50 protein-coding genes and 7 pseudogenes (1 of these 57 only partly in view) are annotated in these 56,112 nt (G+C 65.5%); 20 read left to right on the forward strand and 37 right to left on the reverse strand.

The window, feature by feature from the left end; all coding sequences use genetic code 11:
• Positions 1-450: 450 nt before the first annotated feature.
• From AB0H61_RS07890 to AB0H61_RS07905, 4 genes and pseudogenes are all read right to left on the reverse strand, one after another.
• Entirely contained in the window at positions 451-1,218 is a 768-nt protein-coding gene (locus tag AB0H61_RS07890) for an SDR family oxidoreductase (RefSeq protein ID WP_357300607.1), read from the reverse strand.
• A gap of 1 nt (position 1,219) precedes the next feature.
• Positions 1,220-1,360 (reverse strand): hypothetical protein, encoded by a 141-nt coding sequence (locus AB0H61_RS07895; protein WP_357300608.1) that lies wholly within the window; start codon positions 1,358-1,360, stop codon positions 1,220-1,222.
• A 169-nt stretch (positions 1,361-1,529) separates the two neighbouring features.
• Positions 1,530-2,435: pseudogene (locus AB0H61_RS07900) on the reverse strand (LLM class flavin-dependent oxidoreductase); the annotation flags it as partial.
• Positions 2,436-2,763: 328 nt separating this feature from the next.
• Positions 2,764-3,648 carry a TetR/AcrR family transcriptional regulator gene (locus tag AB0H61_RS07905; protein ID WP_357300609.1) on the reverse strand — a complete coding sequence of 295 codons (885 nt, stop codon included), beginning with the start codon at positions 3,646-3,648 and terminating at the stop codon, positions 2,764-2,766.
• On the opposite strand from AB0H61_RS07905, the gene AB0H61_RS07910 reads away from it, so the two are divergent.
• Complete coding sequence (locus AB0H61_RS07910) at positions 3,631-4,602, forward strand: alcohol dehydrogenase catalytic domain-containing protein (RefSeq protein WP_357300610.1); 972 nt, start codon at positions 3,631-3,633, stop codon at positions 4,600-4,602. The two genes, AB0H61_RS07905 and AB0H61_RS07910, sit on opposite strands and share 18 nt — an antisense overlap.
• 18 nt (positions 4,603-4,620) lie before the next feature.
• Here the strand turns inward: AB0H61_RS07910 and AB0H61_RS07915 are convergent, their stop codons facing one another.
• Positions 4,621-5,442: a PaaX family transcriptional regulator C-terminal domain-containing protein gene (locus AB0H61_RS07915; RefSeq protein ID WP_357300611.1), complete on the reverse strand. Its 822-nt coding sequence runs from the start codon at positions 5,440-5,442 to the stop codon at positions 4,621-4,623.
• A gap of 116 nt (positions 5,443-5,558) precedes the next feature.
• Between AB0H61_RS07915 and AB0H61_RS07920 the strand changes: the two are divergent.
• The 4 genes and pseudogenes from AB0H61_RS07920 to AB0H61_RS07935 all read left to right on the forward strand — a co-directional run.
• Positions 5,559-6,452: pseudogene (locus AB0H61_RS07920) on the forward strand (acyl-CoA dehydrogenase family protein); the annotation flags it as partial.
• Positions 6,453-6,518: 66 nt separating this feature from the next.
• The gene (locus AB0H61_RS07925; RefSeq protein ID WP_357300612.1) at positions 6,519-8,351 is read left to right on the forward strand and encodes an AMP-binding protein; all 1,833 of its coding nucleotides are present in this window, start codon (positions 6,519-6,521) and stop codon (positions 8,349-8,351) included.
• 8 nt (positions 8,352-8,359) lie between these two features.
• On the forward strand, positions 8,360-8,767 hold the full coding sequence (locus AB0H61_RS07930) for a VOC family protein (RefSeq protein ID WP_357300613.1): 408 nt from the start codon (positions 8,360-8,362) through the stop codon (positions 8,765-8,767).
• A gap of 104 nt (positions 8,768-8,871) precedes the next feature.
• A pseudogene (locus AB0H61_RS07935) lies at positions 8,872-9,670 on the forward strand (amidohydrolase family protein).
• Between the two features lie 645 nt (positions 9,671-10,315).
• Here the strand turns inward: AB0H61_RS07935 and AB0H61_RS07940 are convergent.
• The 7 genes from AB0H61_RS07940 to AB0H61_RS07970 form a co-directional block, all read right to left on the reverse strand.
• Positions 10,316-11,149 carry an enoyl-CoA hydratase-related protein gene (locus AB0H61_RS07940; protein ID WP_357300614.1) on the reverse strand — a complete coding sequence of 278 codons (834 nt, stop codon included), beginning with the start codon at positions 11,147-11,149 and terminating at the stop codon, positions 10,316-10,318.
• 82 nt (positions 11,150-11,231) lie between these two features.
• Positions 11,232-12,818 (reverse strand): AMP-binding protein, encoded by a 1,587-nt coding sequence (locus AB0H61_RS07945; protein ID WP_357300615.1) that lies wholly within the window; start codon positions 12,816-12,818, stop codon positions 11,232-11,234.
• Between the two features lie 86 nt (positions 12,819-12,904).
• A complete protein-coding gene (locus AB0H61_RS07950; protein ID WP_357300616.1) occupies positions 12,905-14,056 on the reverse strand; it encodes a serine hydrolase domain-containing protein in 1,152 nt (383 codons plus the stop codon).
• Positions 14,053-15,582 (reverse strand): NAD(P)/FAD-dependent oxidoreductase, encoded by a 1,530-nt coding sequence (locus AB0H61_RS07955; RefSeq protein ID WP_357300617.1) that lies wholly within the window; start codon positions 15,580-15,582, stop codon positions 14,053-14,055. Before AB0H61_RS07955 ends, AB0H61_RS07950 begins: the two co-directional genes overlap by 4 nt.
• A gap of 54 nt (positions 15,583-15,636) precedes the next feature.
• Complete coding sequence (locus tag AB0H61_RS07960; protein ID WP_357300618.1) at positions 15,637-16,779, reverse strand: AraC family transcriptional regulator ligand-binding domain-containing protein; 1,143 nt, start codon at positions 16,777-16,779, stop codon at positions 15,637-15,639.
• An 11-nt stretch (positions 16,780-16,790) separates the two neighbouring features.
• Positions 16,791-17,810: an alcohol dehydrogenase catalytic domain-containing protein gene (locus AB0H61_RS07965; protein WP_357300619.1), complete on the reverse strand. Its 1,020-nt coding sequence runs from the start codon at positions 17,808-17,810 to the stop codon at positions 16,791-16,793.
• 58 nt (positions 17,811-17,868) lie between these two features.
• Complete coding sequence (locus AB0H61_RS07970) at positions 17,869-18,192, reverse strand: putative quinol monooxygenase (RefSeq protein ID WP_357300620.1); 324 nt, start codon at positions 18,190-18,192, stop codon at positions 17,869-17,871.
• Between the two features lie 360 nt (positions 18,193-18,552).
• Between AB0H61_RS07970 and AB0H61_RS07975 the strand changes: the two genes are divergently transcribed.
• Positions 18,553-19,029 carry a hypothetical protein gene (locus AB0H61_RS07975; protein ID WP_357300621.1) on the forward strand — a complete coding sequence of 159 codons (477 nt, stop codon included), beginning with the start codon at positions 18,553-18,555 and terminating at the stop codon, positions 19,027-19,029.
• 319 nt (positions 19,030-19,348) lie between these two features.
• On the forward strand, positions 19,349-21,043 hold the full coding sequence (locus AB0H61_RS07980) for an IS1182 family transposase (RefSeq protein WP_357300622.1): 1,695 nt from the start codon (positions 19,349-19,351) through the stop codon (positions 21,041-21,043).
• Positions 21,044-21,076: 33 nt separating this feature from the next.
• Here AB0H61_RS07980 and AB0H61_RS07985 read toward each other — a convergent pair whose 3' ends face one another.
• The 4 genes from AB0H61_RS07985 to AB0H61_RS08000 form a co-directional block, all read right to left on the reverse strand.
• Positions 21,077-21,706: a TerD family protein gene (locus tag AB0H61_RS07985; protein WP_357300623.1), complete on the reverse strand. Its 630-nt coding sequence runs from the start codon at positions 21,704-21,706 to the stop codon at positions 21,077-21,079.
• Positions 21,655-21,891, reverse strand: coding sequence for a hypothetical protein (locus tag AB0H61_RS07990; protein ID WP_357300624.1), 237 nt, complete (start codon positions 21,889-21,891; stop codon positions 21,655-21,657). The genes AB0H61_RS07985 and AB0H61_RS07990 overlap by 52 nt, the downstream gene beginning before the upstream one ends.
• On the reverse strand, positions 21,879-21,992 hold the full coding sequence (locus tag AB0H61_RS07995) for a hypothetical protein (RefSeq protein ID WP_357300625.1): 114 nt from the start codon (positions 21,990-21,992) through the stop codon (positions 21,879-21,881). The genes AB0H61_RS07990 and AB0H61_RS07995 overlap by 13 nt, the downstream gene beginning before the upstream one ends.
• 543 nt (positions 21,993-22,535) lie before the next feature.
• Positions 22,536-23,822: a hypothetical protein gene (locus AB0H61_RS08000; RefSeq protein WP_357300626.1), complete on the reverse strand. Its 1,287-nt coding sequence runs from the start codon at positions 23,820-23,822 to the stop codon at positions 22,536-22,538.
• Between the two features lie 804 nt (positions 23,823-24,626).
• Between AB0H61_RS08000 and AB0H61_RS08005 the strand changes: the two are divergent.
• Positions 24,627-25,333, forward strand: a pseudogene (locus AB0H61_RS08005) (response regulator transcription factor).
• Positions 25,320-26,702, forward strand: a complete 1,383-nt coding sequence (locus AB0H61_RS08010; protein ID WP_357300628.1) for a HAMP domain-containing sensor histidine kinase — start codon at positions 25,320-25,322, stop codon at positions 26,700-26,702. Before AB0H61_RS08005 ends, AB0H61_RS08010 begins: the two are co-directional and overlap by 14 nt.
• 208 nt (positions 26,703-26,910) lie before the next feature.
• On the opposite strand, the gene AB0H61_RS08015 is transcribed toward AB0H61_RS08010, so the two are convergent.
• On the reverse strand, positions 26,911-27,411 hold the full coding sequence (locus tag AB0H61_RS08015) for an SRPBCC family protein (protein ID WP_357300630.1): 501 nt from the start codon (positions 27,409-27,411) through the stop codon (positions 26,911-26,913).
• A 72-nt stretch (positions 27,412-27,483) separates the two neighbouring features.
• Between AB0H61_RS08015 and AB0H61_RS08020 the strand changes: the two genes are divergently transcribed.
• The 3 genes from AB0H61_RS08020 (at position 27,484) to AB0H61_RS08030 (ending at position 29,813) form a co-directional block, all read left to right on the forward strand.
• Positions 27,484-27,858, forward strand: a complete 375-nt coding sequence (locus tag AB0H61_RS08020) for a MerR family transcriptional regulator (RefSeq protein WP_357300631.1) — start codon at positions 27,484-27,486, stop codon at positions 27,856-27,858.
• 574 nt (positions 27,859-28,432) lie between these two features.
• The gene (locus AB0H61_RS08025) at positions 28,433-28,987 is read left to right on the forward strand and encodes a TerD family protein (RefSeq protein WP_357300632.1); all 555 of its coding nucleotides are present in this window, start codon (positions 28,433-28,435) and stop codon (positions 28,985-28,987) included.
• Between the two features lie 187 nt (positions 28,988-29,174).
• On the forward strand, positions 29,175-29,813 hold the full coding sequence (locus AB0H61_RS08030) for a hypothetical protein (RefSeq protein WP_357300633.1): 639 nt from the start codon (positions 29,175-29,177) through the stop codon (positions 29,811-29,813).
• 159 nt (positions 29,814-29,972) lie between these two features.
• On the opposite strand, the gene AB0H61_RS08035 is transcribed toward AB0H61_RS08030, so the two are convergent.
• Complete coding sequence (locus AB0H61_RS08035) at positions 29,973-30,218, reverse strand: hypothetical protein (protein ID WP_357300635.1); 246 nt, start codon at positions 30,216-30,218, stop codon at positions 29,973-29,975.
• Positions 30,219-30,292: 74 nt separating this feature from the next.
• Entirely contained in the window at positions 30,293-30,808 is a 516-nt protein-coding gene (locus AB0H61_RS08040; RefSeq protein ID WP_357300636.1) for a slipin family protein, read from the reverse strand.
• A gap of 19 nt (positions 30,809-30,827) precedes the next feature.
• Here AB0H61_RS08040 and AB0H61_RS08045 point away from each other — a divergent pair, with 19 nt between their 5' ends.
• Positions 30,828-31,022: a hypothetical protein gene (locus AB0H61_RS08045; protein WP_357300638.1), complete on the forward strand. Its 195-nt coding sequence runs from the start codon at positions 30,828-30,830 to the stop codon at positions 31,020-31,022.
• Here the strand turns inward: AB0H61_RS08045 and AB0H61_RS08050 are convergent.
• From AB0H61_RS08050 to AB0H61_RS08070, 5 genes are all read right to left on the reverse strand, one after another.
• Positions 30,981-31,268, reverse strand: coding sequence for an NfeD family protein (locus AB0H61_RS08050; RefSeq protein WP_357300639.1), 288 nt, complete (start codon positions 31,266-31,268; stop codon positions 30,981-30,983). The two genes, AB0H61_RS08045 and AB0H61_RS08050, sit on opposite strands and share 42 nt — an antisense overlap.
• A 203-nt stretch (positions 31,269-31,471) precedes the next feature.
• Positions 31,472-31,654 (reverse strand): hypothetical protein, encoded by a 183-nt coding sequence (locus AB0H61_RS08055; RefSeq protein WP_357300641.1) that lies wholly within the window; start codon positions 31,652-31,654, stop codon positions 31,472-31,474.
• A 25-nt stretch (positions 31,655-31,679) separates the two neighbouring features.
• Positions 31,680-31,856 carry a hypothetical protein gene (locus AB0H61_RS08060; RefSeq protein ID WP_357300643.1) on the reverse strand — a complete coding sequence of 59 codons (177 nt, stop codon included), beginning with the start codon at positions 31,854-31,856 and terminating at the stop codon, positions 31,680-31,682.
• Positions 31,857-32,272: 416 nt separating this feature from the next.
• On the reverse strand, positions 32,273-32,803 hold the full coding sequence (locus AB0H61_RS08065; RefSeq protein ID WP_357300645.1) for a hypothetical protein: 531 nt from the start codon (positions 32,801-32,803) through the stop codon (positions 32,273-32,275).
• Positions 32,800-33,156, reverse strand: coding sequence for a lipopolysaccharide assembly protein LapA domain-containing protein (locus tag AB0H61_RS08070; RefSeq protein WP_357300647.1), 357 nt, complete (start codon positions 33,154-33,156; stop codon positions 32,800-32,802). The genes AB0H61_RS08065 and AB0H61_RS08070 overlap by 4 nt, the downstream gene beginning before the upstream one ends.
• A 250-nt stretch (positions 33,157-33,406) precedes the next feature.
• On the opposite strand from AB0H61_RS08070, the gene AB0H61_RS08075 reads away from it, so the two are divergent.
• Entirely contained in the window at positions 33,407-33,994 is a 588-nt protein-coding gene (locus tag AB0H61_RS08075) for a trehalose corynomycolyl transferase (RefSeq protein WP_357300648.1), read from the forward strand.
• Between the two features lie 257 nt (positions 33,995-34,251).
• Here AB0H61_RS08075 and AB0H61_RS08080 read toward each other — a convergent pair whose 3' ends face one another.
• The 3 genes from AB0H61_RS08080 to AB0H61_RS08090 all read right to left on the reverse strand — a co-directional run bounded on the left by AB0H61_RS08080 (position 34,252) and on the right by AB0H61_RS08090 (position 37,933).
• Positions 34,252-35,937, reverse strand: a complete 1,686-nt coding sequence (locus AB0H61_RS08080) for an alpha/beta fold hydrolase (protein WP_357300650.1) — start codon at positions 35,935-35,937, stop codon at positions 34,252-34,254.
• Between the two features lie 74 nt (positions 35,938-36,011).
• Positions 36,012-36,569: a TetR/AcrR family transcriptional regulator gene (locus tag AB0H61_RS08085; protein WP_357300652.1), complete on the reverse strand. Its 558-nt coding sequence runs from the start codon at positions 36,567-36,569 to the stop codon at positions 36,012-36,014.
• A 59-nt stretch (positions 36,570-36,628) separates the two neighbouring features.
• Positions 36,629-37,933, reverse strand: coding sequence for a serine hydrolase (locus AB0H61_RS08090; protein ID WP_357300653.1), 1,305 nt, complete (start codon positions 37,931-37,933; stop codon positions 36,629-36,631).
• 242 nt (positions 37,934-38,175) lie between these two features.
• Between AB0H61_RS08090 and AB0H61_RS08095 the strand changes: the two genes are divergently transcribed.
• The gene (locus AB0H61_RS08095; RefSeq protein WP_357300655.1) at positions 38,176-39,366 is read left to right on the forward strand and encodes a helix-turn-helix domain-containing protein; all 1,191 of its coding nucleotides are present in this window, start codon (positions 38,176-38,178) and stop codon (positions 39,364-39,366) included.
• Between the two features lie 13 nt (positions 39,367-39,379).
• On the opposite strand, the gene AB0H61_RS08100 is transcribed toward AB0H61_RS08095, so the two are convergent.
• Entirely contained in the window at positions 39,380-39,898 is a 519-nt protein-coding gene (locus AB0H61_RS08100) for an Lrp/AsnC family transcriptional regulator (RefSeq protein ID WP_357300657.1), read from the reverse strand.
• Positions 39,899-40,169: 271 nt separating this feature from the next.
• On the opposite strand from AB0H61_RS08100, the gene AB0H61_RS08105 reads away from it, so the two are divergent.
• Positions 40,170-42,500 (forward strand): pyruvate dehydrogenase, encoded by a 2,331-nt coding sequence (locus AB0H61_RS08105; RefSeq protein ID WP_357300659.1) that lies wholly within the window; start codon positions 40,170-40,172, stop codon positions 42,498-42,500.
• 29 nt (positions 42,501-42,529) lie between these two features.
• Entirely contained in the window at positions 42,530-43,702 is a 1,173-nt protein-coding gene (locus tag AB0H61_RS08110) for a 2-oxo acid dehydrogenase subunit E2 (protein ID WP_357300660.1), read from the forward strand.
• Positions 43,703-43,813: 111 nt separating this feature from the next.
• Here AB0H61_RS08110 and AB0H61_RS08115 read toward each other — a convergent pair.
• The 8 genes and pseudogenes from AB0H61_RS08115 to AB0H61_RS08150 all read right to left on the reverse strand — a co-directional run.
• Positions 43,814-44,181 (reverse strand): annotated as a pseudogene (locus AB0H61_RS08115) (peroxidase); the annotation flags it as partial.
• A 107-nt stretch (positions 44,182-44,288) separates the two neighbouring features.
• A pseudogene (locus AB0H61_RS08120) lies at positions 44,289-44,762 on the reverse strand (Mur ligase family protein); the annotation flags it as partial.
• Between the two features lie 403 nt (positions 44,763-45,165).
• Positions 45,166-46,470 (reverse strand): Na+/H+ antiporter NhaA, encoded by a 1,305-nt coding sequence (gene nhaA, locus AB0H61_RS08125; protein WP_357300661.1) that lies wholly within the window; start codon positions 46,468-46,470, stop codon positions 45,166-45,168.
• 408 nt (positions 46,471-46,878) lie between these two features.
• Positions 46,879-47,697, reverse strand: coding sequence for an IS21-like element helper ATPase IstB (istB, locus tag AB0H61_RS08130; RefSeq protein WP_357300663.1), 819 nt, complete (start codon positions 47,695-47,697; stop codon positions 46,879-46,881).
• Positions 47,697-48,938, reverse strand: coding sequence for an IS21 family transposase (istA, locus tag AB0H61_RS08135; protein ID WP_357300665.1), 1,242 nt, complete (start codon positions 48,936-48,938; stop codon positions 47,697-47,699). Before istA ends, istB begins: the two co-directional genes overlap by 1 nt.
• Positions 48,939-49,577: 639 nt before the next feature.
• Positions 49,578-50,771 (reverse strand): polyketide antibiotic transporter, encoded by a 1,194-nt coding sequence (locus tag AB0H61_RS08140; RefSeq protein ID WP_357300667.1) that lies wholly within the window; start codon positions 50,769-50,771, stop codon positions 49,578-49,580.
• A gap of 15 nt (positions 50,772-50,786) precedes the next feature.
• The gene (locus tag AB0H61_RS08145; protein WP_357300669.1) at positions 50,787-51,101 is read right to left on the reverse strand and encodes a hypothetical protein; all 315 of its coding nucleotides are present in this window, start codon (positions 51,099-51,101) and stop codon (positions 50,787-50,789) included.
• A 95-nt stretch (positions 51,102-51,196) separates the two neighbouring features.
• Positions 51,197-52,123 (reverse strand): ABC transporter ATP-binding protein, encoded by a 927-nt coding sequence (locus tag AB0H61_RS08150; protein ID WP_357300670.1) that lies wholly within the window; start codon positions 52,121-52,123, stop codon positions 51,197-51,199.
• Positions 52,124-53,289: 1,166 nt separating this feature from the next.
• On the opposite strand from AB0H61_RS08150, the gene AB0H61_RS08155 reads away from it, so the two are divergent.
• From AB0H61_RS08155 to AB0H61_RS08165, 3 genes and pseudogenes are all read left to right on the forward strand, one after another.
• Positions 53,290-54,086 (forward strand): IS5 family transposase gene (locus tag AB0H61_RS08155; RefSeq protein ID WP_357300672.1). Its coding sequence is split into 2 segments (ribosomal slippage): positions 53,290-53,632 and positions 53,632-54,086, totalling 798 coding nucleotides; the frame shifts between segments, so codons are not numbered across the junction.
• A 143-nt stretch (positions 54,087-54,229) separates the two neighbouring features.
• Positions 54,230-54,946: a response regulator transcription factor gene (locus tag AB0H61_RS08160; RefSeq protein ID WP_357300674.1), complete on the forward strand. Its 717-nt coding sequence runs from the start codon at positions 54,230-54,232 to the stop codon at positions 54,944-54,946.
• 11 nt (positions 54,947-54,957) lie between these two features.
• A pseudogene (locus tag AB0H61_RS08165) lies at positions 54,958-55,872 on the forward strand (transposase family protein); the annotation flags it as partial.
• On the opposite strand, the gene AB0H61_RS08170 reads toward AB0H61_RS08165, so the two are convergent.
• Positions 55,799-56,112 carry the 3' portion of a transposase gene (locus tag AB0H61_RS08170; protein ID WP_357300676.1) on the reverse strand. The gene runs 118 nt beyond the window's last position, so only the last 314 of its 432 coding nucleotides appear in the window; its start codon lies off the right edge, out of view; its stop codon occupies positions 55,799-55,801. The pseudogene AB0H61_RS08165 and the gene AB0H61_RS08170 sit on opposite strands and share 74 nt — an antisense overlap.

The following is a 56,112-nucleotide window of genomic DNA, read 5'->3' on the forward strand; positions in this document are numbered from 1 at the left end:
TTCAACCTTAGACAAGTCGAATCATCGCAGCTCAGAGCACCTTTCGCCATTCCAGAACCATAAACAGCTCAACCAGCGTGATTGGCCGAGGCTAGAGATCAATCCGCTGAGCCTCCCGTATCGCGTCGAGATGCCGCACTGCGCAGTCGTCGCTCGACCTTCTTGCCTACCCTCTGTACAGATCCGCGTAAGCGAGGCAGCCCAAGCCGACGCACTCGACCTGGTCACCACCGAATCAGCACGAGTCGTCATCGATGGCTGTGCATTGCTGAACGAGGCTCCCACGTCCGACCGGCACCTGCGGCGACGGGTGCCCTGGCAGCGGCTGGCCGTCCAACGCATCGGCAGCTGCTGTTGTGGCCTCGGTCGGGCGCCAGCCGGGCACGGAGGTCGCCCACTCGATCGACGTCAAAGCATGCCTCGGCCAGATTGAGACAGGACGAACTGGGTTCAACTCCCGAATGCGCGGCGCCGCAGACGACGCATTCCCTCCAACCAGCGATCGGTGTCGGTCGCCCGAGAAGTGTAATACCGGGCAACCTGTGGGTGAGGGAGAATCAGGAACTTCTTGCTTTCAAGGGCATCAAGAGTGAAGCGAGCGATGTCGTCCGGCTCGAGCGCGGTGTCATGGCTCAAAATCTCCCGAAGCGGCCCGGACTCTTGCAGCATGCGCGTGTTGACGCCCTGCGGGCACAGAGCTTGGACGGTGATTCCTTGGTCGCCGTGCTCTATGGCCAGCCATTCAGCAAAGGCCACTGCTGCGTGCTTCGAAGCCGAGTAGGGCGCGTTGCCGACCATCGTCAGTAGCCCAGCAGCGCTGGCCGTCACCACCATGTGCCCACGCCGCGATTCGAGCCATCCCGGTAGCAGTGCCCGGGCTGTCCGGACATGCGAGAGTACGTTGACTTCGAGGCTGTCAATCCACGCATCGTCAGCGTCGAAGCCGAGACCAGAGTCGATACCTGCGTTCGAGAAGTACAGATCAATGAAACGGAGTTCGGCGCTCGCCTCGGCGACCAGATGCGCTGGGAAGTGCTTGTCGCCTACGTCGCCAGTCACCGCGACTCCGCCGATTTCATCGGCGACTGCCCATGCGGTCGGCTCGTCGATATCGTTCACCACGACACTGGCGCCTTCGGCCGCGAGAGCCACAGCCAGGGCCCGCCCGATGCCGCTTCCAGCCCCGGTGACCACTGCACCTTTGCCACGAAGCCTCATCTCAGGCTCCTCCGGTGAAGGTCAATCCGCAGCCAACGATGGTCATCTGGCCTGTCCTGCACAAGGTGGGCGATACCGTCACTGCGCCGATCGCGATATCGGCGTGATCCGGCAGACGATTCGGATCCGAATTGCTGGTCATGGCACCGAGTATCCAGAGCTTCGAAGGCTGACGCGTACCTCTGCGCGACAGGAATTTACCTCTGCACGACAGACTTTGAACCTGAGGCGACCGCTCGGCAGATCGACGCCGGTGTCGCGGCTCCTGAACCATCCACCGTTCACGTCGTGCACGGATCGCCGACGTGAGTTCACCCGCAGATGACACCACTCCGGTCGCGAACGACCGAGGCGCACCGCACTGCATCGGTGCGTGTCCCCCGCGCCGTCGCGCGCGGAGTGGTCGATCGAGTCACTGCCGATTGGGCGCCGCTGCGGATGGACCAACAGACATCGGACCCACGGCATGTAGCCAGGGAAACCGACTTGACCAACGTTCGAACTACTCCGCGCGGCGACCTGCCGAGGAAGCGGCTCTCCAGAGATGAGAAGTCGACCGCGGGGTACTGCCGTTGGAATCGATCGAGCTGCCGGGCCAGTGGCCTCCGCTCCAGCGCCTCCAACTCTGCGGCCTGGGCTTGTTCGTCTGTGTCGCGGACTCGAACGCTGAGGGCGGGAACGAACAGAATATCGTCGGTGTTGCGGCCGTGGGTTGCTGCCCGAGCGCGGACATCGGCAGCAAAGGCAAGCGCCCACTCTGCGGTCTTCGCGAAGGAGAAGGCCAATTCGGCGAAGCGGGCGTTGAGGTCACGACCAGGCTCGGAGGTCCCGGCTTGAATGATCACCGGCTGGCCTTGGCGGGAGCGCTGGATGTTGAGCGGCCCGGTCACCGAAAAGAACTCCCCCTCGTGGTCGAGGCGATGCAGCCGGGCGGTATCGAGGTAGCTGACGGCGTCCTTGTCACTGGCGAAGGCGCCGTCCTCGCAGGAGTTCCACAGTCCTTGGACCACGGTCACCGCTTCGGCTCCCCGTCGATACCGGTGGGCGTGGTCCCCATGGTCGGCACGACTGAAGTTCCCGGCTGTGCCCGAGTCGTAGCTGGTGACGGTGTTCCACCCGGCGCGTCCGCCGCTGATGAGATCAAGGGAGGCCAGCCGGCGAGCGATATCGAACGGTTCGGTGTAGGACGTGGTCACGGTAGCCGCGAGACCGATCCGGCTCGTGTGTGGCGACCGCCGACAGCAGCGTCAGCGGTTCGAGCGCCTCCGCCACCGACCCCGGCGAAGATAATTCCCAACTTGAGCTTGCGCCGTTCTTCGGACACCACCGGACTCCTTTTTCGTGAATCGAAATGTCCTTGCCGAAACTAGGCACCCAAATCCGCAATGGTAACTGCTGCAATCGCATTGATCACAATCGTCGCTACACTTCCAGGAAACGACAAATTCACCGACTATCAAAAAGATGGCCGGTCGGCAATTCTTGATTCAAAGTTGGTTTGTCCGAAGGGTTCGATTCACCGACGCCGGGGAATGTGGTGAAACTTCACGACTCCCCGGAAGTTACTACGGCGGCGATGGCCGACTCCAGGGCATCGGTGACCCGGTCGAGCGCCTCGGTGCTGCGCTGGGCGCGGCAGATCGCGACGCAGCCTTCGATGGAAGCCACGATCAGGGTCGCAGTCTGGTGCGCGGCCTCATCGCTCGCGCCGTGCTCGCGCAGCGAGGTCGCCAGCACCTCGCTCCAATTCGCGAACGCCTCAGCCGCTGCGCTACGCGGCGCATCGTCGGATTCGGACTGCTCCTCGACGGCGACAGCGAGCACCGGGCATCCGGCCTGGAAGTCGCTGTCGATGACCACCTGCCGCCACATGTCCACAATGCCTCGCAACCCAGCCACCGGCCCGGCAGCAAGGCGGCGGTTCAGCGTGCGCGCCGTCAGCTCGTCGGCGAAGCGAACCGCCTCGGTGACCAACTGCGTTTTGCCGCCAGGAAAGTAGTGGTAGGTCGATCCCAGTGGCGTACCGGAGTGCTTGGCCAGCTCGCGAACGCTAGTGGCGTTCAGCCCCCGTCGGCGCAGCATATCCGCAGCACCGGCCACCATGCGCTCACGTGAGGACGGCCCCTGATCCATCGACTCTTCCTCCTTCTCATAACGATCGTCATATCCTAACGTATCACGCGTATATGACGACTGTCTTAGCACTCGGGCGCCGTCGTACTGCGCCCGACGTCTCGAAGTGGAGGAGTGCTGCCGATGCGGCAATTGCACCTGATTGGCGCCCACCGTCTGCGGTGGATGGATGTCCCGGACCCTGGATTGCAGGAGCCGACTGATGCGGTGGTTCGTCCGTTCGTGGCTGCACGCTGCGACGGTGACACGCTGCCGATTCATCGCCCGGTGTCGCGCGCGATGCAGTTGGGCCTTCACACCGGCCACATCGACCCGGTGGTGGCCGACATCTGCGGGCGGGTTCCGTTCCGGGGACCGTTTGCCATCGGGCACGAGTGCGTGGCGGAGGTGGTCGAGACCGGGCCGGGAGTCACACGTTTCGCAGTCGGCGATGTCGTAGTGGTGCCATGGGCGGTGTCGTGCGGAGAATGTGCGCGATGCCGGCGCGGGTTGACAGCCAAATGCTCCACGACCGCGACCGGCGTACTGGCCGCCTACGGATTCGGCCACGCGAGCGGACCGTGGGGCGGAATGATCAGCGATCTTGTGCGTGTTCCATTCGCCGATCACATGCTGGTGAAAGTGCCCGCGGCGCTGGATCCACTCCGTGTCGCCGCGGCTAGCGACAACCTCGCCGATGCCTGGCGTTGCGTGGTTCCACCCCTGGCCGAACGTCCAGGCGGGTCGGTGCTGGTAATCGGCGGGGCTGCGCAGAGCATTGGCCTCTACGCTGCCGGACTCGCGGTCGCATACGGCTCCGAGGTCGACTACGTCGACCATGATCCCGACCGTCTGGGAATCGCCGAGGAGCTCGGCGCCCGTGTCCACGCCGTCACCGCGCGTGAACTCGAGCGCGGCAGGCTCCCTGGGCGACGCTACGACATCGCGGTCGAGGCGAGCTCGAGCGCCGCAGGAGTGCGGGCGGGATTGCGAGCCCTGGAACCTGGCGGGGTGTGCACTCCGGTCGGCTACTACATAGCCCCCGGGACGAAGGTGCCGTTGATGCACATGTACGCCAACGACGCGACGCTGCGAGTCGGAGTCTCCCATGTACGCCCGCTACTACCCGAGCTGCTCGACTTCGTCGTCCGGACCGGTTTCGCCGCCGAGAAGGTCACGACCGTACTCGCCGAATGGGACCAGGCCCCGGACGCCTATCGCGCACGCACGATCAAGCTGGTCTTACAGCGCCCTCGCTTGTACGCGGACTGAACGGGAGCGGATCGCAGCTCAGTCGACGCATGTACCGCGGTCGGCTCGATCGTGGTCGCGTGCAGCCGGATCCTCGCCGGAGCGGGCGATCGCTGTCAGCTCCTCCAGGTATCGGCCGTAGACGTCCCGGAGTTCGCGTGCGGGCCAGTCGGCAGGCAGGAGGTCCGGAGGGAGTATGGGATCAAGGAGTAGGTGACGGGGAGTTGCCGTGGCTGCCGCGAAGCGATGCACCGGCTCGCTGGTCGCGCTCAACCCGCGCACGAGTTTCCTCGCCGTGGTGGCCCAGGATTCGAGTGGCCAAAGGGTGCGAGCCAGTTCGACGGGGTCGCCGGTGGGTCGGGACAGGAACTGCTGGGTGACTTCATCGATCTGGCCGCGAAGGAATGACCAGCCATCCGCCGGCTCGTCCGACAAATTCGCTGGGCGGAGCCATACTCCTTCGCGCAGTTCAGCCAGGCGCAGCGAGGTGAGCGCAGCTCGTAGATCGTTTCGCTCGGGGCGGCTACGTCCGGTCGCGATGACGACAGTGAGCTGCCAGTTGCCATCCCAGGTCACGACGCGAGGATTCATGAGTGCGTCCTGGACGCGCTGACGTTCGATCAACCGTTCGCTGAGCCGGTAGACAGACCCGTCGCGGGCGAGATCACCGGCCGAGACCATTCGGGTCAGCGCGACCCGCACGGTCGCTTCACTGACGCCGAACTCTTCCACGCATCGCACCAACTGGCGTGCCGGCAACTGGGGCGGATGCGCACCGAGCAGCAGGCTCAATACCACCGATCGCGCCGAGAGCGGCCGCACTCCCAGCTCCAGTAACGGATCGACTTCCCGACTGCGCATGCGCCAATTCTGCCCCGGCGCCGCGGCAGGGCAGTGCACACCATGGCGCATTACGTCTTGCAGCCACGTGGACGATCTATGTAATGTGACGGCCATGACAGTCGTAATTGATGTGCGATCTGTTTCTCGTGCTCGCCCAGGCGCCGGGCGGGTTGTCCTGCTTCCTGGTACCGCGCGTGCTCCCCGACGGCACTCGCAACACCTTCCGCATCCAGCGCCTCAAGGACAAGCTCGGGAACCGATCCAACGCCTCGTCCGAGCCGGAATTCGACCACACCGTTGCCTGGCTGGTGGGTGCCGAGGGCAAGGGGGTCCGCAACCACGTCCGTCATCGCAGCGCGTTCGGACGCCAGCTCATCGACCAGCCGTTGATGCGCAACGTTCTGGCCGATCTCGCCGTCGAATCCGAGGCTGCCACCGCGCTGACCTTGCGGCTCGCGGGCGCTACGGACAGGGCGATCAACGGAGACGCCGGCGAGCACGCCTTCCGCCGTATCGCACTCGCCATCGGCAAGTACTGGGTCACCAAACGTGGCCCAGGATTCGCCGCCGAGGCGCTCGAATGCTTCGGTGGCAACGGCTATGTCGAAGAATCCGGGATGCCGCGCTGGTACCGGGAAGCTCCTCTGGCGTCAATCTGGGAGGGTTCAGGCAACGTCAACGCGCTCGACGTCCTGCGCGCGCTGCAGCGCGAGCCCGAGACCGGGCAGGCATTGCTGGCGGAGTTGGCCGCGGCGCGTGGCGCGAACCAGTACCTGGATGCCGCGGTGTCGCGATTGGGCGGCGAACTCGTTTCTTCTTCGACCCCGGAACATGGCGCTCGATATGTGGTCGAACAACTGGCGATCACACTGCAGGGCTCATTGTTGGCGCGTTACTCGTCACCCGCTGTCGCCGATGCATTCTGCGCGAGCCGCCTCGGCGGTGAGGGTGGCTTGGCCTACGGAACCTTACCCGCAGCAGCCGATCTGAACGCCATCCTTCGCCGTGCCCTCGATCCCACCCACTGATCAGTACGCCCACACCTCATTCCCTCTGTACCCACCGCGCTCTGCGGAACGCTCGAAAGGTCGACGATGACCACAACCCCCTTCGCGATCGAACACGCGAACGACCAGACAGTTCCGAAGCTGTTGCACCGCAACGCAACCCACTTTGGCGACCTACCTGCTCTGTCCACACTGGACGATCCGGATCGGCCGACCCTGACCTGGTCTGCGCTGCGCGACGAGATCGCCACGCTGGCAAGAGGCCTGGATGATCTTGGACTGCGCCGAGGCGATCGCGTCCTCATCATGGCTCCGAGCTCACCAGAGCATCTGATCGCCGACCTGGCTGCGGTCCATCTCGGCGCGATCTCCTGCACCGTCTACCAGACCCTCAGCCCCGAGCAGATCACCTTTATCGCCCAACACAGCAACGCCACGATGGCGGTGCTGGGCAGCCGCGAAGAACTACTGCGCTGGCAACCAGCCCTGGCACAACTGCCCGGCTTGCGCCACGTGGTGATCATCGACGACACCGGGGTCACCACCGACGACGGCCGCCAGCTGGCCTGGCAGGCTGTGCGCCGCCGCGGCGCGGAGTTGCACGCCGCAGATCCACAGGTCTTCGCCACCGGCTGGGCCGAGATCCGGCCGGACGATGCGCTGTCGGTGGTCTACACCTCCGGCACCACGGGAAACCCGAAGGGTGTCGTACTGACCCACCGCGGGGTGATCTACCACGCCTACGCCATGCTGGAGCTGCATCGGTGCCCGATGCACATGACCAACATCGCCTACTTGCCGCTGGCTCACATCGCCGAACGCCAGGGCTCGATCTACATGCCGATCGCGGGTGCCGGCCACATTCATACCCTCGCTGAGCCTTCCGCCGTCGCCGCCGCTCTTCCGCGTGTGCGTCCGCACCAGTTCTTCACTGTTCCCCGCATCGTGGAGAAGATGGCCGCCCGTCTTGCGGGCATGCAGCAGGCATTGCCCGACCCCGATCGAGCACGGATGACGATCGCTACCGAATTGCGCCGCAAAAGCTACCAGTTGAGGGGATCGGGCCAGCAGGTCCCCGCGGTCGTAACCGAACGAATCGCCGAACTCGATCCCGAAATACTGGCCCCGATCCGGCGGGCGATGGGACTGGACCGGCTGCACTTCTTCCCCTGCGGATCCGCCCCGGTTCCGATCGAAGCCCTGTCCACCCTGGCCGGAATCGGCGTCGACGTCTACGAACTGCTGGGCCTGTCGGAGACCTCGGGAGTCATCACGGCCAACAATGCCGAGGCGTTCCGTGTCGGGACAGTCGGGCGCCCGATCGGAGACACCGAGATCGCGATCGCCGACGACGGTGAAATCCTGGTCCGGGGAACCCTCGTAGTGCCCGGCTACCTGCAACCGGACGGCGCGATCCGGTCTCTGACCGACGACGACGGCTGGTTCGCCACCGGCGATGTCGGCGTTGTGGACAGCGACGGATTTCTCACCGTCACCGACCGCAAGAAAGAACTCATCATCACCGCCGGCGGCAAGAACATCGCCCCCGCCCGCATCGAGGCCCTGCTCGAGGAACACCCCCTCATCGGCCATGCCGTCGCGATCGGCGACCGCCGCCCCTACATCACCGCCCTGATCACGCTGGATTCTGACGCACTGCACGCCTGGGCCGAGACGCAGGGACTCAGCGCGGGCACCACCGCGCTGATCGATCGACGCGAGGTGCTGGGCCAGATCGAGGATGCGGTCCAAGCAGCCAACGCCCGTCTCGCACGGGTGGAACAGGTCAAACGGTTCCGCCTGATCGGCGACGACTGGACCGCCGCCACTGGCGAGGTGACCGAGACCCTGAAGTTGAAACGACGGATCGTGCGCGCCCGGTACGCCGCCGAAATCGACGCCCTCTACAACGAAGGATGAAATCCGTCATGATCAACATGCACCACGCCCACCTGATGGCCAGCGACATCGAGGCCACAATCGCCTTCTGGCGCGATGGGTTCGACGCCGAAGTCGCCTACGACATCACCTTCGCCGGAGCGCGCAACGTCTTCCTGCGCGTAGGCACCGGCCATATCCACCTCTACGATCAGGCGCCCAAGACGGCCGGGCAGGGCACTGTCCACCATGTCGGAATTCAGACCGACGAGCTCGAAGCTGTGGTTGAGCGGGTACGAGCCCTCGGGTGGTCTGTCACCGACATCCGCACCGAGCCCACCGCCGCGTATGCCATGGCCAAAGGCCCGGACAATCTACTGATCGAGATCTTCCAGCCCGACCCCGCGCAGGTTCCCCCGCATCTGCGTGAGTTCTTCGGAGTGAGCTCAGCGTCGTGACCGCGGCTCCCACTACAGCGGCGTTCACAGCCGAAGTCGCGGCCTTCGCGGCTTTCCGGACCCGCGTGAATCTGCCCGGGATCATCGACGTGCACACCCATTTCATGCCGGAGCCGGTCATGCGCAAGGTGTGGGCGTATTTCGACTCGGTGGGTCCCCTGACTGGACGCCCGTGGCCGATCGCCTATCGCGACGAGGAGCAGGTCCGGCTGAAGACACTGCGTGCCTGCGGTATCCGCGCCTTTACCGCGCTGGTGTACCCGCACAAGCCGGATATGGCGGCCTGGCTCAACAGCTGGACCGCTGAGTTCTCGGCCCGCACCCCGGACTGCCTGCACACGGCTACCTTCTACCCCGAGCCCGGCGCGCTGGAGTACGTGAGCGCGGCGATCGACTCCGGTGCCCGGCTGTTCAAGGTGCATATTCAGGTCGGCGATTTCACTGCTCTGGATCCGTTGCTCGACGAGGTCTGGGCACTCCTCGAGACCGCCGGTGTTCCGGTTCTCATCCACTGCGGGTCCGGACCGGCCACGGGCAGATTCACCGGGCCGGCCCCGATCGCTGAACTGGCTGCGTCGCCATCCGCGACTACAACTCATCGTCGCGCATATGGGCACCCCGGAATACGCCGAGTTCCTTGATCTGGCAGAGCGTTTCGACGGGGTACACCTCGACACCACGATGGTGTGGACCGATTTCAGTGAGGCGAACGCCCCGTTCCCAGCCGGCGAACGCGAACGCTTGCACCGTCTGAGCGATCGAATCCTGTTCGGTAGCGACTTCCCGAACATCCCCTACAGCTACTTCCACGCAGTCGAGGCGCTCGAGCGTCTCGGTCTCGGTGACGAGTGGCTACGCGCGGTGTGCCACCACAATGCGGCCCGCCTCTTCGATCTGAACTGACGTCCGAGGTGGCCCGTCCCCAGACGCAGGGGCGGGCCATCTCCAAGCCGACGCCGGCCATGGATGCCCGTGCGGCGGGGATTACCGCTGATGATCCGCCGTACCCTGGCTGCCCGCTCGAGCCCAGGTAGCACTGGTTTCATGGTCCCCCGTGCCGGTCCGTCATCAGGCGTGCGTGCCCACATCGTGTGAATACCGCCCAATGACAGAACCAAGGCTGCAACCGTTGGACGGGCGAGCGGATGCTACGTGTGAAACTCGGTCGCTCAACGTCCGTACGTCATTGCAGCACATACGACATCGCTCACCATCGCGTGGCGGCGGTCGGCCTCCACGGATCTTCCATCCGATCGAAACGCCCCCAGACCATCATCAGGCACCACCGAGTCGGCCGTCACCAAGTAGGTCGCACAGGGCTGGCATCGAGCCGAAGACGTTGCGTCTGTTCGGTCTTCGCACGCCTGCCCCCGCTTCTCCCCGGTCGATAGCGACGCTGGCATCTATCAATCAGTGACACCACAGATCATCGATGGAACCACGAGGCCCGTCCCGACACGCAGGGATGGGCCTCGAATCGGTGTGGTGATCGCGCTGACGGCGGGCTTGGATGGTCGATCGGCCGCGAGCGCACTTCCCGACGCGCGTCTAGATCGACTCGCGGAGCCAGTCGGGCAAGGCCGGGAGGTCACGGCGTGCAATTCCTGCGAATATGGCTGGGCGCTTGGTCAGGAAAGCGGTGATCCCTTCGGCCAGATCCGCGCTGCGCAGGGCGTGTGGAATGGTCTTCCGATCGAGGGCGAAGGCTGCTTCGGGACTGCCGTACGCGGTCATGGCAGTGAGACCTCGCCGGATGACCGCGGCCGAGGCCGGAGCGATATTGGCGGCCAGGTCCTTTGCGAGGTCATACGCTGCGTCGAGCAGAGCTTCCTGCGGGTGCAAGCTGGTGACCAGGCCTGCGGCCAGCGCTTCGGGAGCATCGACGAGGCGGCCGGACAGCATCCATTCCTTGGCCTTGGCCAGACCGACGAGTTGCGGCAGGTACCAGAGTGATCCAGCTTCGGGAACCAGACCTCGTCGCCCGAAGACGAATCCGAACCGGGTGGTCTCGGCGGCGAGACGGAAGTCCGCGGGCAGGGTCATGGTAACGCCCACACCGACAGCGGGCCCCTGGATGACAGCGATTATCGGTTTGTTCAGCTCTGTCATGGGCCGCGCAACCCGGGTAGCCCACTCGACCCAGCTCGGGTCATCCATGTCCTCGGCCGCGCCGCCGGCCGCCAGATCCATACCCACACAGAAGTACTTGCCGGCGGCGGTCAGTACCACCACGCGAACTTGGTCGTCGAGGTCGGCTTCGGAGAACGCGGCGCCGAGTTCGTCGGCCATCTCAGCGGTGAAACCGTTGCGGGCGTCCGGGCGATTCAGCGTGATGGTCGCGATCGCGTCGGTGACCTCATAGGAGATCGTCGTGTATGTCATTGTTCAGTGACTCTTTCTGTCCGTCCTGGACCTGTGATGTGTTGCGGGGCTGCCGCGCCAGTCGGCTGCTGCGGCAACAGGATCAGTGCGAGTTGTTGCGAAGATCCTTGCGCAGGATTTTGCCCGCGGCCGATTTCGGGATAGCGGTGAGGAATTGGACCGCGCGAACCTTCTTGTAGGGAGCGACCTGTGCGGCGACGAAGGCGATGACCTCGTCGGCGGTCAGGGAGGGGTCCGAGGCGACGACGAATGCTTTGGGGACTTCCTCCCCGTCGGCATCGGGGACACCGATCACGGCGGCATCGGATATCGCGGGGTGGGTCAGCAGCAGGGCTTCCAATTCGGCGGGTGCCACCTGGTAGCCCTTGTATTTGATGAGCTCTTTGATCCTGTCGATGATGTACAGGCAGCCGGTGGGGTCGACGCGGGCCAGATCTCCGGTATGCAGGAATCCCTCGGAGTCGATCGTGTCGGCGGTGGCCTGCGGATTCGACAGATAGCCGGCCATCACGTTCGGTCCTTGCACGCACAGTTCGCCGGGGCGGCTGAGACCGTCGATGGGAAGGTCGATCTCCTCGCTGGTGAGCGGGTCGATGAGTTTGACCACCGTATTCGGCACCGGCCAGCCGCTCGCGGCTATCGGTGCCCGAGAGCCGGCGATGCTGATGCCCCCGTCGGCGATGGGGACCAGGTGGCTGACCGGGCTCAGTTCGGTCATACCGAACCCTTGCACGATCGGCACGCCCAATCGCCGGGTGACGGCCTGGCCGAGTTCTTCTTCCAGCGGGGCCGCACCGCTGACCAGGATCCGCAGCGAGGACAGGTCGTAGGAGTCGACGAGGGGGTGTTTAGCCAACGCCAATGCCACCGGAGGCGCGATGAAGGCGTAGGTGATCCGGTGGCGCTGGATCGCATCCAGGAATCCGACGAGGTCGAAACGAGCCATGGTCACGATGCGGCTGCGGGCGGCGAGGGAGGCGTTCATCAGCACCGTCATGCCGTAGATGTGAAAGAACGGCAAGACGGCAAGAACGACGTCGTCAGCCTTCAGATCCAGTAGCGGCGCGGTCTGGGCGAGGTTGGCGACCAGGTTGTGATGGGTGAGCACGGCTGCCTTGGGCACCCCTGTCGTTCCGGAGCTGAACGGCAGCACCGCAACTCGCTCTCCGGGGGCTGGTTCATCGGGGAGCTGCGCTGCTGCACGGTGCACTGGTTCGTGGTCGAGGTTGTCGAGCAACACGATTGCCTCGTCGTCGAGGCCTGCGCACCGGACGGCTTGCCTGGCCGTGGGCAGCAGGTCCGGAACTGTCACCAGTGTCCGGGCGGTCGCCGCGGTCAATTGCTTGGCGACTTCTGTATCGGTGGCCAGGACGTTGACCGTGGTAACGGTCGCACCGGCGCGCAGGATGGCGTGGAATGCCACGACGAATCCGGGCGAGTTGGGGCTCATCAGCGCTACGACGTCACCGGTGCGGACTCCACCGGCGACCAGCTCGCCGGCCAGGGCGTCGATGGCGAACAGCAGTGCCCGGTAGGACAGGGGCACGTCGGTCTCGGCCGCGACCAGCGCGATGCGATCTCGCTCGTCGGAATTCAATTCGGCGAAGAGGAATTCGTAGAGGCCGGCGTCTGGAATCGATACCGGCGGATGGGGACTGGCGAAGCTCATTGGTTTCTCCGTTAGATGGCGTGCGGTGGGTCCGCCTGATGAAGCCGACCGACACGGACCCGCGATGCGGGGTAAGGCGGTCGCGGTCAGCGGTGGTTGTGCAGGGCAGAGAACACGGCGTCGACGTACTGCGCGGTGCGCGTCGTGCCCAGCAACCCCGTGCCCATCCGATTCATGGCGTAAGCGAAGGTGAGTCGATGTTCGGTGTCGACGACCACGATCGAGCCGCCGAATCCGGTCCAGAAGCAGATGTCCCCGTCAGGCAGGTAGGGAACCGCAGGCGAGGGCAGACCGTATCCGAGACCGAACCGCGTGTGCGCCCCCAGCACCAGGTCCACACCATCGGATTGCGGCTCGAAGATCTGTGCGATGGTCTCGGGTGCGAGCAGTCGGACTCCGTCGACCATGCCCCCGCCTGCCACGACGGATTGAATGCGCGCCAGCGACCGGGCGTTGCCGAACCCGTTGGCCGCACCGATCTCGGCGCGGCGCCACGCCGGAGTCCACGATTCTCGTGGGTCGCCCAGCGGGCCGGTCAGTGTCTGCTGGCGAACCTGGCCTGGGTCGGGTGCGGACAGATCGATCGAAAGCCCTTTCGGCGGAACGACATCAGCGACCCGGTCGAAATCGTGGTCGGGCAAGCCGATATGGAAGTCGGCGCCGAGCGGGCCCGCGATCTCTTCGGCGACGAACCGGCCCAGCGTGCGCCCATCGATCCGCCGGATCAGTTCGCCGAGCAGGTGTCCGAAGTTCAGCAGGTGATATCCCGAGGAGGTACCCGGTTCCCACCAGGGTGTCTGCGCGGCCAGCTTTGCGGCGGCCGCGGGCGCGTCGTAGAGATCGCCTATCGCGATCGGTTGTTCCCAGCCGGACACACCGGATGTATGCGAGAGCAGGTGCCGGACCAGGATCGCTTCCTTGCCCGCAACGGCGAACTCCGGCCAGTATGTCGCGACCGTTGCATCGAGGTCGACCTGCCCTCGGTCGACCAAGATCAGAACGGCCAACGAGGTCACCGTCTTGGTGCATGACCACAGGTTGGTGATGGTGTCGCCGCGCCATGGTCGGGTGCGGTCCACGTCCGCCCAGCCGCCCCAGACATCGACCACCGGCGCGCCGTCGACGGTGACGGTGAGTGATGCACCGAGCTCGGCGCCCGAGGTGAGGTTCTCGGCGAGCAGGTCGCCAAGGGCGCTCCAGCGCGGGTCAGTTGTGCCCGCGACCTCGACGGCGGTCACGATCGCACCCCCGCGTCCCAGTTCGTCTCTGCCGCTGTCGTGCCCCGTCGAGGGACTCCGTGTAGTTCGCGCCGCACGTTGGCACGCGCGACCGCAGCCGCGTCCAGGAAGTAGGTTTTGGACATCGACCACCGACCGCGGTCGCCGACGGAGGGGAACTGATGCCCGCCGCGCTCGGCGTATCCGGCCTTCAGATCGATCAGCGGGCGCTGATTCACGCCGGACTCGGCGGGAACGGTGACCGACGCGAGGTTCTGGCGGCGCATGTGTTCGATCACTCGGCACACCAGTCGCGCGGTGAGATCGGCGCGCATGGTCCAGGACACGTTGACATAGCCGACGCACAGCGCGAAGTTGGGGACGTCGCTGAGCATGGTGCCGCGCCAGAGCATGTGCTGTCCGGGATCGATCCGGGTTCCGTCGACCCGCAGTTCGATGTGACCGAGTGACTGCAATTTCAGGCCGGTGGCGGTGACCACGATGTCAGCGGGCAGAACGGTTCCCGAGCGAAGGAGGATGCCGTCGGGGACGAAGCTCTCGATGTGGTCGGTGACCACATCGGCTTCCCCGGCGCGGATGGCCTTGAACAGATCTGCGTCCACGGCGAAGCACAGCCTCTGGTCCCAGGGCGCATAGGCCGGAGTGAAGTGGTCGCGCACCGTGTCGGGCCCGAGTCGTCGAGTCGCCGCCTGGGTCAGCAGGCGGCGTGCACGGTCTGGGAACCACCGGCAATAGTGGTAGAAGCCGTTCGCGAACGATACGTTGCGGAACCGGATCAGCTTGTGCGCCCACGAGGCCGGGAGTCGTTGCCGCCAGCGGTCGGCGAACTTGTCGCGGCGGCCGATCGCGGAGATCCAGGTGGGGCTGCGCTGGAGCATGGTGACGTGCTCGGCGTCGCGGGCCAGCGCGGGCACCATGCTGATCGCGGTCGCGCCGCTGCCGATGACGACGACCTTCTTGCCTGCGTAATCCAGTTGTTCGGGCCAGAACTGTGGGTGCGCGACAACCCCGGTGAACGTGTCGAGGCCGGGCAGATCCGGATTGTGACCGCGTTCGTAGTCGTAGTATCCGGTGCAGGTGTAGAGGAACGAGCATTGCAGGGTGCGCCGAAGGTATCCGCCCTCGGGGGCAGGCTGCTCGACGGTCACCGTCCAGCAGGCGTCGGTGCTCGACCAGTCAGCCGACTGCACGGCGGTACGGAACCGGATGTGGTTGTCGATGCCGAATTGCTGTGCGGTGTCGCGCAGGTAGGCGAGGATGTCAGCGCCCTCCGCGATCGAGTCAGCACCCGCCCAGGGGTGGAAGGGGAACCCGAGGGTGAAGATGTCGGAATCCGACCGGATTCCCGGGTAGCGGAACAGGTCCCACGTCCCGCCGAGGTCTTCCCGCGCTTCGAGCACCACATAGGACAGCCCACGACATTCTGTCTGCAGCCGGTAGGCGGCGTCGATGCCGGAAATCCCTGCGCCCACGATCACGACGTCGACCCGATCCGGTAAGGCTGCCGGTTCTGAAAAGCTGGTCATGTCTTCAGTATTGAAGGGCCGGTTCGCAGTTGATTGTCGCTGCGCGTCAGTTCTTTATCTCTGCGCGACAGTTTGACGAGCGTCTCGGCGCAGCTGTGACGGTGTCGTGCCGAACCAACGGCGCACCGCGCGCGTCAGCCCGGACTGGTCAGCCAGCTCCACGCGCGCGGACACCTGAGACAACGGCAGATCGGTCTCGGTGAGCAGCCGTCGGGCTTCGTTGCGACGAACTTCGTCGACGATCGCTTCGAACGAGGTTCCTTCCGCGGCCAACCGCCGTTGCAACGTTCGAGGATGCATATGAAAGGCACTGGCATGGGTTTCGATGCGCAATGGCACCGTGCCGATTCCGCGGCGGATCGCCGTATGCACTGTCGCCGCGAAGCCTTCGCGCGGGTCGGTGAAATTCGATTCCAGGAACTGCACAGCCATCTGCCTCACCACCGGATCCGGCGGAGTCGACATCGTCTGGCCGAACAGCGTCGAGCGAACTCGTAACAAGGCCTCCGCGCTGTCGAAATACACAGGTGCGCCGAAGAACTCGGAATATATCCCTGGGTCGACCAGCGGTGGGTGAGGCAGATGAACCCCCAGCAGGTCATAGCCACCGCTCCACTGGACAAGGGTGCGATGCAGTTGGCCCAAGCCCGCGTCGACCGCCTGTGGTTCGTGCCGGAAGTCAGGGAGGCTCAGTTGATAGGCAACGACGGCTACGCCGGCGTGACGTTGCGGATCGGGCCCGCGAGTCAGGCGCAGAGTCGGGTTGTGCAGGAACAGGAACCGCGATACGCAGTCCAGGGCGTCGCCGACAGTCGCACAGTTGTCCACTGCGAGTGCCAACGGCGCGAACATCGCCAGGTCTTGGTGAGCGGCCAACCGCAGTCCGAAGTCCGGGCAGTCAAGTGTGCGCGCCGCGCCGCGCAGGATGCGAGTCGCGGTCACTGCCGGCAGCACCGCGGATTCGGAGTCGAGATCAGCATGGGTGACCCCGAAGCAGGACAGAAAGTAGGTGGCGTCACCGCCGAGTTCGTCGATGAGCCGGTCCGCGCCCCGGATTGCGGCGGCACGGATCGGCATGTTCATCGCTTGCCGAGGCCGTTGCCGCGATGCGAGGTACTCGGTCGGGTGCGCTCGATCCTGTATTCGCATGCGTACTCCTCGCGCGGCCGGCGTCAACTGGGCTGACACCGGCCGCATCTCAGTTCGAATCAGTCGCCGAGAACGAAGATGGGTTTGTGCCCAGCATCGGCGGAGGTCAGGACATCCGGGATCTCATCCCAGGCGTAAATGCCGCTGGTGACCAGTTCCGGGTGCAGCGTGCCCGCCGCGACCGCTTCGAGGGTCGGCGTCATACTCGGCCTGGCATGTCCCTTGCCGTTGTGGAAATGAACCCCGCGCAGGTAGAGGTTCAGCATCGGCACGGCCACGTCCTCGAAGTAGATCCCCACGCTGTTGACGTAGCCCTCGGGCATCACCGACAGCAAGGCCTTGCGCAGCCGCACCGGATCGGCGCTGGCGTCCACGGCCAAGTGGAAGTTGCGTTCGCGTTTGCCGTTGATGTCGTACACCTCGGCTCCCAGCTTCGCCGCGACCTCCATCCGCACCGGGTCGTCGTCGTAGTAGACCGTGCGTGCGCCTGCGCAATGGACGGCGGCGTCCACGCAGTACAGGCCGATCGATCCCGTCCCGCCGAAAACCGCGACCTCAGGGTTGTCGATGCCAGCCAGAGTCGGCACGACCGATTCCCATCCGAGTGCGAGATTGTCACCGATCGACGCCAGATGCACCGGGTCGATACCGGCGGGCAACGGAGCGAGGTTGAAGTCTGCGTAGGGGACCCGGACGAGTTCATCGAACGTACCGCCCCAGTAGCCGTTGAGCGGAAGGCCGTACTGGGCCTCACCGTGGAGCAGGCATCGCGCTGTGTGCCCGAGCTTGCACTGCGCGCATGTTCCGCAGGCGATATGCCAGGCCACCCCGACGATGTCGCCGACCTTGACGGTCGCGCATTCCGGCCCGACTTCGACCACTGTGCCGACGCATTCGTGTCCGAGAGCGAACGGCCCGAGGGCTGACATCGGAGTAATGCCGCGGATGACGTGGTGGTCCAGATCGCAGGTGGTCGCGGCCAGTGGTCGCACCAGCGCATCGGTGCCGTCCACGATCACCGGCGCGTCGACCTCATCGAATCGCAGTTCACCGGGGGCGACGAAGGTAAGACTTCTCATGCGGTCACCGCGATTTCGACGACAGCAGGGGTACAACGCTCGCAGCGTGTCCAGGCGCTCACAGCGTGCCCAAATTCGAGTCGCCGACGGGCAGTGCATCGAGCAGCTTCACGTCGGGAGGGGCTGCCAGGGCGTTGCGCAGTGCGACACCGACCTCTCGCATAACTGCGCCTCGCAGGTGAGCATCGAGGTCCTCGCGCGACGCCCACTTTTCGATCATCACGAACTCTCCCGGCGTTCCACTCTTCCGGTGCAGGGCATAGAGGAGGCAGCCCTGCTCGACGTGCACCGACACCGCTGCCCCGCTCAGAGTCTTCTCGACCGTGTCTTCTTCGCCGGGCTTGGCGAGCATGGTCGCCACGACGACGATCGGGTTTGCCATCAACATCTCCTTCGATTCGGGACTCGTGTCGGCTGGGGTGGTTGGAATCGCCCCAGCCGGCACGAGGAACAGCGAGGCGCGCGGGCTCCGGAACCAGCACACCGGTTATAACGATCGATATAACCGGAGACTACATCGGAGGCAGTTGTCGCCGCAAGGCTCGCCGCCTATGCGCTGATGTGCGCGTTTGCGTAGCGGTCGGCGGATCGACTTCCACCGGAGGCTCATCTCGCTGGACTGCTCCACTGCTATCCACCGAACTCGGCCGTGGAGCGTGGCGCTGAAGTTCGCCCAAGGTATGACGATCGCTATACATCGATGTAGTGTCACCTTCTATAGCGATCGTCATAGGAGGTACTCGTGACCGTCATCACCGTGAACACATCGAAGGGCCGTCTGAGTTTGGACCAGCACCGCGTGCTGGCCGAGACGCTGACCGACGCCGTCCTTGTGCCCGAAGTCGGTCAGCTCGCACCACCCGCCCGGGTCGGTTTCCAGGTGCATTTCGTCGAGCGCGAGAGCGACATGATGGCGATCGGCGGCCGCCTGCTGGCCGACGCCGGGCCGGGCCTCGATGTGATGGTCATCGACGTGGCCGTCATGGACGGTGACTGGCGGCAGGACGTGCGCACGGCGGTCATCGAGCGCGTCCTGGCGGCTATGGCCGAGGCATGCGGCCTGCCCGAGCCGGCTCCGGCTTGGTGGGTCAACTTCCGGGTGATCGACGAGGGAAGTTGGGGCTCACGCGGCGGCGTGTTGTCCGTACTCTCGTTGCTCGAGAGCGGTGTGTTCACCAAAGAGAAGGTCAAGGCGATCCGTACCGCGTTCGACGAATGAGAGCAAACCCCTGGCGGGACCGCCCACCCGCGAGCATCCGGCGGCCGAAACAAGCTGCGGTCATTGGCCGGACGGACAGCAGCCAAGCTGAACTCGATGTTCGCACACGTCGACATGGTGTGTGCGCTGGGTCATGATGTCGCAGATAGGTGGCGAAGGTCTCGTCGAGACGTTCTGGACATCCGCGGTTGAGGGTGACTCCGCCCTCGCGCTAGCTTGACTCTGTCGGTGATCTTGGGATTCACCGCATGTCGCGGCTGACGGGCTGCCACACTGCGGGGCGCGAAGCACTGATGCGCCCCCTTGAAGGATCAGGTGAATGTCACTCGGACCCGGACCGGCCACGACGGTACCGCCGCTGACGGCGCGGGTGGCCCGCGCCAGCAATCCCCGCGGCACCACGGCGATGTGGATACGCGACCGGCTCGAAAGCCTGTGGAGCAACGAGGATTTCGCCGACTGGTATCCGCGCGATGGGCGGCCCGGTTTGTCCCCGGCTCAGCTGGCCACCGTGTGCGTGTTGCAGTACGTGCTGGACCTGTCCGACCGGCAGGCGGCCGAGGCCGTGCGCTGTCGCATCGACTTCAAGTACGCGCTCGGCCTGGAGTTGGACGACCCCGGTTTCCACCACAGTGTGAGCGATTTCCGCGACCGGCTCGCCGAAGGCGACCGCGCCGACCGGCTGCTCGATCTCGCGCTGGCCCGGCTCACTGATGCCGGGCTGGTGCGCGAACGCAGCACCCAGCGCACCGACTCCACTCACGTTCTGGCCGCGGTGCGCGACCTGACCCGGCTCGAGCTGATCACCGAGGCCGTCCGCGCCGCGCTCAAAGAACTCGCCCGTTACGCCCCGCACCTGCTGACCGGCCTGGTCGACGAGGAGTGGGGGCGCCGCTACGGCCGCCCGGTGCGGCTGGGCAAGAACCCCACTCGGCCCAAGACCAGGATCCTCGCCGCTGGCGAGGACGCCCATCGGCTGCTCGAGCATCTGCGGGGGCACGGGCCGGACCACCTTTCCGGTCCCCAGTTCCAGGCCCTGCGACAGATCGTCCTGCAGAACTATTACCGCGACGAAAAGGGCCGCCTGTGCTGGCGCACCGACGACGACGGCGGTCTGCCGCCCTCGTCGGTGACGATCGTGTCTCCCTACGACATCCAGGCCCGCTACGCGCGCCGAGGGCAGGTCACCAGGTGGAAGGGGTTCTTGGTCCATTTGACCGAAACCTGCGCCACCGAGGGCACCAACGTGATCACCGACGTCGTCACCACCCCGGCCACCACCAACGACGCCCACGCCCTTCCGGGAATCCACACCCGCCTGCAGCGCCGCAGGCTGCTTCCGGCCGAGCACCTGGTCGACGGCGGCTACACCTCCCTGGTCCATGTCGCGCAGGCGGCCCGCGAACACCGGATCACAGTCACCGGCCCGCTGCCGGGCAACCCCACCCGCCAGCACCGCGAGAACGACGGCTTCGGCCGCGACGACTTTCACATCGACTTCGACCGCCGACAGGTCACCTGCCCTCAAGGGCAGGTCAGCAAAGGCTGGCACGGCCCCTACCCGACGTCGTCTCCGACCGCGGCCCCGTTGATCGTGGCTCGGTTCACCAAAGGCCAGTGCCAGCCGTGTCCGGTTCGCAGCCAGTGCACCAGCTCCCGCGACAGCGCACGCAACGTGGGCTTTCCCCCGCGAGAGCTCCTCGACCTGCAAGTTCGGGCCCGCGACGAGCAGCAGAGCCCGGCCTGGCGGCAGCGATACGCCATGCGTTCCGGAATCGAGGGCACCGTCTGCGAATTCGCGAACGGGCACGGTATGCGGCAATGCCGCTACCGCGGCCAACCCAAGACCCACGTTCAGCACGTACTCACCGCCATCGCCGTGAACATCGAACGCCTCAGCAGCGGACTGCTACCAGACGAGCCATCCTCGCCCCGGCAGCCAACGGCCTTCCAAAACTTGCTGGACCGGAAGGGAATTCACCGACAGCGGTCCTGGCGGGCGGCTAACAGCTGATCTCGTAACCCCAAGATCACCGACAGAGTCAAGCTAAGCCATCGCGAACTGCAGGAGAGCCTGCTTGTCGCCTTGCTTGATCTGACCCTTGCGATTGAGGACTTCCAGCCGCCAGACGTTGCCGTCGCGGAATGCGCGCGCGACCGCGTTGGCGTTGTCGGTGCCGAGCAGCGAGGGCCAGATATCGGCTACCTGCTGGCTGGAGCTGCCGGTGGCGTCATAGATTTTGAACGAGACGTTGTTGGCCTTGTCGAAGGAGCTTCCCTTCTTGAAGGCTGCCGCGACGAAGATGATGGCGTCGATCCCTTGCGGTACATCGGCGAAGGTGACGTGGACGGATTCATCGTCACCGGACGCGGCGCCGGTCTGCTCGTCACCGGTGTGCTGTACCGCGCCGTTGCCCAGCGGGTCGAGGGAATCCAAGCCGGCGAACCGCACCGGCTCCGCTCCCTGCATGAGCACAGCGATCAGGTCCAGGTCCACACCTCGCTTGCGTCGAGCCAAACCGAGCAGACCACCGCTGGTACCCCCAGAAGGATCCCAGCTCACCGCCACTGTCAACTTGGTGATTCCAGCCAAGTCCGCGGCACCGTCTTCTCTCTTGAGAGTAATCACACCGACAGCATAATTCGCGCCGCGAGTCTTTCTGTGGCACAAGCCCATTCACAATCCATCGCCAAGAGCAGCGGTGGATCATTGGCCGGCGCAGCGGGTGATCGCCACCCGCTGTGCCGACCTCGGGACAGGTGTGGATCGTTGTTCGACCGCTCGCCGATGCTGCCGCGCTCCAAGGCCACGCGGCCGCGGTCGGCATCCTCACGCACCGGGATCTTCTTCACGAAATCCATAGCCAGGATGGACACTTTCGGCTTGACGCTGAGGCGGTCGATTCGGCGAGAATATGCAACAGCGTGGCTTTTCCGCTGCCCGATCGACCCATGATCGCCATGAACTGACCAGCGGGGGTCCCCGAGTCGAGTTGTCGACCGCGGTGAACTCGCGGCCGCCGGACAAACGTTGACGGCGCAGACGTCGATTGCGTCGCTCGTTGTTTGCACTTCCAGTGCGGTTCGGGGTTCGGGCTGGTGAGATCGCGTATTCGACGGTCGCGGGTTATGTCTGGTGCCAGCCCTTGGGTGATGTTGCGCAGGGCTGGTGGTGAAGCTGATCCAGACGCCGCTGGTCTGGGCGGTCAGCTGGGTTGTAGTGGTAGTTCAGGGCGTCGGCGACGACTGAGACATTCGACGAGGCGTGGACCTGGACGGCGACCTGAGCGGGGTCCCGTTGGACGACGACGTCGAATCCGTCAACCCTGACATTGGGCTGCGTGGGCGCGATGCGCTTGTGGGAATGCCGCCGCTGCCATGGTCGCCGCGGCAGATCATGGCGACTTCGGTGAGGTTGGCCTGGGCCCCGCCATCGCGGGACGAATGTCTGTTGGTCTGGCTGTCATATCCGCCGACGATTGGCGGTCAGATAGCTTGTTCAGAGGTTAGCTGCCGCGAGCCCGAAATCTGCACAGCGCCATGATCCCGAAAGCGCAGCCGACGGCGAGGGCGAGTGCCGCGATCGCCGGTGTGGCGTTGTGTGCCGGGTCTTCGCCGTGCCAGCTCCTCGCTGCGGTGGGCGACACCGAAACAACTGTGGGGAGATAGAGTGCGGCAATCGCCAGCACGCCGCTCGACGCCTCGTTGGGGCGCGCCACACCGCAGCAGTAGCCCGCGGTCAGAGCGATCACGACACTGATCACGACGAATCCTGCGCGGCCGCCGCTTGCCGAACCGGTTATGCCAAAGATCGCGATGCCCGCGATGAGCATGATGGCGATGCTTATCGAGGGGGTTCGGTTGCCTGCGGCTATGCCGATTGCGGCCAGAGCGACCAGAATCGCCACGGCCCAGGCAGGGCGTGGAGCGTAGCCGACCGCGTCGGCGGCGGCTGTAAGACAGACGGCCAAATACACGCCGACGCCGTCGCGCCCAGGTAGCAGCATTGCCGCTGCCGTCGTACTGAGGATCGTCGCGGCCACGACGATCCCTATTGCCACCACGTGACTATCGTCAGGTGCTTTGCTGAACAGTCGGCCGAGCCACTCGGTGGTCGCCAGCACTACCACCGCTAGCACGATCGCCGCGAAGATCGGCGCCAACGGCAGGTCGCCATTCAGTCGTAGTGGCTCAGGTCTCCCGACCGGAGCCCTATTACGAACTGTGCTGGTGAGCAGCAGGGCTGCGGCCGCCAGAATCGTCCAGCGTGGTGGGGTCTCCGATACAGCTGACAGATTCGGGTTGATACCGAGCATCTGCGCCAGTCCACCGAACGCGAAGAAACTGATGCCCCCCAGTGCGAAGCCTGCGGCGGGTAACGCTCGGTGCAGTACCACCGCCCCGAGGGCGCCCAGCACCACTGCGCCGCATACGGCGTCCAGGTAGTTCTGCGTGGTCAGCAGATCGGCGGAGGGAACTCGAGGTGCGGTGAGATGGTTGATCAGCTGGGCCACCGAGCCGGTCGCCGCCGTTGCCCAGCCGAGCACCGGTCGGCTGATGGTAGTGATCGCGACGGCCACCAGGACCGCGACGATCACCGCTTGCGCGGCGCTGCGGGGCACGTTGTTGAGCGAGTCTGTTAGTTGATATGACGATTCGGCAGGTCGGGCGCGGACGGCAACGGGGAGGAATAGCGTGATGCCCGCGACCGCCGCCGCGACGAAGGCCGTCGCCGCGTCGATGGTCTCGCCGGTCCGACTCGTGGTCGCCCGGGACGCTCGTGATCGCGCCACGGCTCAATGATTGCCGCGAGTTGTCCGCATATGGCAACTGAACCACAACATCCACGCAATGTATCGAACGTTTGCGGGGCTCGGCGTGGGGTCGCTTTCTATCTTGGCCCGCGGCCCGACTGGTTTGCATGATCTGGCTGACCGGGACGAGAAGGAAACTGCTGCTTCGTTTGCCGACGCCGTCGGTCTGGCATTACATGTATTTCGTGCACACGGAAGCGTGCGATCGACGCCAAAGAACAAGCAGCCTCATACGGCCCGGATAGCGGGGGTTCTACAGGGCAGTGATCGTCAGCGAGCGAGGGCACATCGCGATCCCCGCCCAGGCACGCCGCGATCACGGCATCTCCCCGGGCGACAAGCTGCCGGTACTCGGAGATCCAGAACAAGGACTGGCTGATGAAACTCGAAGTGCTGCTACGGAATCTGCACGGCTCCGCCGAATTGCTCCAGCGGATCATCGAATGTCCGTAGCTGGACCGCGTAGAGCCTCGGGCGTATTCCGTCCGCATGATGAACGTCCGCAATCGTGGCGATGAATGGCAACGGTGTGGGGATCATTGCGATCCGTTGACAGAGATATTGCGACCATCGAACTCTCGCACGCTTCGCGTGCCGAAACGCATCGGGTTACCGGCGCACCTTCTCGGACCGGCTGCATCGCAATTATCGTGGCCGGCTCTGAATGATTCGTTTGGTCGGGTGTGCGACTGCTACTTTGGCTCTCGACGCTTGCGGGGCGAGCAAGTGGCTGCATTGGGCAGTCGGTGACCGATACCGCGAGTGCGCAAGGAATAGTGATGAATACCAGCCTCACTGATCGTGGAGGACAACGATCGTGTCCGAGCTGCCCTGCGGATGGCGATGGAGGACGAGGGCTACACGGTCGCGGAGGCCGAACAGGCCGAACTCGCGCTGACGCAACTACGGCAGCGAGGCGCACCGGACGTCACGGTCATCGATCTCATGTTGGGCGGAATGGACGGCTTCACCTGCATCCGCGAGATTCGGCGCGAACACGATGTCCCGATCATCGTCGTGAGCGCACGCGACGACACCCATGATGTGGTCGCAGCGCTCGAGGCCGGCGCCGATGACTTCGTCACCAAGCCGTACGAAGTCAAGGAGATCACCGCCAGAATGCGAGCGCTACTGCGTCGCACTCGAATGAGCTGGGCCCGAGAAGCCCCGCCGGACATCGTCCTCGACACCGACCCCACGCACCACTGATACTGTCACCGGGCCGCGGCACCGTGCGGCGCGGGGGCGACGAGGTCCGCCTGACACTGACCGAGTTCCGATTGCTGTGCGAACTCGCAGAAGCCGAAGGCCGCATTCTAACCCGTTCCATTCTGCTGGAACGAGTGTGGGATCGCGGGTTCTTCGGCGACGAAAGGATTGTCGACGTGCACATGCGGCGCCTGCGAACCAAGATCGAGCGAGATCCGTCGGATCCCCGGCTCGTGTTGACCGTTCGAGGACTCGGGTACCGTCTCGATGTCCCCTCGTGACAACGGGCCCAACGGTCGGCTGACTTCCGAACTACGCGGCATGCGCGGGCGCGTGGTCTTCGCCTTCGCCCTCAGCTCGAGCCTCGTCGCGTTGGTCATGGTGGTGTCGGTCTTCGCCGTGGGCCGCAGCTACATGGAGTCCCAGCGCATCCGCTCGGTAGAGCGCCTCACGACCGCGCACGCCGCGCTCCTGCGCGCCCGTTTGGACAGCCCCGACGGCTCCGCCACGGGCGCATTGGCTTCTCTCACCCCGCCGCCGGACACGGTTTTGGCACTGCGCTGGAAGTCCGAGTGGTACACCACAGACTCGGCATTCATGCCTGAGCAGCTCGTCGGTCGGCTAGAGCCGATCTCGGGCACCGGCGCGGAACATGTTTCGCTGCGCGGCGTGCCCTATCTCCGTGTCGCCACGCCGCTGGACACCGACGATGGTGTCCTCCTCGAGTTCGCACCGCTCACCGAACTGCAATCGACGCTGCGAGCACTGCGTACGCTGTTGATCATCTGCGCGTCGGTTGCGACTGCGCTCGGCGCCGCCCTCGGTGTCTGGGCCAGCCGCCGTGTCCTGAAGCCGCTCCACCATGTCGCGGGGACCGCGGCGCGCATCGCCTCCGGCGAACTCGACCTGAGATTGCGCAGGACCCCGGACCGCGATCTGTCCACCACCGTCGATGCATTCAATGCGATGGTCGACTCCTTGCAGGAGCGCATCGAACGGGAAAGGCGTTTGGTCGCCGATATTGGACACGAGTTGCGGACGCCCCTGACCACCCTCACCACCAGCGTCGAAGTGTTGGCCCGGCATCGCGAGCAGCTGCCGGAACGTCCACGCCGAGCGCTGGAACTGGTCAGCGAGGAGCTCGAGCACCTTCGCCGACTGCTCGACGACCTGCTGGCTCTGGCCCGCGCCGAGGCAGGCATCCACCGATCCGAACCAGAGCCGCTGTCACTGCGCGACCTGCTGACCAATACGCTGGCCGGGCGCAGGTACGCGCCCGAACTGCTAACTACCCGCGCCGACACGACAATCCAAGGGCGAAAGCTGGAATTGGAACGTGCGATTTCGAACTTGCTCGACAACGCGGATCGCCATGGCGGCGGTGTCGCCGAAGTCATTATCGACCAGGACGGCGATCACGCGGTGATCCTTGTCGACGATGAAGGTCCCGGAGTCCCTCGAGCCGACCGGACCCGCATTTTCGAACGATTTGTCACCGCCCACGCCAGTCGGCGCACGGGGACGGGAACCGGCATCGGACTCGCTCTGGTCGCCGAGACTGTCACCTCCCACCGCGGCGTCGTTGCCTGCACCGACCGGCCAAGCGGCGGAGCGAGATTCGTCATCCGACTGCCGATCGCCTCGTCATGACCACGTCGCTTCCGGCGCCCTGTCGCGCGGGTCGACACGGATGAAAGCAGCGGTATGCGTAACCGACAGTTTTGATTCTCCGACTGTCTGCTGGGCTATGCCTCCGCGAACCGGGCGCCCCGGCCTCACATCCGGGCATGGTTCGGGTTCGTGACGGACACAGTCGCCCGCCGGGCTGCGGTGGCCCGGCTTGCGGACCAGTTGAAAGTCAATGCAGCTCATAGTCGTTTGTGTGGCAATCGCCCACGCCGAGATCCGCAGGCTGGTTCAGCCGACGCCGCAGATTGCGCAGCCCCGCCTTCGCGCGCTTACCCATCACCCACCGGACTGCAGGCAGCACCGTACGTCGTGCCAATGCACTCTCATTCCTGCTGAACATGCGCCAGTGGACTTCGCAGCAATTCGGTCCCGCGTCGCGGAACTCAATCTCCATGCGAGGCAACAGCAGCGGCAGTCGACCTTCGGTGACCAACCTCTGTGACGGAATGGCCTCTACGACCTGGATCTGTACCTGGCGGGTACCGAACAGCGGTACCGGAACGGTTTCCACGTATCGCTTGCCGGGCTCGGCAATCGGAACCCCGTCGAGCGCCACGACGCTGATCACGCCAGGGAACCACGCTGCGAAGTTCTCCAGGTCGGCCACATAAGCGAAGGTCTTATCGCGTGAGAGTTCCACGATGACGGCAGCACTGGCAAGTGAGAACATTCCGGCCTCCTCCAAGGATTGGTAGCGGCAGGCTAAGGTGTAGACGTAGGTCTATAGTCAAGCGGAATCGACATGCAGATCAGTGAGTTGGAAGCACGAACCGGCGTGGGTCGACACGCGTTGCGCTACTACGAGCGCCTAGGGTTGCTGGGAGACGTCCATCGCAACGGGAGCAACTATCGAGAATATCCCGAGTCCCTGGTCGGCGACGTCGAGCTGGTGCGTCGCATGCAGTCATTGGGATTCTCCCTGGCTGAAATCCGTCAGGTGCTGGATGGACTGCGAACGCGTGACATCGATTGCGTGGATGGCGCCCGGCTTCTGGCGGAGAAGAGAGCCCGCGTGGAAGAGCAGATCGGTGGCCTGCGAGAAGTCAGTCGAATCCTGGCCCGGGAGCAGAAACGCTTGGAGGACAACGCAATCCGCCATGGGAAACGGCTCGAATGAGATGCTTACCCACACTCTGTGCTGAAGCGAATACTCGCTTGCTCACCCGCCCGCTTTTCGCGCGAAGGTCGATCTGTGGTTGGAGTTCTCCGACAAATGGGTGTACCCGCCGCAAATGCCGTCACCACCGACGCCGATGTCGACCACCGCATCTCGGATCCCGTGGGTCGTGACTTCACTGCGGCGGCACCGGGTCAGAAGCTCGCCTCTAACATCGCCTACATTCGCACCGCCTGGATTCCAGGTGGTCGCCGCGTCTGGCATGTAGCGCGCGAGGCCTCTTCCCGCATAGCGTGTGGTAGCAATATCGCGTCGTCGATCACCGGGCGTGTCTCGCTATCTCGATCATCGCCTTCGCAGCGGCACGCGGCAGGTCCGGGCGCGGTAGCCGTTGAGTATGTCGCGATACATTCACCTGGTGCGCCGAGGATGGGCACCGGTGCAACCCGATTTGACGAACAGGCCGCAAACCTGAGGAACCGCAACCGGTCGTAGTTAGCCGCGGATAGGCTGTAGCCCGCCTGCTTCCGACCGTGTGTGCCGGAAGCGGACGGGAAAATGGGGAGGGGCGTTCGTGGAGCTACGCAGCGGCGATGGCCGCGCAGTTGAGTATCTGAAGATGGCGGTGGGTTGGGATCCCGCCCGGCGTTCGGCCTTCGGCTCCCGAAGCAAGGACATCGACCTCAACGCCGCCGCGCTGCTGTACGCCGACCGGTCTTTGGTCGAGGTGGTCTATCACGAGCAATTGAGCTCCCGCGACGGCGCGGTGCGTCATCACGGAGACAGCACCACCGGGCAGGGCAAGGGCGACAACGAAGTCGTCACCGTCGACCTGACCCGGCTGGCGCCTCACGTGACCGCGATCGCGCTGCTGGTGAGCTGCTACACCGGGCAGAGCTTCGACCGGATCGGCAATGGGTTCTGCCGACTGCTCGACGGCACCACCGACCGGGAGCTGTCCCGCTACGACCTGGGCGAAGCCGGACCAGTCTCCGGATTCTTGATGGGTGTGCTGCACCGTGGCGATCGGGTGTGGAGGTATCGGAGTATCGAGCAGGGCATGGCGGCTGGGCATCCGGTCGAGGCGGTATCTGCGATCGCACCGCACTTGTACCGATACGAGATCTGACGATCCCGACGAGGTAACAGTGGCGGTCGGAGGGCACGCTGTCGGCCACATAGGCGTCGGACAGATCTTTCCCAACCGCACGACCGCCAGGACCAGAGGCTGTGACCCCGCCTGCGGTGTTCGCGCGCGTATCGCGTTGGACAACGGGTAGGCGGTATGAGCATCTACTTCGATGAATGGAGGCGTCATGCGGGAGGTCGACGACAGTGTTCCTGCCGGTGGTGGCCGTCCGCTACGAATTCCACGTAGCCGGGGAGCCCTGGGCGGGCTTGCGGTGCTACTTCTGGGCGTCTGGGGTGCGCTGATCCCGTTCCTCGGGCCGTACTTCGACTTCGCGTTCACTCCCGACGAGCCGTGGGTGTGGACGGCGGCGCGTGGGTGGCTCGAAGTACTGCCTGGCGTTGCCGCGATCATCGGCGGATTGCTCATGTTGGTAAGCCGCAACCGTGTCGTGGCGAGCTTGGGCGCGTGGCTGGCAGTGGCGGCGGGCTTCTGGTTCGTCATCGGGCCGTTACTGGCGGACCCGCTGGGAATCGGGGAGGTCGGCGACCCTGTCGCCACGTCCGACCTGAAACGTGCCATGCTGCAACTGACCTACTTCTATGGTCTCGGTGCGCTGATCCTGTTCTTCGCGGCGACCACGCTCGGCCGACTATCGGTGCGTAGCGCCCGCGATATCGCTTTCGCACGAAGCGAGGTCGATGCCAGAGCTGCCGCCGGAGCTGACAGTCAGCGCCGCGTAGCCGACGCGCCAGGACCTGACCAACCCCAATCCCGCGGCGGGGCCGCGGCCGAACGACCCCGGCCTGCACGGCGGCTGAAATAACCCGTTCTCCGCGGCGTGTCCCACAGACGCGATCGGCTCTCGTCGGGGTCCACGTTCAGTCCGGCAGCGCGGCACGGCAATGGGCAGGCCGTGCAGTGTGGGGGCTTCACACGTCTTCCGTGGAGACGAGTCGGCTCTCGACCGCTGCGGCAGGTGGATTCACTTTGTGTCGATATCCAGTGCGCGCCACTCCCGGTCCAGCTGTGCACTGCGATATCCGAGCAGCAACACGCCGACCGCTGTCGTGAGGATCAAAGCTACGCTCCAGACTCCGGCAAGCACTTCGAGCGAGGTCGCGACGGCCGTCCAACCTGCGCTGCTGGTCGGTGGCGCGGGTTCGGTGATCTTGCCTTCTTCATTGATTTGCAGGGTCAAGGTTCGGCCGCGGATCGCGTTGGTTGCCACCGGGACGGTCGCGGACCCGGTGTGTCCGTCATGTGTCCACTGCATCCACCTGCAGCGGAAAGATCAGCGTCAAACTACGGTCGGCGGAGATGTCGCCGCGGGTGGCAAACACGCAGTTGTAGTGCTGCCGGACGTCCTTCCATGACGTCGGCCGCCTTGCCCAGTGTCTCGGCGGCCTCGTACTCACCTTTCGCATGAATGACCTTCGCGCGGCGTTCATGCTCGGATTCGGCTTGCCGTGCGATCGCCCGACACATCGATCCGGGCAGTTCCACATCCTTGAACTCGACGTGATCGACCTTCACATCCCATGGATCGGTGGCGTCGTCGATGATCTTCTGCAAGCGCCGGTCGATCTCGTCGCGATTGACCAGCAGATCATCCAGATCGGTTTGACCGAGAATGCTGCGCAAGGTCGTCTGGGCGAACTGATAGGTGGTCGAGACATGGTCCTCCACCGCTATCACTGATCGCACCGGCTCGACTACCGGGAAGTAGGTGACCGCGTTGACGTTGACGGTCACATTGTCCCTGGTGATCACGTCTTGCGGCGAGATGTCCATGGTGACGGTGCGCAGGGACTCCGTCATCATTCGATCGACTACCGGGATGATGAAAGAACAGGCCGGGGCCCTTCGCGCCGATCACCCGGCCGAGCCGGAAGATCACGCCGCGCTCGTACTCATCGACGATGCGAATCGCCGCGGCCAGCACGGCGAACACGGCCAGGGCGGCGATCAGCACGCCGATTACGGCGTGCGTTCATTTCTCCTCCTGGGCAACGGCTTCGACGATCAGGGTTAGCCCGTCGGCGTCCACCACGCGCACCCGTTGCCCCCTGTGCAGTGGCTGGTCGTGGCCGCGCAGATTCCACCAAGCCCCTTCCACCTGGGCGCGCCTGTTGGGCCCTTCGGCCTCGTCGACGACGGTGTGCTGCCCGATCATTCCCGTGTCCCCGGTGATCGGAGGGGCTCTGCGCGCACGCAGCGCGAGCCGGCCCGCGAGCACCGTCCCCGCGCCGACGACATCGACGGTCGGCCACAGCACCATCGGTTCGAGCTCGAATGCCCCTGGAACAGCATCAGCCCGGCCGCCGCCACAGCAATCGCCCCGCCACCGGCGAACGCGCCGATCCCCGAAGTGAAAAGTTCGCCAGCAATTGCCGCAGCTTGGTGAGCATTCCCATCTCGTGGTCCATCGCCGACGCATTCGGGGTCCACAAGACGGTTTCCGTGCCGCTCGCCAGGACGGTGTCACCGTCTACAGCGCGCAACAGCTCTGCTCAAATAAGCGGCCAGCAGATCCACCGCCGACAGTTCCACCGCCTCGGGCGCGGTCACCGCTCGTCCCTCGCGGACGATGTCCTCGGCGAATTCCACGTTCCGCCCCCGCTGCTGCGCTACCAACACCGCGAAGGCCGCCACATCCTCGATCACCTTCCGTTCGCCATCACCACCGCCATCAAGACGGACTGGAGGCGGCGCCGATCGTCGCGCCCGGCGGCATCGCTGCGACGTGCGCGCTGAGGGTGATCAGCGCTCCTGTCGAGGCGGCATGCGCCCCGGGAAGCGTCACATAGACGATCGTCGGAGCGTCGGCGGCAAGGAAACTCTGCACGATATCGAGACATCGAGACATCGAGACCACCCGGCGTATCTGGTTCGACGAGAAACGCCGCGTAGTCGTCCGCCCCCGCTTGTCGAACCCTCTCGGCGAGGTGGTTGGCCACCACGGCGGTGATCGGCCCGTCCATTCGAGCGACCATCACGCTCTCAGCAGGCGTGCGCACACGCCCAACGACAGCGCGATCGCGCGGAGGCGAGAATCTCGCTCAGTCATCGAACCGACCGAGGCACAGATGCTGCGCTACAACGGCCGCGAAATCGCTGGGGCGTTACACAGCCGCCGGCGAGCCGCAACGATCAGACTTCGGCCTTCCGAACGCTTCGCGTGTGCGCTGATCGCGCGACGTCAGATTGGTGGGTGGGCGACTTGGCCGTGCACGCCTGACCTCGTCCGTGTCTGACCCCGCTGGGCGGGCGTGCCCAGCGGGGTCAGACACTATGCGGGTGACCTGCGCGACTATCTGGTTCGTCTGCAGCTCGGGCTCGGCGGGCGTCGACGTGTCCAAGAAGGGTGACGCCGATCAGGATGACGCCCACGAGCAGACTGTTGACGATGGCGGGGATCGCTTCTTCGGTGGTGCCGTAGTCGAACAGCAGCGGGCTCACCAGAAGCCAACCGCCGAGGGCGACGCCGAGCGTCGTCGCGGTGACCACGCGGAGGGGGCGGCTGAGCCGGAGCAAGCCGAGCACGGCGATGGCGGAACCGGTGAGGACCTCGTTCCAGCCTGCCGCGAACCATCCGGCGTCGCTGGGATGTGGCCACCGCAGCGGGGCGAGCGCCAGCCAGGTGCCGAACAGCAGTGTGATGGTGGAGACCAGGCCGGGCAGTTGTGGCCCCGGCAACCGCTGCTGCCATCGGATCCGCTGGTCCTCGGTCTCGTGGGAGCCCAGCAGCAGACGTTCGACCAGGCCGCGGTGGCCGACTGACGAGCTGTGGGCGGGATTCGGGGCGGTGGTCATCGGTTCGTGGTCTCGGCGCGTTGGTGGCGTAGTTGCCAGATGCGGGCGCCTCCGGCCAATGCCATCACCAGCACCCCGCCTATGGTGGCGAATAGCAGAGCCACGCCCAGCGGCATGGTGAAGCTCCACGCCAGGAACGAGATCTTGGTCTTGGCGGTGTTCTGCAGGATGAAGATCAGCAGCATAATCGCGATGATCGCGCCGACGGCGATCTCGATCCATGCGCGAGCGGTCCAAGCCCGCGCGCGGCTACCCCGGGGACGGGGCTGCGTTTCCGGGTCGCGGTGTTCGCGGCGCAGGAAGTGTCCTCCTGCGGCATTCGATGCCGTCACCGGCTGATATTTGGCGCTCATCGCGCACTCCTCGATATCGAGAGCCTACCGGCGCAAGAGGGAAGCCAAGCTCTCAGGCCTCCTACCGCGGGTATCGCGTAGGACGGCTCCATATCACACAGTTTACCAAGCTACTGCTTGGCAAACCGTCGTGGCCGGTCCGCCTGTCAGGGCGGCTGGCTCATGTTTCCGCAGGATGTGTGAAAGGTTTATCTGTCGGCGTGCCGTGTCATTCTGACCAAGGGGACGACTCTCGGAAAGAGGTCGCCTCATGAACGCGATTCGAGCAGTCTCCAGCGGCGTGGCGCTGGCAGCAGCCCTGACTGTGCTTGCGCTCGGACTGGCAGCCTGCGGTTCGAAAGAGGAAGTGTGCTGTTGGCCTACCGCCGCGATCGGTACGCGCTATGCCGAGCTCTCGGGTCCCACTGGCCCCCTCGGCGACTGCCGCAGCGAAGAATACGATCGCGACGGTGGCCGCGTTCAAGACTTCCAGAACGGCGCCATCTACTGGACCGACAAGACTGGGGCCTGGGAAGTGTACGGGCTGATCGGGGACAAGTACGCAAGCATGAACGGCCCCGTTTCACCGTTGCGCTGGCCCGTCAGTGGAGAGTTGGCAACGCCGAACGGCGTCGGCAAGTTCAACCGGTTCCAGACCGGCAATATCTATCATTCCCCGGCGGGAACCCACGCCGTCTACGGGGCGATTTTCACCGAGTGGGCCCGGCAAGGCCACGAGAACGGCCGGCTCGGATTCCCCATCTCGGACGAATACGACACCTTGAGTGGCCGTCGAGTGGATTTCGAACGTGGCTGGATCGAATGGAACAAGGACACGGGCCAAATCACCACCGGATGAGCCGCAGACTCGACAAGCAGGTGCGGGAGTGCGGTACGACCCATCTCAATCGAAGCCACCTGCCAACCAAAGGCGGAGCCAGCGGTGATCATGGAGACACCTCGAACTGCTGACGGCAGGTTTCTGGTTCGAGTCCAGATGGGGGAGCATAACCAGCAGGTCAGGCACGGTCATCGTGCCTGACCTGCGATTCTTTGCGGTGCCGCCGCCGTGCCGCGATCGGGCGCACACACCACGGAACTGCCGGTATCGCAGAGTTATCCGCGGATGGAGCCGAAGACGTCGGTCAGCTGCCGGGCGAGCTGGGCGGCGTGGGTGAGCTGCGGATAGTGCCCGGCTCCCGCGATCTCGGTCACTGGGCGGTCGACCTCCACGACCAGCGGGTCGGCCGATCCCACGATGATCTCGACCGGAATGCTCACCTGGTCCAGTAGCTCCCGTGACCGCTCGCGCTCGGCGAATGCTGTACGCAGCTCCGTGATCACCCGGCGCGCTACTCCCGGACGGCGCAGATCGGCTGCGGCACTGGCCACCTCCGGCCCCTCTGGAAGAGCAAGCCTCTCGGCCAGACGAGCGTCGGACATCCGGCGCACAACGGGCACGAACAGGCGCGAGCGCGTCAGTCTCGGGCTGGGGGCCTGCAGAAACGCCGGGGAGATCAGGACGAGCTTGCTGATGCGGTCGGGATAGCGGATGGCATAGCGCAGGGCAGGTACGCAGGCCAGGGAGTGCGCCACGAGCACAGGCCGAGTCCGCATCGGGCTCAGCAGGTCGGCCAGCCACGCGTCCATCGGCTGGGCAGCGGTTGAAGAGCGTCCCAGGCCGGGCAGGTCGGCTGCCAGGATCGGGCCGGGGAGGTGGTCGGCCAGCGGTGCCCACAGGTCGGCGTTCATCGGCAGTCCGTGCAACAGTACGTGGGCGGGGCTGTGCCGCTCTCCGATCACCCAGGTGCGGCTGCCGGCCACAGTGTGGAAGCCGTTCGGGCTCAGCCAGGGTGACCCGGTTCCGAAGCGAGTAGATACCAGGTCATCGATCCAGGTACCCAGGGCGTCGGCGACCGGGGGCATCTCGAGGCCGGCCGTCGCGGCGAGGGCTCGGGCGGAGGCCGTCGGGTAGCGATCCGTCGACAAGAAGGACAGTGTCTCGGGGTCGGCGCCGGTGAGCTTGCGCGGCAGGTGCCGCAGCAGGCCGACGGGGATGGTCCGCCGGGGTGCCCGCACGCCCAGGTGGTCGGCGAGCGTACGAAGCAATTCGGGTAGCGCTGGGGTGGTGTCGTCGAGCACCCAATAGTGTTCACCCGCAGGGGATTCGGGGATCTCGGCAAGGAACCGCGCGAAGTAGTCGAGCGTGACGACCGGCACGAAGACGTCGGCGCCGCCGGGTACCGCAGGAAGTCGTCCTCGCCACAGGTCCTCGACCATGGTGGCCAGGCCGAGGTACTGACCCGGCCCGATCACCGTGCTGGGATTGGCGATGCTCAGCGGAACGCTCAGCTCACTCGCGCGAGTGCGCACCGCGAGATCACCCTCGAGTTTCGATGCCTCGTACGCTCCCAGCCTGCTGTAGTCGGGCTGGCCGTTGCTTGCGCTCACCCGGTACCCGGTGATGTGTACGAGCCGACGCAGCCCGGGCCGCTCGGCCGCCCATTCGAGCACGTTGAGCGCCCCGGTCACGTTGGTCGCCCGCGCCTGCTGCACATCGAGCCCGAACGCATACCGTGCGGCGGTGTTGTAGACGTCGCGGACGTCGGGCAGCCCCGTGAGCGGCTTCGTGATGTCGGCGGTGACGATCGTCAGCCCGCTGGTGTCGACGCCCCGGGAATGCAGCCAGGAGGTGAGGCTGTCGTTGCGTACGGCCGCCGCCACCCGTTGTCCCCTGCCGAGCAGTTCGGCGACCAGGGCACGGCCGATGAAGCCGGTCGCTCCGAAGACGATCGCGTCCATGAGTTCTCCTTAATGGATCGGTCTACATATTTTTTGGCAATAGAAGGCATGCGCCGGTTAGCGTCGGGTGCGGGTCAGCGCAGTAGAGCGCCGATCTGGCGGGAAACGCGGTTCAGCGGTTCGCGGCTGCGGTGCACTCTGGCCAGCAGGAGCGCGCCCTCGATCAAGGCGAGGATGGTGACCGCGAGATCCTCGGCGTCCGGATGACCGGCCAGCCGCGCCAGCAGGGCGGCTTCCCATGACGTGTAGACCTGCGAGCACGCCTTTTGGAGGGGATCATTCGTGGCGGTCGTTTCGAGCGCCACGGTGGCCACCGGGCATCCCTTGCGCCAACTCGATTCCTCGAGCCGGTCGCCCAGCTGCCGCAACACCGCCTCGACGAACTCCGTCACCGACGGGCTGGACTCGGCGAGGCTCACCAAGGTATCCCCGATCGCCTGCCCCGCCCGTTGCACCGACTCGCCGACCAACTGGTCCTTGCCTCCCGGGAAGTGGAAGTAGAGCGACCCGCGAGGCGCACCGCTGAGCGCGATCACCTGATTGAGTCCAGCGCCGAAATACCCTCCGGTCTCGACCAATTCCCGCGTCGCATCCAACAGCCGGTCCCGCGTCTCGGCGCCCTTCGCTCCCATGGCCCGATAGTAGACCGGTCTGCATATTCCGTCAACCCCGGCCGCGCCGGAGCCGCGTCTCAGCGCAGGGCGTTGACGACAGCGTCGAGCACTGCGAGGAACTCGTATCCGTTCTCTGACGAGTCCTCGTCTCGCCAGGCGGCCCACTGCACGACCACGACACGCTCTGCGGGGTTGATGTAGAGCTTCTGTCCGGCGTGCCCGGCCGCCATGAAGGTTGGGACGGGGCCGCAAGCACCGGCAGTTCCGGATCGGATCGCCCACCAGTGGTAGCCGTAGCCGTATGGGTTATCCGGATCTTCCGGATACAGGCGTCCATAATCCGTGGTCGCCGATTCGGGTTTGCCGGCTTCGTCGCGCCATCCCGTCGGCAACACTCCCTCGCTGGCGTTCATGATGAACTGCCCGAAACGTCCGAAGTCGCGCAGCGTCGCTTGGATGCAGCTTCCGCCCATTTCCCGTCCTCCGGGTGCGTCGAGAATCCAGTAGGCGTCGGCTTCCATGCCCGCCGGGCGCCAGATCTTTTCCGACAGGTAATCGCTCGCCGTTTTCCCAGTCGCGTTGGCGACGACAGCCGAGAGCACGTAGCTCTCGCCGGTGGAGTAGTTGAAGACGCTGCCGGGTGCCGCTGCCCGCGGGCGGGTCCGCATGAGTTCCATGACCGCGCCCGGTTGGTAGCCGTACACCGCCTGGAACATTCGCGCGATGTCGTTGTCGCCGTAGGGGTCCGTTGCGCCCGCCTCGGTCCATTCGACGCCCGAGCTCATCTCGAGGAGCTGCCGGATCGTGTTGTCCTTGTAGGCGCTGTCTCCGAGCTCGGGAACGTATCGCGGGATCGGATCGTCGAGGCTGGCGATCGCCCCGTCGGCCAGCGCCGCGCCGATCAATGTGCCGGTGAAGGACTTGGCTATCGACGCGGACGTCCACCGTGACGTTTCGGTGTTCCCCATCGCATAGTGCTCGTGGACGATCGCGTTGTCCTCGAGCACCAGCAAGCCGGCGATTCGGGTGTCGGTGACGTAGCGATCGAGGGTGCGCTCAGTGCCCTGGTAGGTGTATCGCAGGCCGTCCAGCGACTTGCCGCTACGCGGGAGTGGGGTGGACCTGGTCGGATCTCTGGGGATGACACGGTTCGCGATATGCTGGCGGTCGAAATGGCGGTAGGTCGCGGCCTGGTTTTCCGGGGTCGTGTCGAGGGCATGTGTGGCGATCGGCTCGTCGGCAGGCGCGGGGCTCGCGCTGATCGGCTCGCTCGATCGGCTCGGCGATGCATGGGTGCTGGAGGCGGGGAGCCCCCCCTCGGCCACGAGCGCGGACCGGCGGCTCGGAACGTAGTCGGCGTCGTTGCCGGTGGATTTGGACATCGGATACCTCGTGTATCACTCGGTGAGCAGTCGTCGAATCGCACCGCGACTCGGTGCGGATAGTGCAGAGCGGACCCGAGCAGGTCCTTCGATCGGGGAGTGCATCATCAGCTTTCCGTCGACGCTGGTTCGCAGCACGGAAATCGTCGCATTGATGTGACCCATATCCCATGGGGGTGGGGACAGCACGACCGGTGGATGGATTGTCGCCGGCGACAACTGCGTTGCTGTAACCTGCGCAAATGCGATCTACCCCGCCGAAAGCGGTCGTCCGAATTGCGAACAGCCTGCTGGAACGCGTCGATGACCTGGGTTCGAGAGTTGCCGAGGCCATCCGTGACGAACTGGACTCCTATCGCAATGAAGCGCAGGTCCCCTTCGAGACGCTGCAAACGGCTTGCGTGGCCAATGGGCGGGTGGTGTTGCGGTATTTCACCACTCCCGGTCCCTCGGATCCGGAGCCGCCGACGATGACCGGGCGGTTGCGTGCGCAGCAGGGGGTTCCCTTGGCGGACACCTTGCATGCTTTCCGGATCGGATTCGAGATCATCTGGGGCGAGCTGGTCGCCGAGTCGCGAAATCACCCCGAGATCAGCGATGCCATGCTCGTCGCGCTCACCGCCGAGGTATGGGTGTTGCTGGGTGACTACGCCATTGTCGTCGCGGCCGCCTACCGCGATATGACCTCGGAACTGGCGACGCAACGCGAGCACGACCGGTCGGTGCTGGTGGAGGCCTTGTTCACCGGGATGATCGCCGATCCGGCCACTCTGGGTGAGGCGACGCGGATTCTTGGCCTGCCGCCCACGGGCCGGTATAACGTCGTCGCGGCGGATGTGCGCAGCATCGGCCGGGAAGCGCTACCGGGGATCGAGATGGCGCTCCGTGCCGAAGGGATCACTTCGGTGTGGCGTCTGCTGCCGGACCAGCAGATCGGAGTTCTCGCACTGCCCGCCGCCCGAGAAGCCGCTGCGCTCACCGCATTACGCAAGCACCACACGCGGGTGGGAATCAGCCCACCCTACGACGCGCTACCGGAAACCCCGCGGGCATTGCATTTCGCACGGCTGGCACTGGCCGGTCTGCAGGGTCGCCCGCGCGGCGTGGCCCGGTTCGATGACCACCCCCTCGCGATGCTGATCGCGGCGGCGCCGGTGGAAGCCGAACGGATGGTACAGGTTTCGCTGGGGCCACTGCTGGCACTGCCGTACGACGAGCGAGTGCGCCTGCTGGAGACGCTGCGCACATGGTTCGCCGCGAACGGCTCTGCGACCGAGACCGCCCGAAGCATGTTCCTGCACCCGAACTCGGTGCGCTATCGGCTGCGTCGTATCGAGAAGGTGACCGGGCGCACCCTCAGCGATCCAATGACCGTCCTCGAGCTCGGCGCCGCATTGCAGGCGCTGCCGGTCCCGACCAGCACCCGCCGCTGACCCGCGTGAATGGCTACTCACCCTTCCCCGGATAACTCCCCGCAGCGTCAGGTCGGCGGCCGGCCTGTGCAGCGACCAGCGGCTGGATGCGGTGGGCGAGGAGTTCGCGCATGACCAGCGCGGTGCTGGTGCGCTTGACTCCCTTGATATCGAGAATCTGACCGGCCACCCGATAGAGGTCATCCGCGTCCCGGGCCGCCACATGGATGAGCAGGTCCGCGACTCCGCTGAGCCCGTGGACCTCCAGGATCTCCGGAATCTCACCGAGCGCTGCGGCGACGGAGCCGAGCTTGCGCTGGGTGACGTTGGTCAGGATGAACGCCTGCAGCGGGTACCCGAGGGCGGCGGGGTTGATGCGGCGCTCGAACGAGTGCAGCATGTCCGCGGTCTCGAGCTTGCTCAGCCGTGCCTGCACGGTGTTGCGCGACAGCCCGGTCTCCTCCGCGAGGGCCAGTACGGTCGCTCGCGGAGCGCCGATGAGCGCGAGCAGGATCCGGGCGTCGATCTGGTCGATGGCGCGTGTGCTTGGCATTGTGACAACTTCCCTCTCGCTGGGATATGGCCGCCGCGTGCAATCTGATCATTTTCGTCCCAGAGCATTGCGCAAAAGAGTATCAATTGCTGCACTTGATCGCAGTTCTGCACAAACAGGATGGTCTTCGGAGGGCGATCTGCCCTACTCCCGGCTGACCCCACTCGGACGCACAACGCCCGAGTCTCAGGCCGGATCTCTACCAGAGCGCGACCCGAACCGAGAGCCCGTTGCGCATGGCCGCAACGATCGACCTGCGAGGAGAAGTCCGATGAACGCCCCGGCCATCGATCCTGAAGCCGCGACCTTCGGCGTGCCGCCTACCGAAGCGCTCGAGGAGATTCAGCAGCGAGTGCTGTGGCTGTCCACGGCGATGATCCACCATGCCAATCGGGTGCGGCCCAATCCGAGCGGGCTCAAGGTCGGGGGCCATCAGGCGTCATGCGCGTCGATGGTGTCGATCATGACCGCATTGTGGTTCGAGCATCTGCGGCCGGGTGACCGCGTGTCGGTCAAGCCGCACGCGTCCCCGGTCCTGCACAGCATCAACTACCTGCTGGGCGAACTCGACGAGTCGTACATGACCACCTTGCGCGCCTTCGGTGGGTTGCAGTCCTACCCGAGCCGCGCGAAGGATCCCGATACCGTGGACTACTCGACCGGCTCGGTCGGTATCGGGGCGACCGCACCGATCTGGGGTGCGATGGCACGCCGCTATGTCGACACCATCGGTGGTGGCGCCGGGACCGGTCGCCAGTACTCCCTGGTCGGCGACGCCGAACTCGACGAGGGCGCGGTCTGGGAGGCGATCCTCGACCCCGGCGTCATCGATCTGGGCGAGGTGGTCTGGATCGTCGATCTCAACCGGCAATCCCTGGACCGGGTCGTGCCCAACATCGCCGCGAGCAGGGTCGAGAAGATGTTCGATGCCGCGGGCTGGCAGGTGATCACCGTGAAATTCGGGCGATTGCTCGAATCGCTGTTCGCCCGACCCGGCGGGGCGGCGCTGCGAACTCGCATTCTGGACATGCCGAACCCGGAATACCAGCGGCTGCTGCGCTGCGACGCCGGCGAGCTGCGTACCCGGTTACCCGGCAGCGGACCCGACAGCACGGCGATCGCGACGCTGATCGCCGCACTCGACGACCGGACTTTGACCGCGGCAATCCGCAACCTCGGCGGGCACGACCTCGCGGCATTGTCGGCGGCCTACCGGCAGATCGATGACACTCGACCCACCGTCGTCATCGCTTACACCATCAAGGGATACGGCCTGCCTACCCAAGCTCACCCCCAGAACCACTCCTCGCTGCTGAGCATCGCGGAATACGCCAAATTGGCACAGGAGCTGGGCATGGACCCAGACCACCCATGGCAGCGCTTCGACGCCGACACCGGACCCGCCCGCGTGTGCCGAGCCGCGGCGGAGCGGCTGCGCCGCGATCCGATCACCGCGACCCAACCTCCGGCGATCCCGTCCGATTTCGGTCGCACCCCGAAGGGGACCGCGAACACCCAGTCGGCCCTCGGGCGGGTGCTGCTGGACCTGACCCGCGCCGCGCCCGACGCCGCGAAACGAGTTGTCACCGTGAGCCCGGATGTGAGTTCGACGACGAATCTGGCCGGGTGGGTCAACAAGGTCGGGGTCTGGTCGTCGGCCGAACGGCACAACTGGTTCGCCGACGACGCCGAAACCATCCTGCACTGGCGCGAGAAACCCACCGGCCAGCACATGGAGCTGGGCATCGCCGAAACCAACCTCGTCGGACTCATCGGTGAGCTCGGCGCGACCTGGAGCCGGTGGGGACAGCCGCTGTTCCCGATCGGAGTGGTCTACGACCCGTTCGTCGAGCGCGCGCTGGAGCCGTGGTCGTACGGCATCTACGCCGGCGGGCAATCCATTCTGGTCGGCACCCCATCCGGCATCACCCTGGCCGCCGAAGGCGGTGCACACCAGTCCATCACGACGCCGTCGATCGGCCTGGAACAACCCGGCTGCGTCAGTTACGAACCCGCATTCTCAATCGATGTGGAGTGGACCCTGCTCGCCTGCCTCAACCGACTCGGACGCCCCGACGGCACCTCGGCCTACCTGCGGCTGTCCACCCGGCCCGTCGACCAAACCCTGGCCGCGGTCCCCGCGGATCCCGCAGCCCGGGAACGCCGTCGGCGGCAGGTCTTGGCCGGCGGGTACGCGCTGATCCAGCGTGACGATGCCAGGGTCACCATTGCCGCGATGGGAGCGGTCATGACCGAGGCTCTGGCTGCCGCCGAACGCCTGACGCAGTCCGGCGTGCCCGCCAACGTGCTCTGTATCACCAGCCCCGGTCTGCTGTTCGAGGCGCTCCAAACGCGCCAGGGCCGTGGCGCCGGCCAGACCTGGATCCTCGACCAGCTGTTTCCGTCCGATCGCGCGACCCCGCTGGTCACCGTCCTCGACGGTCACTCGCACACGCTCGCGTTCCTGGCCGGAATCAATCGGGTGCGCCACACGGCGTTGGGTGTCACACGGTTCGGGCAGGTCGGCTCCCTCGACGAGGTGTACCGCTACCACGGCATCGACACCGACAGCATCGTCAGCGCTGCCCTCGACCTGCTCTGATCAGATCTACGAACGCAAGGACCGACTCGATGACCGCAGACCCCGCAATCCACGAAGTCCCAATGCCCAGCCTCGGGGACGCCATCGATGAAGCGACGGTCAGCCGGTGGCTCGTGCAGCCCGGTGAGCAGGTCGAGGCAGGTGAGGCGTTCCTCGAGGTCGCCACGGACAAGGTCGACGCCGAGATTCCGGCACCCGTCTCCGGCATCCTCGTCGAGATCCTGGCAGAGGAGGGCGATGTCATCGCGGTCGGCGCGTCGCTTGCGCGCGTTGCCGTGACATCTACGGCGGCTGCCGCGCCCGTTCCGGCAGCCGCGCCTGCTGCTCCGGCCGCTTCGGCAGCCGCGCCACCCATTCTGGCGGCAGCACCGGCCACGCCTGCGCCGACGGGCATAGGACCCGAAGTGCGCGCCGAGGCACCGGCTGCGGCTCCGGCCCGAGACACAACGTCTCCGGTCCGTACGGAACAGGCGATCGATGGCACGCTGTCGCGTACGGAGAAGTTGCCGAGGATCCGCCGGACGATCGCGGCTCGCATGGTCGAATCATTGCAGGTATCAGCACAATTGACGACGACCTTGGAGGCCGATGTCACCGAGATCGCCCGCCTGCGTTCGGCACACAAGGACGAGTTCTTCCGTCGTACCGGCCGCAGGCTGTCGTTCCTGCCGTTCTTCGCCAAGGCCACGATCGAGGCGCTTGCGCGCCACCCCACCCTCAATGCCTCGCTGAACGCCGACGCCACCGAGGCCATCTACTACCGGTCGTGCCATCTCGGAATCGCGGTCGACAGCGACAAAGGCCTCATGGTTCCGGTGATCCGCGACGCTCACCGCCTCGGGATCGCGGCACTCGCCGTCGCCATCGCGGACTGCGCCGACCGCGTCCGAACCGGCAAGATCGCGCCTGGCGAGCTGGCAGGCGGTACGTTCACGCTCACCAACACCGGCAGCCGCGGCGCCCTCTTCGACACCCCGATCATCAACCAGCCGCAAACAGGCATCCTGGGGACCGGCGCCGTTGTCGATCGAGTCGTTCCCGTGCCGGATCAGCACGGCGAACTCGGCATCGGCGTCCGGTCGATGGCCTATTTGTCGATCACCTACGACCACCGTCTCGTCGACGGCGCCGACGCGGCGCGATTCCTCACTGCGGTCAAGGGGCGGCTCGAAAGTGGTTTCACACCAGCGGATCTGGTGTGACAGGGTCGACACCGCCGCTCGAAGAGAGCCTGAACCGGATTTCGTCGACCGGCATATCGCCCGTTGTGTGGCAAGAGTGTACAGAACTCCTGGACCGGAACTGGCCGCTGATCAGCCCTCGAACATCGGCTGACTCAGGTACCCGCCGGGCTCTGGCACCCCGGCGGGATCGCGAAGACCGCGGACCCGATCGGGGCGATCCACGCGTTGAGCGCGTCGAATTCGGCGAGCCGCCACTGCACCGGCAAGGTACTGGGCCTCGATGTCGCGCTGGTAGGCGGCGAACAGCAGGCCCGAGTTGGACAGCGCGCCCGGGGCGGGCGCGTCGTCGTAGTTGCAGCCGCAGCGCGGGAAACGCTCCCGTTCATCGGTGCGGGTGGGCGCGCGCGATATGCGCCGACGGCGGAATCACCGGGAATCCGTTCCGGGTCGACGGCCGCGAAATCGGACTCGTCGGATTCGCGGGTCCCGGTGAGCGGCGAGTTCGGCGTGGTGGCCGCCGACGGTGATCAGGGTGTCGATGCCGAGGCCGGCGACGCGACGCCCGCTCCTGGCGTGCAGGGCCGGGTGCGGTGGTGTCGAGTTCACGCATCTCTCCGAGTACTGCGACGGTGGGCCGTGTTGAGGCGGCGATGGTGGCCAGTGACCGGAGTGCGGCGTCGACGCTTTCCGGTGAGGCGTTGAACGCGTCGTTGATCACGGTCACCCCGTCGGGGCGTTCGGTGATCTCCATCCGGCTGCCCGACACCAGCGACGCGCCGTTGAGTCCTTCGGTGACGGTGGCGAATACGACACCGGCGCTCAACGCCAGCGCAGCCGCGTCGAGGGCGTTGGTCACATGGTGCTCACCCACCACGCCGAGGGTGACCGGTGCGGCGTCGTCACCGTGGCGCAAGGTGAACTGCGCGCGGGCGCTGGCGTCGAGGGTGATGTCGCTGGCGCGCACATCGGCCTCCGGGCCGGTGCCGAATCGCAGGACCTGGGCGCGGGTGTGCTCGGCCATGGCCGCGACCAATGGGTCGTCGGCGTTGAGGACCGCGACACCGGAGGTGTCGGGCAGCTAAGTTCGCGACTTCCACCTGACGGGAGTAATCCTGTGCGCGGACCCTGAGTTCGCCGCAGTCCTTTCCTGGCTGCGACCCGCCGCGCGGAAACGCAACCGCTGACCCGTCCCAGCCCGAGAATGCGCGTCGATGCGGGCATTGTTCGGGTCGTTGAACTCGCCGAGACCCGGGCGGATCTACAGGTGTGTGCACAGGATGGCAAACATTCGAGTTCACCGCGGAGGCTCACTACCCGCGCGTGACTGCACCGAGCTGGCGACTGAATTCGGGGCAGGAACCGGGGGAAGCTCGTGGTGAGAAGGGGCGGGTCTTCCCGAGCTCTCGGCGCAGCAACGAGGTTGATGTGGAGGGGCTATTTCTCTAACGCAACCGGCGTCGCTCCGGCAAACCGAGCCTGTGTCAAGGCTTCTGATAGAGGTCGGGTATACCGTCGTGGTCGTCGTCGCGGGCCTCGTGTTCGGCGATGAGCCGATAAGTGCGATTGCGGATGCGGAGCACGATCGTCGCGAGTAATGCGGCGGTCAGGGTGCCCAGCAGGACGCCGATGCGGACGTGGTCGCCGCGTAGCGTGTCGTCGGGGAAAGCGAGCTCGCCGATGAGCAGCGACACGGTGAATCCGATTCCGCCGAGCAGCCCGACTCCGGCGACGTCGATCCAGGCAAGGTCGTCATGGAGTTCGGCGCGAGTCAGTTTGGCGGTCAGGTAGGTCGTGGCGGTGATTCCGACGAGTTTGCCTGCGACCAAGCCAACGATGATGCCCAGCGTTACTCGGTCACCGAGGGAGTTGACGAGGCCGGTGAGTCCGCTGATGGTGACTCCTGCGGCGAAGAAGGCGAATACCGGCACCGCGAAACCGGCTGAAAGCGGGCGGATTCGGTGTTCGAATCGTTCGGCGAGCCCTTTGTCCGTGTCGGGTCCGGCGCTGCTGGCGGTCTGGGTCACCGGGACGGTGAAGCCGAGCAGCGCGCCCGCGACGGTAGCGTGCACCCCGGATTGATGGATCAGCCACCAGGTGAGAATGGCGAGCGGGACGAGAATCCAGACCGCATTGAGTCGTGTATTGACCGCGATGGCGAAGGCGGTGAACGGGATCGCGGCAAGCCCGAGATAGGTGATGTTGAGGTCGTCGGTGTAGAAGATGGCAATCACGGTGACCGCCAAGAGGTCGTCGACAACCGCGAGGGTGAGCAGGAACGTCCGCAGAGCAGTAGGCAGGTGCGTGCTGATCACAGCCAACACCGCCAGCGCGAAGGCGATGTCGGTGGCGGTGGGGATCGCCCAACCGTTGAGCGCGCCGCCATCGTCGCCGAGGTTGATGACGGCGAAGATCATGGCGGGGCCGATCATGCCGCCGATCGCCGCGACGACCGGCAAAGCGGCTCGGCGTGGGTCTCTCAGGTCACCGGCGATGAATTCGCGTTTGAGTTCGAGCCCGACGACGAAGAAGAAGATGGCCAGTAGTCCGTCTGCGGCCCAGGTACCCAGGGACAGGTTCAGGTGCAGACTCGACGGCCCAAGGTGGGTGTCGCGCAGGGTGTAGTAGGCGTTCGACCAGGGCGTGTTGGCCCAGATCAGTCCGATGGCCGCAGCGACGATGAGCAGGACACCACCGACGGTTTCTTTGCGCAAGACCGCGGCGATCCGACGGGACTCGGGCCAGCTACCTGGGGCGAAGAGTCGTAGTCGCGGTTCGGGGGAACGCATGTCTGACATGGGAGCCTTTCGACACGGACGAATTACGGGGCCACCACCGATCACAAAGAGAATCGGTGTGCGAATTCGAACGAGTCGCATGGCGCCCGAGGATGATGATCCAGTGCAGACAGGCGGACTGGCCGACCCCTGAACGCATCGAAGCTTCCAGTCACTCGAGCACCTATCGTCGACGGCCTGACCCGGTCAGGGCAGGTTTGCCGACCAGACTTCCCGGCGCTCCACCCGTAAAGATGCCGTAAATGCCTGGTGCCCGCAAATCCGGGTCCGGCTTCTGCAGCCGACAGCGCGACGTGAGCACCCTTCGAGACGTCGCCGGTCACGTGTCAACGGAACACCAATCCTGGACACTTCTCGGCAAACGAATTGTGACCCCTTCGGCCGGGTGGGTTGATGGTTTCAGTCTTCAGTTGTGCCGGCGGCGGGGACGCGGCCGAGGTCGCGGTCCTTGAGCCGGTAGCTGTCGCCTTTGAGTGCTATGACCTCGGCATGGTGGACGAGGCGGTCGATCATCGCGGCGGCCACGACGTCGTCGCCGAACACTTCTCCCCAGCGGCCGAAGACCTTGTTGCTGGTCACGATCAGACTTGCTCGTTCGTAGCGGGAGGAGACCAGCTGGAAGAACAGGTTGGCGGCCTCGTTCTCGAACGGGATGTAGCCGACTTCGTCCACCACCAAAAGCGGGTAGCGGCCGAGCTTGATCAGCTCGGCCTGTAACCGTCCCGCGTGGTGGGCCTCGGCCAGCCGCGACACCCATTCGGCGGCGGTGGCGAACGCGACCCGGTGCCCGGCCTGACACGCCCGGATCGCCAGCCCGATGGCCAGGTGAGTCTTGCCGGTGCCGGGCGGGCCCAGGAACACGACGTTCTCCTTCGCGGTGACGAAGTCGAGGGTGCCCAGGTGGGCGATCACGTCGCGTTTGAGTCCGCGGGCGTGTCCGAAGTCGAATTCCTCCAGGGATTTCCGGTAGGGGAACCGAGCCGAGCGGATGCGGCCTTCGCCACCATGGGACTCACGCGCGGAGACCTCCCGTTGCAGGCAGGCGACGAGGAATTCCTCATGGCTCCAGTTCTCGGCGCGGGCGCGTTCGGGCAGCCGTTGCGCGGCTTCGCGCAGCGACGGCGCTTTCAACGCGCGGGTCAGGAAGTTCAACTCAGCCGTGAAATCTCGTGTGGTCGTTGATGTTTTGGCGGTGGTGGTCCTGGTTTGTGCGGGCATCAGGCCACCCCGCCTTCGATATCGACGCCGAGCGCAGCGTCGTAGTCGGTCAGGGCGCGTTGCTCGACCTCGGGCTCCGGCGCTGGTCGCAGCACGCCGATCCGGCCGCGCCGCAACACCTTCGCTGCCTCGACATGAGCTGGATCGGAAATGGTTTGATGCCGGGCCCAGATCCGCTCGTGATCGGCGACGATCCGGCCACCGGAGTGCACCCGGACACGGTCCAGGTCGGCGACGATCTCGATGCGGCGACCGATCACCGCCGGATGCACCCAATAGTCGTTGGAGTCCAAGCGAATGTAGTGATCTCGGGGTAGTCGGCCCGAACGCCGCCATCCGATCTCCGGCGGCACCGGTGCAAGTGTGAGCATCGCCTGCCGGTCCGCGCCCACCCGGTCGACCGGGGCGCAGCCCAGCGCCCGACGCGTCCGGGTGTTCACCAGCGCCAGCCACTCGCCGAGCTGGAGGTTGAAATCGTCTGGGCCGGTGAATGTTCGGCCCGGCAGGAACGAGCGTTCCAGGTAGTCGTGGGCGCGTTCGATGATGCCTTTCGCTTCCGGATCCGCCGGCTTGCAGACGATCACCTTCGCACCCAGCGTTCCCCGGAAGGCTTGGCATTCTTTGGTGAGTTCACTGCGCCCGCCGCGCCAGCGGCCGATCGCTCCCTCGCCGTCCCATACCAAAACCCTTGGCACCGAACCCAACCGGTCAATATGGGCCCACCAGCCAGCGAACAGATCTTCGGCATGCCGGGTCGGGATCAACAGCGCCATCAGCCACCGCGAATACCCCAGCACCATCGTCAGAACGGGCAGCTGTTTCGGGCCGCGGACCTGCCCGAACCCGACCGGCAGATTGATCGGCGGGAACCAGAAATCACACTGAGCGATCTCGCCTGCGGCATACGCCGTCCGCGAGGCCGGGTCCGGCGGCAGATACGCCGGGCGCAGCTCAGCGACCCGGCCCGACAACACCCGCACCGACCGGGTCCAGCCGATCCGTTCCGCGATCACCGTCGACGGCATCGTGGGATAGGTCTTCAGCAACTCGCGGATCTGCGGCTCGACCGCATCCACTATCGACCCCTTGGCCGGACGCTCGTATTTCGGCGGCCGATCCGAGGCCAAAGCGGCCCGCACGGTATTGCGAGACACACCCATCAGCCGGGCAATCGCCTTGATCGGCACACCCTCTGACCGGTGCAAACGACGAATCTCAGCCCAAACCTCCACGGCAAGCATCCCTTCGTCCTCCTGGCTCGGTTAGAGCCAGGGTCCCGACCAAAGGGGTCAAAATTCAGATGCCACGCGGGGGTCAGTATTCACGTGCTGTCGACATCACGGGCGTGTGGCACGGCGAGACACGCACCACCTACGGAGGGAGCAAGGGGCTGCTGGGGGTACTCGGCCATCAGGTCGGTGACAGTCGACTGATGGGTGGGTAGCCGAGGATCATGACCTCGCCTGGCCGACTCCTGACTCATTTGTCTCAGACACAACATGTGTGTCGATCGGTTTCAGATGGTCGAGCAGCGGCTCGCGTCACGGACGTCGTTGTCCGCTGAGGTGGTCGAGGCAGGGCAGGGCGATATGGTTGGCGCCCGATCGTCGAAGCCCATGGGCGAGCCATAAGAACGAGCCGCTATTGTGGTCGGCTCCGTAGAAGACGGTAGCGAATTCGATCCCGTCGTGTTGTGCCTACTGCTCGTGACGGTCGTCGTGTCAAGCTTGCGGGGTCCCCTCGATGGAGTCCCCGAGGTGCCCGTCCGCCGGATCTGTCGTTCGATGTCCGGTGACCCGGCTCTGGCCCCGAGTTCGGCTTGTGATGTCGGCGTGCAGTCAGGGTCTCGCACCGCAGGTCTGCGCGAGCGTGCTCGGCGTTCAGGTATCGAGATCGCGGCGTGTGTAGCCGAGCAGGCCTATCGCTGTCAGGATCGCCGCGATCGCGAGGAGCACAAGGCTGGCGACCCAAGCCGGTCCGGTGTCGGGAACGGCAGACAGGTGAGCGAAGGGCGAGACATTGATCAGCCATGCCGGTGCTCGGATGCTTCGGGCGATGACGTCGAGCAGGAAGCCTCCGGCGACGGGGAGTGCGCCGACCGGCCCGACCGCGGCCGGATACCAACCCAGCGCGAGCATCGCGGCGCCCAGCCCCAGCAGGGCGATCGGGGCTACGTTGATCGCTCCGGCGAGGGCAGCGTCGAACCGAAGCGGCGCGCCGGTCAGTGCAGCGCCGCTCCACATCGCGACAGCCGCGGTGATCAACAGGACGAACGATCCCGCCACGGTCACCGCGATCTCCGCGGCTGCGATGCGATACCTGGGCACCGGCAGGGCATGCAGCACAGTCCAGCGCCGCGCCTTCTCGTCCGCGGCCATGGCCGCGAGCCTGGTCACGCAGTAGAGCCCGACCGGAATCGCGAGCAAGCCGAACATCGCCGCGGCGAAACCGGTGGCCGAATCGAGGCCTGCGAATCCAGCCGACGCCGCGAGCTCGGCGAAGCGGGCATTGCCCTCGAAGAACTCCAGGATCGAGGAGATCAACGCACCGATCAGCAGGAAGTAGGTCGCGATACCGATCGACCACGCCATCGTCGGCATGACCGCCCGCCGCAGCGCGAAGGCACTCATCGAACCCAGCAGCCGAGTGCGCGCAGGACGGGTAGCCGGAAGACCGATCAGGGCGCCGCCGAGGTCGCGGTTACGGGCAGCCGCCAACGCGGCGACCGCGAACGCAACACCGACAGCCACCAGCACCAGCAGCGGCTTATAGCGGTTGCCCGCATAGGGCGCGGCGCGGGCAACGAGCCCGAACAGTGTGACCCACGCGGTCCAGGCGAGCTCGGACACACCATCGGCGAGCATCCGCAGCAGCAGACACACGCCCAGGACCGCGCCGGAGAATCCCGCTGCCGCGGCCCGGGAGGGCAGCAGTTGCGCGGCGAACAGTCCAGCGCAGCTGAAGACGACGACAGTGCCGAACACGCAGAAGGCGTGCACGATCGCTCCGGCGGGATCGGTGCCGGTCAGGATCAACGCCACCCCCACGCCCGTCGTGATCAGGAGGGCCGCCATGGCAAAGGTGACCAGTCACCGCACCAGCAGATCTACCGCGCGCACAGCTCCGCCGAGGAGCAGGTCCCAGCGCCCGGCATCCTCTTCTCCACGGGTGACGCGAGTGGCGGCCAGCAGCGCCCAGACACCGCTGAGTACCAGGACGGGGGTACCGGTTCGCCACACGGTGAACCCACCGGGGTCGTCGAGCGCGCGTGGGGTTCCGAAAAGGACTCGGATAGCAGGGTTTTCGGCCAATGCGCGGATGGCGTTGGTGTCGATGGCATCGGCGAAGGTGGTCTGATACTGACTGGCGACGAGGGCAGACATTCCCGCCGCGGTGACTGCCACGAGAACCGCTCCTCGCCGGATCTGCCGCGCGGTGAGCCATTCGATAGCCCGGCCGGGTGCCGGTGCGTGCCTCACCTCTGTCCGGACTGCGGTGGTCATCGCTCGTCCTCGCCGTAGTAGTCGAGGAAGATCTCCTCGAGGCTGGGCTCACGCAGCGAAAGGGCGGTCGCCTCGGACGCGGCCAGTGCCCGTAGCGCCGGCGCGGGCGGTCCGGACAGGGTGAACCGCACACGACTGCCATCGAGTCGTTCGGCGGCCGCGACCCCCTCCACACCATCCAGTGACGGCGCGCCGCCTCGATAGGAGACTTCCACGACAGTGCGCTGCAGGCGGCGCAGGTCCGCCAATGCCGCGATCTCGACCAGACGACCGGCCCGCAGAATTCCGACCCGATCACACAGCGCTTCGACCTCCCCGAGCTGATGCGAGCTCAGGAACACCGTTTGACCCCGCTCACGCGCCTCGCCGACGCACCGGCGAAATTCCCGCTCCATCAACGGATCCAGCCCAATGGTCGGTTCATCGAGAACCAGCAGAGGTGCGCGAGTGGCGAACGCGGCGACCAAGGCGACCTTCTGACGATTGCCAGTCGAATACGCCTTGCCCGGCTTGTCGAGTTCGAGCGCGAAACGGTCGATCAGCTCGCCGCGATACGCCGCATCGATTCCAGGGCCGACGCGGGCGAGCAGCTCGAGGATCTCGGCTCCGGTCAACGACGGCCACGGCGCGACGTCGGCGGGCACGTAGGCCAGGTGGCGGTGGGCCGCACGAACGTCGCCCGCGAGGTCACCGAACACGCGCGCCACCCCTGCGGTGGGGCGGATCAGGCCGAGCAGCAGCCGGATCGTGGTCGACTTCCCGGCGCCATTAGGCCCGAGAAATCCGAATACTTCACCGGGTGAGACTCGCAAACTGAGGTCATCGACAGCGAGCGTGCGACCGAACCGCTTCGACAGATGTTCGATCGTGATGGCCGCGCTTGGATCGAGGGCGCGCGCGGACAACGCCGCAACAGTGGACATGGGGGCCTTCTCCTTGTCGGCGAACTGACCTGCCGACCAGACTTCCCGGCGCACCTATCGAACAGGCTACTCCGGAAAAGGAGCCGTCTCACGGGTTTCCAGCGGACGCGAAGGCAAAGCGCAAGGGAGGCGACAGCGCGTAGCACTTCGAGCCGATCGGCCATGGAATCCCAACCGCATCAACCCGCCGAAGCCTACCCCGCAGCTACCGACGACACTCTCCGTGTGCGGGCGCTTCGACGGCGGGTATCCGGGCAGGACGCTGCCGACACCGAGCACACCGCCTGACGAACACTCAGGACGGCTAGGCAGGCTGAGAGGGATGATGCCGTTCCCGCGTCCGGTTGCATGTCTGATTCATGGAGTGCGGCCGGCTCGGTGGAGTCGAGTTCGTGACGATCAACCGCCGATATTGGATAATGTCGACCTGACTGAACAGAACTCCAGAGCAAGTTGACCGCTTGCTGCTCTCCCCAGTGGCCGTCGGCAAGGTGAGCCTCCAGGGTAGGGTCCGGCTGGCCAGCACTGTCGACAGCATGAGCGAGAGTCACAGCATGGCGCGGGCCAGCCGGAAGGGTGGAATCTTCGGCACTGGCGTGCTCGTTCAGGCAGTGCGGTTACATGACAATTTTCACCGTTTCTCCGTAGATGCGGCATTCAAATCACACGGGGAACCTCAGCGAGCGCTAGCGCCAACCGAAATTTCATGAACACCAATCTATTTCAGAGCCAACCGGCGAACGAAACCTCATATCCGTCGCACAGCGACATCTTTCGCGGATCATCCACCGAACAACCGCCCCTGCTGTGGCAGAGTCGGAAATCAGCGGCGGGCTTCGATGCGTAATTCGTCCGCCCCTTCAGGCGCGCGCGCAGCTGCTGGGTGCACGGGGTCGACGCGCGCGACCAGGCAGCGGCAAGGCAGCCGGTCGGGCAGATTCTCCGCGTCGATCACCAGCACGCGCTGCGAATGCGCGTTCGATACTCTATTCGAACACCTCCATCGGCACACACGACTAAACCGCGTGCTACCACTCGGATCTCGGTAGCCAGGCGGGGCACGGCTCCCGCGCTCACCGCGTGGGCTTCCCGCCCGGCACTCTAAGAGCTCCTAACAGGTTCGGCGAGTTGGTATCGACTGTCGTTGCAGTGCAGGATGTTTCGTTGTGGCGGCACCGTGGATCGTGGATGACCGGTTGTGGGCAGTGATCGAACCGCTACTGCCGGTCCGCGAGCCCGGGACACCGGGCCCGGCCCGGATGGACGACCGGCGAGTGTTGCAGGGAATCCTGTTCGTGCTGTTCACCGGGATCGGCTGGGAGGATCTGCCTCAGGAGTTGGGTTTCGGGTCGGGGATGACCTGCTGGCGCCGGGTGCGCGATTGGCAGAAGGCCGGAGTGTTCGAGGCGCTGCACGAGACGATGCTCGCCCACTGCCACGCTGCTGGGTTGATCGATTTCGACCGGGTCATTCCCGACGGCTCGCATGTGCGGGCGAAAAAAGGGGCCCTGATACTGGCCCGGGCCCGGTCGACCGCCGCAAGACCGGCTCGAAACACCATATCCTGACCTGCGGCAATGGATTGCCGCTCGCGATCACGCTCTCGGGCGCGAACGTCAACGACCATCTGATGCTGCCCGAACTGCTCGACAGGGTCCCCCCGCTGCGCGGGCGGCCCGGCCGGCCGCGTCGACGGATCACCACCCTGATGGCGGACAAGGGCTACGACTATCCCTGCGTCCACGACGAACTGCGGCGACGAGGCATCACCGGTCACATCCCGCGCCGCGGTACCCGCGACAAGGTTTCGGGCCGGTGGGTCGTCGAACAATCCCTCGCCCTGCTCCATCAATTCCGTCGTCTGGCCACCCGCTGGGAACGTCGCCCCGACATCCACCACGGATTCCTCAACCTCGCAGCCGCCCTCATCTGCTGGCGACGACTCAGCAACCGAACCCGATAGGTGCTCTAAGGTCCGCGGATTTACAGTCACCTACGTGACGAATACCACCATGGTCGGCCGGTTTCGCAACCAACCCGAACGGGTAGATCGACAAGCGATCACCGGCGACGAGGCCGTCGGCGGCGGGTAGCCCGAAGGGAATCATGAGTACACAATTGGTGATCGTGGAGGACGACGACCGTGTCCGAACAGCTCTGCGCCTCGCGATGGAGGACGAGGGATATCACGTCACCGAAGCCGGAGAAGCAGAGGCCGCACTGTTGCACCTGCGTGATTTCGGCGCTCCCAACGTCATGATCATCGATCTCATGCTGGGCGCGATGGATGGTTTCACATGCATACGTGAGATCCGTCGCGACCACGATGTCCCGATCATCGTGGTCAGCGCACGCGATGACACCCACGATGTGGTAGCAGCTTTGGAGGCCGGCGCCGACGACTTCGTGACCAAGCCTTTCGAAGTCAAAGAAATCACCGCCCGTATGCGGGCACTGCGGCGACGATCGGCGCGAACCGCAGAACTGGGCCGAGGCGCGCCCGCAGACGTGATCCTGGATGGCGATCCCCATCACCGCGTGATCCTGTCGCCTGAGCGCGGCACGGTCCGCTGCAATGGGGCGGAACTGCATTTGACGGTGACCGAATTCCGGATGTTGTGTGAATTGGCCGAGAATCCCAGCCGAGTCCTCAGCCGCCAGATACTGCTCGAGCGGATCTGGGATCGCGGGTTCTTTGGCGACGAACGCATCGTCGATGTCCATCTGCGCAGGCTGCGCACCAAGATCGAACGAGATCCGTCCGATCCGCGCATCATCATCACCGTCCGCGGCCTGGGCTATCGTCTCGACGCTCAACCCTGACCGGGCCGCAGCAGGTGTATGCGCTGGTGCGGCGCTGGCGTGCGGGCGAGGGAGTGGCGTCGGACTTGTTGCCGCGCCGCTCGTCCGGCGGCCGCGGCGGCGCCCGGCTGCCCGACGAGGTCGAACAGATCATCCGCAAGGTCCTGCGAACCCGGTACCTGACCAGGCAGAAACGGTCGGTGACTGTGATCTGCCGAGAGATCACCCGGGAGTGCCGGATCGCCGGATTCAAGCCGCCGTCGCGGTCGGCGGTCACGCGCCGGATCCGCCGATTGGACCCGGTCAAGGCCACCACCGCCCGCCAGGGCACCGACGCGGCCCGCGCACGCCGCGCGGCCGGCGGATCCACCCCGCCGGTGGAAGGGCTGCTGGAGCGGGTCCAGATCGATCACACTCCAGCGGATGTGATCGTGGTCGACGATCTTCACCGGCTGCCGATCGGGCGCCCGTATGTGACCGCGGCGATCGACGAGGCCACCCGGTGCGTGCCGGGGCTAGTGATCACGCTGGAAGCGCCGTCGGCAACCTCGGTCGGACTGTGCTTGGCACACATGGCGATCGACAAGCGCCCGTGGCTGGAACGCGTCGAGGTCAACGCGGGGTGGCCGATGAGCGGCAAACCGGTGCAGCTGTATGTGGACAACGCCACCGAGTTCAAGAGCGAGGCCCTGCGCCGCGGCTGCGAGCAGCACGGCATCGGCTTGGACTACCGGCCGCTGGGACAGCCGCATTTCGGCGGCGTGATCGAGCGCTTGATCGGCACGATGATGACGATGGTGCACGAGCTGCCCGGCACCACCTTCTCCAACACCTGTGACCGCGGCGGCTACGACAGTGACGCGAAAGCCGTTCTCACCCTGGGTGAGTTGCAGCGGTGGATGGCGTTGGCCGTCGCCTGCTACCACGGCCAGCCGCACGAGGGCCTGGGTGGACGGACCAAGCTGCGGCCTCGTGGCAAGTGGTGTGGGGCTTGGTTTGCTGGAGTCGGTGGTAGACGACGTCGGCGAGATGGCGTTTGAGTACTCGCAGTGCTTCGGTTTTGGAGCTGCCGCGCGCGGTTCGTCGTTCGACCAGCGCGCGGGCGGGTGGATGGGTGCGTAGCTGGGTGACCGCGATCCGGTGGAGGGCGGCGTTGAGTTGCCGGTTGCCGCCGCGGTTGAGGCCTA

The organism is Nocardia sp. NPDC050710 (genome assembly GCF_040654375.1).
Taxonomy (GTDB): domain Bacteria; phylum Actinomycetota; class Actinomycetes; order Mycobacteriales; family Mycobacteriaceae; genus Nocardia.

What these genes read in the sequence shown, in the direction of transcription:
- AB0H61_RS08065 (WP_357300645.1), bottom strand. Translation starts at nt 32,803, where the DNA reads ATGACCACCGCCCCGAATCCCGCCCACAGCTCGTCAGTCGGCCACCGC.
- AB0H61_RS08080 (WP_357300650.1), bottom strand. Translation starts at nt 35,937, where the DNA reads ATGGACGCGATCGTCTTCGGAGCGACCGGCTTCATCGGCCGTGCCCTG.
- AB0H61_RS08160 (WP_357300674.1), top strand. Translation starts at nt 54,230, where the DNA reads ATGAGTACACAATTGGTGATCGTGGAGGACGACGACCGTGTCCGAACA.
- AB0H61_RS07955 (WP_357300617.1), bottom strand. Translation starts at nt 15,582, where the DNA reads ATGACCAGCTTTTCAGAACCGGCAGCCTTACCGGATCGGGTCGACGTC.
- AB0H61_RS07915 (WP_357300611.1), bottom strand. Translation starts at nt 5,442, where the DNA reads ATGCGCAGTCGGGAAGTCGATCCGTTACTGGAGCTGGGAGTGCGGCCG.
- AB0H61_RS07910 (WP_357300610.1), top strand. Translation starts at nt 3,631, where the DNA reads ATGCAGTTGGGCCTTCACACCGGCCACATCGACCCGGTGGTGGCCGAC.
- AB0H61_RS07965 (WP_357300619.1), bottom strand. Translation starts at nt 17,810, where the DNA reads ATGAGAAGTCTTACCTTCGTCGCCCCCGGTGAACTGCGATTCGATGAG.
- AB0H61_RS07940 (WP_357300614.1), bottom strand. Translation starts at nt 11,149, where the DNA reads ATGACATACACGACGATCTCCTATGAGGTCACCGACGCGATCGCGACC.
- AB0H61_RS08060 (WP_357300643.1), bottom strand. Translation starts at nt 31,856, where the DNA reads ATGTCTCGATGTCTCGATATCGTGCAGAGTTTCCTTGCCGCCGACGCT.
- AB0H61_RS07945 (WP_357300615.1), bottom strand. Translation starts at nt 12,818, where the DNA reads ATGAGCTTCGCCAGTCCCCATCCGCCGGTATCGATTCCAGACGCCGGC.
- AB0H61_RS07890 (WP_357300607.1), bottom strand. Translation starts at nt 1,218, where the DNA reads ATGAGGCTTCGTGGCAAAGGTGCAGTGGTCACCGGGGCTGGAAGCGGC.
- AB0H61_RS08105 (WP_357300659.1), top strand. Translation starts at nt 40,170, where the DNA reads ATGAACGCCCCGGCCATCGATCCTGAAGCCGCGACCTTCGGCGTGCCG.
- AB0H61_RS08010 (WP_357300628.1), top strand. Translation starts at nt 25,320, where the DNA reads ATGTCCCCTCGTGACAACGGGCCCAACGGTCGGCTGACTTCCGAACTA.
- AB0H61_RS07995 (WP_357300625.1), bottom strand. Translation starts at nt 21,992, where the DNA reads ATGGCGATCATGGGTCGATCGGGCAGCGGAAAAGCCACGCTGTTGCAT.
- AB0H61_RS07980 (WP_357300622.1), top strand. Translation starts at nt 19,349, where the DNA reads ATGTCACTCGGACCCGGACCGGCCACGACGGTACCGCCGCTGACGGCG.
- AB0H61_RS08020 (WP_357300631.1), top strand. Translation starts at nt 27,484, where the DNA reads ATGCAGATCAGTGAGTTGGAAGCACGAACCGGCGTGGGTCGACACGCG.
- AB0H61_RS08045 (WP_357300638.1), top strand. Translation starts at nt 30,828, where the DNA reads ATGATGAAAGAACAGGCCGGGGCCCTTCGCGCCGATCACCCGGCCGAG.
- nhaA (WP_357300661.1), bottom strand. Translation starts at nt 46,470, where the DNA reads ATGCGTTCCCCCGAACCGCGACTACGACTCTTCGCCCCAGGTAGCTGG.
- AB0H61_RS07990 (WP_357300624.1), bottom strand. Translation starts at nt 21,891, where the DNA reads ATGGATTTCGTGAAGAAGATCCCGGTGCGTGAGGATGCCGACCGCGGC.
- AB0H61_RS08075 (WP_357300648.1), top strand. Translation starts at nt 33,407, where the DNA reads ATGAACGCGATTCGAGCAGTCTCCAGCGGCGTGGCGCTGGCAGCAGCC.
- AB0H61_RS08040 (WP_357300636.1), bottom strand. Translation starts at nt 30,808, where the DNA reads ATGACGGAGTCCCTGCGCACCGTCACCATGGACATCTCGCCGCAAGAC.
- AB0H61_RS08090 (WP_357300653.1), bottom strand. Translation starts at nt 37,933, where the DNA reads ATGTCCAAATCCACCGGCAACGACGCCGACTACGTTCCGAGCCGCCGG.
- AB0H61_RS07970 (WP_357300620.1), bottom strand. Translation starts at nt 18,192, where the DNA reads ATGGCAAACCCGATCGTCGTCGTGGCGACCATGCTCGCCAAGCCCGGC.
- AB0H61_RS08015 (WP_357300630.1), bottom strand. Translation starts at nt 27,411, where the DNA reads ATGTTCTCACTTGCCAGTGCTGCCGTCATCGTGGAACTCTCACGCGAT.
- AB0H61_RS08140 (WP_357300667.1), bottom strand. Translation starts at nt 50,771, where the DNA reads ATGGCGGCCCTCCTGATCACGACGGGCGTGGGGGTGGCGTTGATCCTG.
- AB0H61_RS07895 (WP_357300608.1), bottom strand. Translation starts at nt 1,360, where the DNA reads ATGACCAGCAATTCGGATCCGAATCGTCTGCCGGATCACGCCGATATC.
- AB0H61_RS07925 (WP_357300612.1), top strand. Translation starts at nt 6,519, where the DNA reads ATGACCACAACCCCCTTCGCGATCGAACACGCGAACGACCAGACAGTT.
- AB0H61_RS07930 (WP_357300613.1), top strand. Translation starts at nt 8,360, where the DNA reads ATGATCAACATGCACCACGCCCACCTGATGGCCAGCGACATCGAGGCC.
- AB0H61_RS08085 (WP_357300652.1), bottom strand. Translation starts at nt 36,569, where the DNA reads ATGGGAGCGAAGGGCGCCGAGACGCGGGACCGGCTGTTGGATGCGACG.
- AB0H61_RS08100 (WP_357300657.1), bottom strand. Translation starts at nt 39,898, where the DNA reads ATGCCAAGCACACGCGCCATCGACCAGATCGACGCCCGGATCCTGCTC.
- istB (WP_357300663.1), bottom strand. Translation starts at nt 47,697, where the DNA reads ATGCCCGCACAAACCAGGACCACCACCGCCAAAACATCAACGACCACA.
- AB0H61_RS08110 (WP_357300660.1), top strand. Translation starts at nt 42,530, where the DNA reads ATGACCGCAGACCCCGCAATCCACGAAGTCCCAATGCCCAGCCTCGGG.
- AB0H61_RS07960 (WP_357300618.1), bottom strand. Translation starts at nt 16,779, where the DNA reads ATGCGGCCGGTGTCAGCCCAGTTGACGCCGGCCGCGCGAGGAGTACGC.
- istA (WP_357300665.1), bottom strand. Translation starts at nt 48,938, where the DNA reads ATGCTTGCCGTGGAGGTTTGGGCTGAGATTCGTCGTTTGCACCGGTCA.
- AB0H61_RS08095 (WP_357300655.1), top strand. Translation starts at nt 38,176, where the DNA reads ATGCGATCTACCCCGCCGAAAGCGGTCGTCCGAATTGCGAACAGCCTG.
- AB0H61_RS07985 (WP_357300623.1), bottom strand. Translation starts at nt 21,706, where the DNA reads ATGGGCTTGTGCCACAGAAAGACTCGCGGCGCGAATTATGCTGTCGGT.
- AB0H61_RS08050 (WP_357300639.1), bottom strand. Translation starts at nt 31,268, where the DNA reads ATGGTGCTGTGGCCGACCGTCGATGTCGTCGGCGCGGGGACGGTGCTC.
- AB0H61_RS08150 (WP_357300670.1), bottom strand. Translation starts at nt 52,123, where the DNA reads ATGTCCACTGTTGCGGCGTTGTCCGCGCGCGCCCTCGATCCAAGCGCG.
- AB0H61_RS08070 (WP_357300647.1), bottom strand. Translation starts at nt 33,156, where the DNA reads ATGAGCGCCAAATATCAGCCGGTGACGGCATCGAATGCCGCAGGAGGA.
- AB0H61_RS08030 (WP_357300633.1), top strand. Translation starts at nt 29,175, where the DNA reads ATGCGGGAGGTCGACGACAGTGTTCCTGCCGGTGGTGGCCGTCCGCTA.